The following is a 45390-nucleotide window of genomic DNA, read 5'->3' as shown; positions in this document are numbered from 1 at the left end:
GATATTTAACATAATTCTTATTATCAGACTTTTTTATTATCACCTATTTTCAATATCTTATATCCTTATTGCTGATACCATTTCTCATGCTTGAAGCTCCAATCGAGCCAAAGGTGGAATGCCATCCGCCGGGTCTCGTTGAGGGTTTGGCTCCGCCATTTCAACCGAAGGCATCAGAGCAATCGCCGAATTGCGATAACGAGGGTCATGGGTGACTTCTTCGCCGATCCACGGCGGCAATTCCAAGCGCTCGTCGACCGTCTGCAATTCCACTTCGGCGACGATCAATCCCTCGGCTGGCCCGTGGAAAACATCGATCTCCCAAATCTTGCCGGCAAATGTCACGCGATAACGCGTCTTTTGGATCAGGATGCCGGAGCAAAATCCAGCGAGCATCTCCTCCGCGTCGTTGATCGGGATCTCATACTCGAACTCATGCCGGACGAGACCAGATCGCGCACTTTTCACCGTGAGCCACGCCCGATCCTCGGCGATCCGAACGCGAACGCTCCCGTGACTGTCGTGGGCAATATATCCCTGCCGCAGCTGCCGACCCCGATCAGCTGATGCTCGCCAATCCTTGCGAATGACCAGAAATTTGCGTTCGATCTCGACTGACATAGACACCCCGGATGGGATCGCCGTCAGGCGGCGAACAGATCCAAGGTAGCGCTTATCAATGACGAACGGGAGTCAGATGATCGCGGATTTACAACGACACGAACCGATGGAGCCGCACCGTTGCTCGTCAACCATCAGGCTTCCGTTCGGCGCGGTCGCCGCCTCGGTTTGACCGGCTTGGCTGGGGTCGATGCGGCTGTGCCTGCCGGTCCACCGCGCAGCGTCGGTCCGATTTCATCCAGCGTCATTGACTTCGCCCAGTCCGGATCTTCGTAAAGCGCGATCAGCGCATCCGTGTCGATCGGGCCCAAAGCGGTGATCCGACTGTTGCCTTGCTTCCAGGCGCTTTCCCAGATCATCGCCAGGCTCCGCGCGCCTTCGGCCAGCAGCGACACGGTGGCCGCGCCGAACTGGCCCCACATCGTCTTCTTGTCACGCACATAGGTGTCAATGATGTCGTCGACCGAAATCGTGCTGAACGCCAGGCGCATGACATCGACTGTGGCGACCGCGGCGTCATGGCCCGATTGGCAGAAGCGGGTGAAGCCGTGAGTGCCGCGCAGGCCCGGGCCGATGCCAAGCTCTGTGTTGAGCCGCGCCAACATTTCCGGCGCATGAGCGCGCAGCATGTCCGATTCATAGGCAGAATGGACTTCGTGTCCGTAAATCTCGTCGCTGTTCGGGTCCTTGCGGTCGGGATCGCCATTGAATTTGTAGGAGATATGCAGCGGCTGGCAGCTGTCGCCAACATAATGGGCCATGACGCCGGCAGCTGCGACAAAACCGGCCGCGTCACCCTGCGCGGCAGCCTCGACCATCATGTCGTAAAACTGCCAGACCCGGAACGGCAGCAGGCCGCGCGAACGGTCATGGATATCGTCATAATAGGTCTGGAAGGTTTCGATCGTGACCTTGGCGGGGTCGGTCCTGCCCAGCGGGTCCGCTGTCAGCTGAAGCAAGGTGCGGCCGTTCGAGTCCGGCTTGTCCATATCGGCGAAATGGTTGGGATTCTCATGATTGCCCCGCGCGGCCGGACTTCCGGGCCGCTTCCAGACCTTGTCAGGCACATCGGCGAGCGGTGAGAAGCGCTGTTGGCTGGCGGTCTTGAACGATTTGGCAGCGAGATTGTCGTCGCCATAGGCGACACGGTCCAGATTGGCCATCATGAGCGTCGCGAGGTCGTCGTCGACAAGGAGCTGACAGGCCTTCGCGCCGATCGTGTAATGGCCGACATCTCCCCAATATTCCGGGAGTCCCGAATGAACCCCGCGCAGGATGTCCACGTCCAGTTCGCGACAGATGGTGCTGACGAAGGTCGCGAGCGCCAGACCTTGGGCCACATTGCTGTGGCCGCCGTCGACGAAGACATGGCCGCCCCATTGCATCGCCATGGGTCGCAGCGGATCCGTTTGCTCGGCACCTGGATCCGCCATGCACCAGAGCGTGCCGGAATCGCCGGGTCGGGTGGTGCTGCCATGGTCCGGCGCGATCAGCAGATCGGAGACATAGTCCGTGCCACCGATGGACTTGTACCGATAGAAAAGCGCGGCCACTCGGCCGGAGAGTGGGCCGGAGGCACCGCCAAAGGCATGGACCGGGCAGTCAATGAGATCGACGGTGATATTGTCGGCGTGCAGGTCCAGCGGCGTACCGATCGGTCCCAGCCCGGCAATCTGCGAGGTCCAAAAGGACGTATCGGCAATATCGACCAGCCCGACATCCAGGTTCCCCATAACCTGCGTACCCGGCCATCCGGGATATGCCTTGGAAAAGGGTAGTTTGCGGATCGACCGATCGGCGGTCACGCCAATCGCGACGCGGCTGCCCCGTAAGATGGTCGCCACCTCTTCACCGGGGCGTCCAGCGACATGCTGGTTGGTGAGCGCATAGGTTGAACGCCCGTCACTGACCAGGCAGCCAACCGAGCCAAAATGGTCGACGCCCTGGACGCGTGTGGTCAGCAGGAAGCCACCGCCGATCAGGCTGTTGGGAAAGGACGGCGCGTCATCGTTGGCCGCAGGCGCGTCACGCCGTTCGACCAGGATCGTGCAGGTCGGGATCACCCGGCCATCGGGCAGGAAAAGCGCACGCGGCACCATCTGATCAGGGCTGTGGGCAAATTCCGCCCGGTCGACCCATTGCTCGACGAAGACCAGCACGCACGGCCAGGACCAGGGCGTCACAACTGTATTGTAGAGCGTCTTCGGCTCGGCGACGGGCGCGAAGTTGGCAGGTCGCTTTTCGGCCGGCGAGTGCGTCGCATACCAATCATCCTTGTGGATGCGATAGCGTCCGATCGCGGTCGCAGTGACATTGGACAGATGCGACAGATGGAGGTGATAGGCGTCACGCGCCTCGATCAGGTCGCGAACCGATAAGGAGCTATAGTCACGCTGCGGTGGAAATTGTTTCATGATCCATCCCCCAGTTGCGTGCTTCGCCTCTCGGAAGCCCGCAGCCATGGAATAAATCTTGCTCGTGACAGGAATTTTACCGGCGCCAGGGGGAATGTCGAACGGTCATGCTATGGGCTCATGCCCAAGTTGATCCAGGCGCTCTTTATCAACTGTTGATAACGTGCTAAAGGATGGATCAGGAGGCACCCACATGATTAGCGCGGATCTTGGACAGCAGCTTGAAACGTTTGTCGCCAGTCTGGTCGCGACCGGCCGTTACAACTCGAAAAGTGAAGTGCTGCGTGAGGGCGTGCGCCTGATTCAGGACCGAGAAACCCGCCTGGCCGCCCTCGATGCGTCGATCGCGCGTGGACTCGCCGACGCCGATGCAGGAAGAATGGCGCCCGCGGAAGCAGTGTTTGATCGTCTTGAGGCCAAATATCGCGCCATGGATGCCGACTCTCAATGATCGTTCACCTTTCGGCCGAGGCCGAGCATGATCTTGAGACGATCGGTGATTATATTGCGCAGGACAACCCCGCCCGGGCGATAAGCTTCTTGCGCGAGCTGCGTGTGAAATGCCTAGGCCTGTCGGGTCATCCTGAACGTTTCCCGCTGGTGCCACGCCTCGAAGGACTGGGCGTTCGGCGTCGCAGGCATGGCAATTATCTGATCTTCTATCGCGTGGAAGCAGACAAAGTCGTTATCATTCATATCCTGCACGGCGCTCAAGATTACGGAGCGATGCTTTTTCCAGACTGACGGTTTGCTGCTTCGATTTCCCTCGATTTTATCCCCTGTCCCAGGACCCGGATCACATCATGACCTCACAGATAACGACCATCATCGGCGCCACCGCAGGCATGACCTGCTACTACTCATGAGCTGGTCAGCGCGCCGCGAGGGGTGGAACCCACAGAGCGAAGATGCCCGCGATGATGGGGATGTCGATTATTCCCGCGTCATCCACTCGGCTGCGTTCCGCCGACTGCAGGGCAAGACGCAGATTTTGAATCTGGGCGACAGCGACTTCTACCGGACGCGCCTGACCCATTCGCTCGAAGTCGCGCAGATTGCAGGCGGGATCGCGCGCCAGCTCGGCAAGAGCTTTCCCGATCATCCCGCCGCCTCGCTCCTACCCGACCGTGGCACCATCCATTCAATCGGCTGCACCCATGATTTTGGTCATCCCCCCTTCGGCCATGGCGGTGAGATCGCGCTGAACTATTGCATGCGTGATGCAGGGGGCTTTGAGGGGAATGGCCAGACGCTCAGAATATTGGGGCGACTGGAGCATTTCTCCTCCCATGCCGGGGCGAACCTGACGCGCCGAACCATGCTCGGCATCCTGAAATATCCCGTCGCATTCAGCCGGGTGAGCAATCCGGCGATCGTCCCTGCCCTCGTCACCGGCCCGACCACCATCAAGATTCTTGACGGCAAGACGTGCAAGCCCCCCAAATGCTATCATGATAGCGAGCAGGACATTGTCGACTGGATCCTTGCGCCGCTGGACAGTGCGGACCTCGAAACATTCCAGACGTTCGCGACCCAGCCCGGCAAGCATGGCCGGTCTATCCATAAATCGCTGGATTGCTCCATCATGGATACGGCCGATGACATCGCCTATGGCGTCCATGATCTGGAAGATGCGATCGCCCTCGACCTCGTCACGCGGGAGCGTTTTGCCGCCGCGCTGCAGGATCGCTGCCCGACCTTTCTCGACGCCCTTAAGGAAAAATATCCGGGCGAGAGCGCCAATGACGTCTTCTCGCAGATGATAGACGGTCTGTTCGGCGGCGCTGCCTCGCGCAAGCGCTTCATCGGACGGCTGGTCCACCACTTTCTCACCGCCGTGGAATATGTCGAACTGAGCGCCTTTGCCGAGCCATTGCTGCGTTACCGCGTGCGCGTGCGGGAAGGCGAGCGTCAGTTCCTCGACGTCCTGCAGGATTTCGTCGTGCGGGAAGTCATCACCAGTCCTGCGGTCCAGCATCTGGAATTCAAGGGGCAGGGAATGGTCATCGCCGTTTTCGAAGCCATGCAAGCCGATCCGGTCCGGCTGCTCCCCCGCGAAGAGCTTTTGAAGCTTGACGCAGCCGGCGGCGACCTGCGCATCATCTGCGACTATGTGGCAGCGATGACCGACACGCATCTGCTCAAGACATATGAGCGTTTGTTCTCCCCGCGCATGGGCTCGGTGTTCGACCGCCTCTAACGTGGGCGAGGCGCCTCGCTCCGTCCGCTTATTTGCACGCGCCAGGGATGTGTCATGGCGATGTCATCAGGCGCAGGCTATCTGCGCCACATGAATATCGGTTCATATTTTCGTCTGGAGGGCGTGCTAGTCGCGGGCGCGGTCAATCTTTATGTCCAAGCGCGCAATGGCGCGCTTTGGGACGTCGGCCTGCTCAAAAATGTGGCTCATCTGCTTCAGTCGAACGTGGTGGTCGAAGGCATCAGGACAGGCGCGGAAGCGATCGCGGTCAACTGGATTGAGGCGAGCGAGCCATTTCAAAGGGCCCTTTCCTCAGCCGCATGAGCGGTGGCGAGTACACCGATTACCGTTGATCAACGGCTCAGTCACGCCCAGACCAAGCGCAGGTCGGTCAGTGGCGCCGAAGGGTCTGCTTGACCTCGGCCGTGATCGTATAGACCGCCTCGCGCTGCGCACCGCGATTGGGATGGTCGATACGATAACCCTGATAGTGCCGCCGCAAGAGACCCGCCTTCACCAGATCCGAAACCGCCCGGCTGACGCTGGTACGGCCCGATCGGATGATGCGCTCCTGAATTTGCGCTTCGCATGCGCGCTCCAACTCGGCAGGATCGCTTGCCTCGACCGCCGTCGCCATCACCTCGCTCCGAACCGCTTCCATCATGGCGATGCGGCGGCAGTCTCGCTTGGCCAAGGGCGCCAAAGCCTGGCAGAGCCAGTCACGTACCGGCACCCTCCCCTCCTCGGTATCCACATAAGGGCCGAGGCTGCCGTTCGGCCCAGCCTCTCGCGCAATCTGCTCCAGGACCAGAAGCGCGTAGCGCGGCCGACGGGTCACGGCCGCAATCCGATCGACCAGTTCCGGCAACTTTGTCCTGGCTGGTGCGGCCTTTGTTGCCTGCGGCGCAGACGGGCGCTGTTGCTCAAAAAGATCGGCCTGATAGAACATATCAGGAATCTAGCAGAAGCTGTCTCGCTGTGAATCCCCTTTTCTGCCTCCACCACACATAAAACCCATGTGTCACTTTACCGGGCCAGAGCCAGTGTTTTCGGGCAAATCCCCCCTTCCGGCCGGTCCATTTCCATCCTATGCACGGCACTCCAACAGAGGAACATACCCAATGAACAACACCGACCTCGCTGAAGCTCTGGCCGCCGATCATGGCCTCACCAAGGCCGATGCCCGCAAATATGTCGACGCTGTCTTTTCGTCGGTCGCCGGCGCCGCCGCCAAGGGCGACGAAGTGTCGTTGAACGGCTTCGGCAAGTTCAAGGTCAAGGACAGCCCGGCCCGCGAAGGCCGTAATCCCTCGACCGGCGCGACCATCCAGATCGCAGCATCCAAGAAGCTGACCTTCACGCCGGCGAAGGCCGTCAAGGACCAGCTGAACGGCTAAGGTCAACCGGCGCCGCTGATATCCGTCCGCGGCGCCCTTGATCGGTAAAATATCCCACATGTCACTTTAGCGCGGAGCAACGTGGACCGGTTAAGTGACACCTGTGTCAGTCACGTTTCTCACAGATCCAGCCCCAGGCTACGCTCGGGCAATGGCGGCAGAATTTCCGCGCCATCAAGCTTATCAGGCATTCGCCCCAAATCTTTCGCCGGCGCAGCGCCCATCGCATGGCCATCCGGCAGCGGCGGGAGATCGGGTAGCAGTCCAGAAGAATCAGCTCCCTCCGGTAAAGTGACACCATCGACGGGACCCGGATTGAACGGTTCGCGAGGCGCCACCGGGGCCTTCCCTTCAATATCGAGCCGCCCCATCGTCTCGAGCGACGAGGTCTTGTTGCCGGGATTGTGATCGAGCAGACGGGCAAGCTTCACCTTGTTATCCACGATCATCGTCAGTTCGTCGCGCACGCGCGTCACGCCGACATTGAACATCCGCTGATTGGAGAGATAGCGCTCGCGGCTGGACATGACCGTGATCGCCTTGTCGGTAGTGATCCCCTGCGCCATATGCATGTTCAGACTGTAGGCGAGGTCGAACCGGGAAAGCATCGCGTCGCCGACCGGCAACGTGAGCCGCTGGCCACCGCCCAAGTCGACCGTCACCTCTCGGGCATCCACACCGGCGACGCGCGCGATGGCGGCATTCAGCATGTCGCGTGGCTTGTCGTTCGCGGTCCAACGGATCATGTCGCCTTCGCGCAGGGTGAGGATCTTCGTTTCGGAAAGCTGGAGCCGATCCCGCGTTTCAGTGGGTGATAGCCGGTGGGGATAGAAGCGGATTTTCTCCCGGCCGCGCAGCAGATCGACCCGGCCATTGGCGTGGACCTGGACGACCTTGTAGCGCCCGCCCTCGAGGCCGACATCGCGGGCGCCGCCGCGCCCGACTTCGAGAGTCTGGCCGTGCCGGTAATTTGCGGAATAGCGTAGTTCCTCTCGCGTCATGTTCACGCGCTCGTAGACGGTGAGGCGGATTCCCTCACCCTTGAGCGTGCCCTCGTCCGCCAGCCCCGCCTGGATGCGCTCATTGATGACGGCGCGAGCCTCGCGCCCCGAAGCGAATACCGCGGTCACCGCTCGTTCTTCCGGTGATAAGTCAAGCCAGCGCTCGGCCGCTTCTCCTGCCGGGTCAGCGGACACGATGACCCTGTCGCCCAGCACTTTCATCGCCTGGCTGGCCTTGCCGACATTGGCCAGGGCCGCGATGGTGCGCAGCTGATCGGTGCGTTGGCGGATATTCTGGTCCATCCGCGCCATGGTGCCGCCGCCCGCCTGGATCATGGCAAAGGCCTTGCCCGCATCGATCGACGAGAGCTGCTTCCGATCACCGATCAGCGCCAGCTTGTCGATTCCGAGCGCATCGACGATCTGGTGCAGCTTCAGCATATCGCCCGAGGACACCATCGATGTTTCGTCGACCACAAGGGTAGCGCCAGCGAGCCGCTCCCGCGCTGCCTCATAGGCGGAGCCTTCGCGCTGGGTTACAAACCGATGGTTGGAAAGGACGAAGGAGGCGATGGTCTGCGCCTCGATTCCGGCACCCGCCTTCATGTCCGCCACCATCTTATTCTGGAATGCGAGGCCCAAAACCTTGCGCCCCTCGGCTTGCGCGACACGAACCACCGGCCATAGCATGGTTGACTTGCCTGCGCCGGCAATGCCCTGCACCAAAACCGTGCGATCGCTCGATGTGACGATGAGCGTGGCTGCGGCAAGCTGGCCGGGATTGAGCGGGTGCCGGCTCGCTTCCTGGAGCCGGGCAGGCGCGGAGGCGGGATCGAGCATCGGACTCGACTTGCCGTTGCCCGCTTCCATGTGGCCAAGGATCTTTTGCTCGGTCTGGAGCGCTTCGCGAGTCGTCACCATGCCAGAGGCGCGGCCCACGCCTTTAAGCAACAGGCCCTTGTCCCTCAACTGTTCGATCCGCCGCTCGACATGGTCGATGGTGACGCCCTTGAGGCCGAGATCGATCGCGGTCTTGGCAAGCTTATGCTGCTCGAACGCCGCCTCGCGCTCGGCATGGATGCGGATCGCCGAGGCCACCGCCAGCTGCGCCCGGCCGGCGGCCGGGGTTTGCACGATCCGGGCAAGGCGCCGATCGACCAACGGGTCGTCATGGCCCAGGATCGCACCCAATTTCGCCATAGCCATTTCCACGGCATTCTTGACCGCATGATAGCCGCGCTCCAGCGGACTCTCCGCCTGGATGACGCCGGCCCGCGCAAGCGCGGCCTCGACCAGTTCCTTGCCGGTAAAACCAAGCCCCTCCGCCTTGTCCTTCCAGCCCTGCACAAGTGCAGGGCGGTCACCGACATCGAGTTTGGGATCGCGGCTGTTGAGGGTTATCTGGTCCCGCGCCTTGTGCGAGGTGACGCCCAATTCCGCCACTTTCTCCTTGATCGTGGCGCTGCGCTGGCTGAACGCCTCCAGCACTGCCTTGGGAACGCCCGAAATCTCGAAGGTGCCATGCTTGCCCTTCAGGTCAACAACATAGCCGAGCTTCTCGATCTCGACGCGTAGAAAGGCGTGATAGATGGCGCCAATCACGCTGTTGTTGCTCCAGATCTTGTCGGCATGCAGCGCCTGCCATTTGCCATCCAACATCTTCGTCAGGTTGGCGATGACGGCATGGATATGGCCCTGCGGATCAAGCGCGCGGCTGGTGTCATGTTCAAACAGCGCATAGACCAGATTGCCGGTCGCGATCGGCACCTTGCGGCCCTCAATATCCTTGCGCCCCTGGGCGAGATTCTTCTCCACCCAGGCCATCGTGGCCTGCACCGCGGACATGTTGGCGGCGAGGATGCGGCGGTCGCCCGCGACATAGGCCATGACCGAGGCGGACTTGGGCATGGAGAAGGTAAGGTCGACGCCGGCGCGATGGTTCTCATGCCTGCCGACCTTCTCGCCGCTGGGCAATTCGCCGTTGAGAATGGCTTCGAAACTCTCCTTCCCGACCTCACCCGACAGGCTCAGATCGCGAGCCCCCTCCCCGGCCCACAGGCTGAGTTCAGACGAGCCTTCGACCGTATAATAATTGTCCTGGGCGAAATAGCTGGCGGCGCCTGACGCCGAGCGGACGGAAGCAACCGAGAGCATCGATCAGATCCCCATATCGAGATTGTCATCGAGGCCGGCGGAGAAGTCCTGGCGCAACTCGACCAGCGACTGATCCTCGATCGGGGCCGCGCGCGGCGCAGCGGGTCGGGAGCCTTCCTCGCTGTCTTCGCGATGCTGGGCCAAGACCTGGTCAGGACCACTGCGAGACGGTTCAGTCCCCTCCCCGTTTCCACCGGCGGTTGCATCGCCGGGCACGGTTTCGCCGGCGCGATCCTCACGCCCCTCCCCTGCACGGTGATTGGCATAATCCCGCTCCTCCTCCACCCCGTCGGTGAGGATGCGCGCGGCCAATTCCCTGGCGAGATTATAGGCCGGATCGCGGGCCTCCTCCGCGACCTGCGACGCCCCATCCCGGCCGCCTGCCTCTTCCTCCTCATCCGCGAAATAATCCTCGGGATTTTTGGATCGCACCGGCTCGACATGGGCGCGACGCAGGAAGCCTTCAGCGACTTTGGGATGGACTTTCCACTGGAGCAGGATGCGGGCCGCCGGGAATCCTTCGGGGAATTTCACAAAGCCGTGCATGGACGGCAGGTTGGTGATGTCGTCGGGCAGGACGAGGGGTTCGACCTGCTTGCGCGCGGTCAGGGTCGAAGCATCGCGGGTCTGGTTGTAACCGTAGCTGTAGGCCTCATCCATCTGCCGCACTTCACGGCTGCCGATATAGTGCGAACATTCCTCCGCGGTCTTGATATCGCCGGTCGCGAGGATCAGCTTGGTGCGGGCGAGCGAGGAGAGGTTTCTGGCGCCTTCCTCGCCATAGACCTCGACCAGCTTCTGGAAGCTGTGCAGCCCCAGGATCATCGCGCCGCCGAAATTGCGCGCGGTTTGCAACCCCTTTTCGATGGCGGGCACGCGGTGCAGCGCGCCCACCTCATCGAACATGAACCAGGTGCGGAGCGAGCGCGTGCGCGGCAGGGTCATCAGGCTGTTGATGGCGATGTTCATCCAGAGCGTCAGCAGGGGCTTGTTCATCTCCAGATCGTCATAGTCGGAGGTGACGAACAGGATGGAGCCCGGCGCCTTGTCCGCCGTCATCCACTGCCGGATCGAAAAGGGTTCGCCCTCGTCCGGCAGGAAGCGCAGCACCTGCGCATTGGTGTTGAAAACAGCGCGAATTGATTCCGCCATCCGGGCCGCTTCAGGCGCGGTCAGCGGATCGGCGATGGTGTTCGCCAAGGTGCGGTGGACGCGCTTGAGGTCAGCGGTCATCAGGTTCTCGGCCAGCGCCAGATTGCTGGTCTGGCCGCGTTCGATCAGGCGCATGCACATTTCGATGAACAGGGTGCGGGCAGCGAGCGCCCAGAAGGGTTCGGACGACCCTCCATCGGACGGAATAAGGGCAACCGCGGCCGACGTGAAATGGCTGTACGTCGAGCAGTCGTTGAAGATCGACCAGGCCGGACAGCGGACATCCATGGGATTGAGGATCGTGTCACGATCCGGGTCGTAAAAGGCCTCGACATAGGCGCCGGTCAGATCGAAGACGACCGCCGTATCCTGGCGTTGACGCATCTGGGTAATCAGGCTGCGCAACTGCGTGGTCTTGCCCGCACCGGTGGTGCCGAGCAACATGGTGTGGGACTGCTCCAGTCTGTGCGGATAGGAAACGCCGGCCAGGACATAAGGATGGTGGATTCCCCTTGCCTTGCGTTCGACAAAGGGGAGCCTCAGCACCTGTGACGGCGTCATGCCCGGGCACATCTCCGCGACATCTTCCTCGAATGCCGCATGATTATGCTGATCCACCTCCGAGCGCAGCAGGTCGAAATCGACCAGCATCGCGCCGCGCTCATGCCGTTCCTCCAATATGGTCTTGCCCCGGCGGCGCGACATGTCGACGAACCAGATGGCGATCGGCACGGCGAGGAAGATGGAGATCAGGACCGCGCCGAACAACCCGCGCATAGCCACCGCCCAGGCCTGCTTCACCTCCGGGATGGCCGGCACGAGCGGCATGATGGTGCGCAGTATCTCGCCGCTCGGCAGGGTCACATTGACCCGCTTGATCGGACTGAGGCCAACCCAGCTCCAAAGCTCGGCATAGAGCTTCATGCAGATCATCTGGAACCCATGCTCGTCGAGCTGGATCGACATGATCAGGAACCATGCCGCGACGAAGGTCAGGAACCACAGGATGATGGGCAGTTTGACACCGGAAAACCACATCAGCATCTCATGGGTGAGAAGCTGGCTGCCGCGGGTGAAATTGCCCGAGTTGCGCTGCACTTTCCCACGCGCCGAATGGTGGGTCAGGGGAACGGCCTTCCCGTTCGAGCGGATGTCCTTACGCGCCATGATATTGCACCAGGCGCTTGTCGGTTTCCGCGATGATGCGGTCACGCAATTGCGGATATTGTTCGCGGACAATGACGTCCAGCGCGAGGTGCTGATATTCGGCAATCCGGGCGAGCCGACGCTGCGACAGGCTGCCCTGTTTGTGGTTCGCCAGATAGGCTTCAACGGCCCTGCGCAGGACCTCGGCCGGGGTCATATTGTTGGTGCCGGCAAGGGCGCGAACCGCAGCCCATTGCTCATGGTTCAGCCGGATCGTCGCCGGGTGATAATCGGTACTCAAAGCCCAAGCCTCCTTGATGGAGGCTGGTGGGAAAAGCGGAAAGCGGGATCGCTATAGCATGGGCGCGGGACAGCAACAAGGAAAGCCAGTACCCTGAAAATCGCGGTGCTGCACGCACCGCTGGAAAGGACGGAAATGCTGGGTTTTGCAAGCGCTGAAATGGCAGGTGCCGTGAGCACCGCACCGTTTCGAGAGTAAAAATACGCTATTTCAATAGTTTAATTGCACCTTTAGGTGCGTGGGGTGTGCAAATCCTGAGATTTGGTCCAGGCGCCCTGGATCGGCCTGATCGCGTCATCGATGGGGAGGAAATGCCGTTCCGGCGGGGCGTGGTTCCGCCAGTCTGGCGGAACGAAAATCGCTGCCTTTGGCAGGCGACAAGAAGGACTGTCGTGGTCATCTCGCGCGGATGCGCAGCATCCAGCGCGCGGTCGCGAACGGCAGCATCGGTGCCGCTGTATCGGCAGGGGATCGTCACCTGACCGGGCGGAGACAAGGCGTGGCCTTGGCTCCGTGAGCATGGGGGTGCGGTAGTCCTGAAAGGGCGGCGGAACCCCAAGCGAATAGAGCCCCGATCGGCGGTGAGGAACGATCCGACGAGCCGCCAGTTCGACCCGTATCGCAGCTCTGAAGACGGGCTTTCCTGTTGCCCGCCAACGGGTTATAGCTGGGGGCGTCCGGAGCCCTATCTCATGGACAAGGAATGCCTCATGGCAAAGACATTGGAACAGGAACGCGCGGCGATAGCCGCCGAGCAGAACAGGCTCGACGCACGGCTGAAGCTGCTGGAAGATCGCGAGCGGCAAAACGCGATTATTGTCGTGGAAAAAGCGGGCTTGCTGAAGCTCGAACCCAAGAAGCTGGCGCGCATCGTTGACCGGATCAAGACGCTGGGACCGGACGAAGCGCAGAAGCGCTTGGGTGCCTGAAACAGACCCGGCGCGGCGGCACGCTGCGCCTGGACATGGCGGGCTCGATGCCCGCCATGTCCACATATCCGACAGCAAAAAAAGGGAGAGCCGCAGCCCTCCCGTGTCGGTCAATAGTTGTCCAGCATTTGGCCGGTAACGGTGTAGACGATCCGGTCGATGACCGTCATCGGCAACGGATCATGGTCGCCTTCGTCCAGCACGATATAGCCTGCTTCCTCGTCAACGATGACATGCTGGTCGAAGAAGCTGTGCAGCGCGCGGTTTTCGGCATTGGCGCAGGCTGCAAGATAGGCGGCGTGATCGGCGCGAAGTTGGTTCGTGATCATGTGCATGCATTCCTCCTGTCCTGAACTGACGGGGTCAGGGCGCGCGGGCGGAGCGGGGTCGGGTCAAGGACGCGGGCCACCGGCCCGCGCCGCGAAGCGGGGAGTGGGGGAACCGATTTTCTCAGGGATGGAACGGAGCGCAGCGCAGTGGAGGCCCTGTGAAAATTGGGGGGACCGCTCATCCTTGCACGCGGCCCCGCTCCGCCTGGCACAATGGGAATATAGTGAGATTTTCCCTCTCGTCGGGAGACCTCCGGCAAGGCGTAGCAGCGTGCGGACCGAAGGGTCCGCGCGGCATGCGAGCGAGCCGTTCCAGGTGACACGGCCAATGCCGACCGTACCGAGGCCCGATCCGTTCGCGCTCTCATGGATGACGTCCGCAGTGGCAGTAATCAATATCGATGCCAGTGAGGGCGCAAGCATTTGGATCATAGTCCGCATCCCGCTCAGCCTGGCTGTGGTAGTCATATCGTTCGGCGATACGGATTGCCTCGTCGCGATTGACCGGGTCCAATCCTTCCAGCAGGCCATCTATGGCCGCGCTGACGCGGCTCGCATAGACTTCATAGGCTTCACTTGTATTGCCGCGACACTCTTCGCTGGCAATCCGCTTGACCGCGGTTTCGAAGGCGATGAGAACGTCGCTCGGCTTGGTATCGAAGTGCGTTGAAGCGTTCAGGTTTTCGGGATTGATCTCCAGTCCCAGATCGGACGTCAGCGCGAGCCGTATGCGGATGCTGCGATCCGCCTCGGCGCGGTGAACCCTGACGCGCCGTCCCTGGAATTGCGCTTCTTCAAGAACCTGGATCACATCAGCATCATGATCGAAGGCCCGCACCACGCTCGCGAGCGCGAGCGGGCAAATGCGCGCTTCGAAGTGATAACCAAGATAGTCGTCATCGGGGCGATCAGGATAGAGCAAGATCGTTCCCATTCGGCTACCTTCCTCCCGCAAATAGTGCCGAAACGCAGCAAGGTGCCGGGCGGTAATCGCAGCGACCGGACCAGCCCGGTCATCAGCGTTGGTGGCGACGCGGAATGTAATGGACATGGACTTTCCCTTCCCTCGTTGGACCGCATCACCAGCCCCCTCTCTCCCTTTGGTCGCGCAGATGTTGAAGGAGATCGGAGCGGCGCTGACATGGACGCGCGGGCTTCGCGGCGCGACGGGGCTCGATGCCCCCGAGCGCCGCATTTCCGACAGAAGGAAAGAGGAGAAACCCCGGCCGGAGCCGGGGCTTCTCCGGTGGGCTCACGCCCGCCGTTCAGTGCGCTTGGCGAGGCTGGCGCCGACATTCTTCACGACATGAAGCGGCACCCCGGCGGCGCGCAGTTTCTGGGCGAGATTGGCCTGGATACCCGTGCCCTCGCAGATCACCGCCTCGACGGGCTTCAACGCCAGCATCCGGTCGTTGCGGACGAAGGCGGCGCGATTGCCGAGGCTCCGGTCGAGACGGAACTGGATGACCTTGACGCCCCGCGACGCCGCCCATGCCTGCGCGATGGCGTCGCAACCCTTGGTCTGCGCGGTCGTGGCGAGGATCATCTCGGGGATGCGCGTCTTGATTGCGTCGAGACCGTTCCACAGCCGATCGCTGTCCTCCCAGTTTGCGCCGCCCGAAAAGACGACGACCGGCCCCTCCGGCGCGAATTGCTCACGCCGTTCGCGGGCGCGCGCGGCGAGATAGTCACGCGAATCAATCATCGACGCGGTGGTCCCGCCCGATACCTTGCTGCCGCGAACCGGCGAGAAGGGCCGACCGGTTTCCACTCGGTGCACGTCGGCCGCGTGGTCCCGCATGCATTCCATCGCCTGTCGGCATCCCTGGAGCGTCTGGCAAAGCAGCTGGGTTTCTTCCAGTTCGGTGGCGTAGATTTCGGATGGATCATATTCGCGTGCCAGTTCGCCCAGCTTCTTGGCGGCATCATCTTCCCGACCTTCGATGCGCTTGGCGACGACATGGAAGCTGTTCGTAAAGCCCCACGAAAGATCGGCGGTGTAGGCCTCCATCCGGGTGTCGCGCAGCACGTCGAACAGCGTCTGCATCACCATCTCGACGGCAGCCCGAACCTGCTCTGGATCGGGCATGTCGAGTTGCTGCGCATCCTCAACGAAGCTGAGCTTCGCCATCTCCGAATGCTCGATGAAAGCGTGTTCGTATGTCGATGAGAGATCGCGATTTTCGGTCTGCGAGGCGATGAAGCTGGCGAGATCGGCGAAGTTATTGAACTTGGACATGAAAACCTCCAAAGAATATCTCTCTCACCTGGGATCAGATGAAAGATGATCGTCATCGGTGGCGCGGGAGCGCTTTAGTCAGGGACGCAGGGCATCGCCCTGCGCCGCGAAGCGGGGAGTGGGGGAACCGATTTTGTCGTGGGTGTAACGGAGCGCAGCACAGTGGAGGCCGCGTCAAAATTGGGGGTACCGCTCATCCTTGACGAAAGTGCTTGGAGCGCCGCATAATGTGGCGATGAAGCTTGTCTGATACCGAAATGTGAGAGAGAACTCGATTTGCCCGCGTGGTACGCGCGGTTAACAGCAAATCGACCGCACGGGGGCGCAACGCATCCGACATTCCAGATGATCGACGTAGGCGCTGAGCGAGAACAGGTTCTTGGCCAGCTCTTCGTCATTACAGGATGCCTGACATCTGAATTCGATGGTCATGGCGGACCAGTCCAGACCTTCGAGCAATTGCGCGCGACGGAACGCGAAGCGCTCCAGCGCGGCGAGTTCTCGATAGGCGGTGACGAGCAGCGGGCTGATGGGGAATGGCATGATCCTGGCTCCCGTAGATAGGCATGAAAAAAGACAGGGTCCGTTTCGAGGGGGACGAAACGGACCCTGTAGGAACCGCGCATGCAGAGCAGGTCATGCGCGGTGGGGAGAGGATGGATCAGGCCGCGATGGTTTCGTCGGAGCCCGTCTGCTGCTGACGCTTGCCGCGGCCGGACCGGGGTTGTTCTTCGCCGAAGCCGCCCTGCGCGGTGCTTTCGCCCAGGCCATCACCGCCCGCAGGCGCGGCTTCTCCACCCGGCAGCGGCGGCAGACCCGAATCGGCTTGGCGAGGCGCCATTGCAGCGTCGACGTCGCGCTTGCGGTTGGGGCGCGACCAGACGATGTTGTACGAGCCGTCGTCCTGCCGGAAGGCGGAGATGTAGAGCGGCTTGTCGAAGCTTGGATCCTCGATCTTACCATTGAGGAACATCTCGCCGGTGCCATTGGCCGGCAGTTCAAAGAACGCACCAACCTGGACCCATTGCTTGGCTGCCGAGAGCGCGAAGATTTCATATTTTGGCGCCCGGGGATTGGTCGAGTGCACTTCGCGCAACGCAATCGTCAGACTGACGGTCAGAGTCGAGATCTTGCCGAGGAAGGTGCCGCTCTCATTCTGGCTGATCGAACCGATGTTCATGGGACTTCTCCTAGAGGTGCTTCTCCCGAACCCTTTGTCCGGGACACAATCCTCTCTCCCCCTCCTCTCCTCGGCCCTTCGGCCGAGCGGGCGCGCGAGCGCCCCTCCGTCAGCGCCTTCGCGCTGACGGGATGCCTTGGGGCAAGCAAGATGGACCAGGCGTGGAGATCCCGCCGGTTTCGATCAGCGTAACATTGCGGTTTTGAGCGCTGCGTTATGACGCCCGCGGCACAACCGGCGGGCCGACGATCTGATCAGACCACCTTGTCGTCGAAATTGCGCCAGCGCTCCACCAACTCGATCATTTGATGTTTCTTGCCGAAGGCATCGGGGTAGATCGCACCCTCATGTTGACCAAGAAAACCGATGATTGTGGTAATATGGGTGGCGATGGTGCAGTCGACGCCGAAAAGATCGGCAATCGGAAAATGACCGCAATCATCGCCATTCCACCAGGCAAGCAGGAAGTTGGCAACCCGGCGCGACTGTCCCGTGTCAGACTGGGCAATAGCGATCAACCGATCGAGCGCCTTGTCTGCCGCCGCGCGACTGAATGGGGTTACATCCATATTCTGCCTCCTGCCGAGGCCAGGATAGCTCAGCTAACCAGCTATGCAAGATTGCCGGGCTGCGCGCAGGATCGTTCGGCGGGAGGTTCAGGATATCGGTTGATATGAGCGGACAGTCGGGAGGCCAGATGACGGTGCGCGGAACCGAGCCGATCGAGGATGAGACGGGCCTCCTCTCGATAGCGCTCGATCCGAACCGGCTTCCAATGCTCAGGTGCGCCCCTCAGATTGCAGATCCGGTCGGCGAGCTTCACGCACCAGATGGCCTGGGGCTGACGCTCTATGCGAACCAAGCTATCTGCCATAGCGTCCGCCTTGGAAAGATTTTCGAGCTTGGAGAGCGCCTGCACACCGTCGGCGACAGCCGGTCCGAAACGCTTGCGCAATGTGCTATGCTCGACGCCCTGGTCCTCGATACAGTCATGGAGGATCGCACAGGTCACGGCCAGCGCGATATCAGGCATTGGCTCGACCTGATGGGCGGCCAGAACCTCCATCGCGACGGCGCCGAGATGCTTGAGATAGGGTAGCTCGGAACCGGGAACGAACTGGCCAAGATGGGCGGACGCCGCGAAATCCCACGCGGCAAGCATGGCGTCCGCAAGATCGGGAGTCTGTTCTTGGTCGGTCAAAATGTCGCGTGCCCTCTCCGTGCGAAATTCAGTTGGTGCTGAGCCAGGGATTGATGACGCCAAGGCCTGCGGCCTCGAATGGTGCCGTATCACGTGTTGAGACGATAAATCCGTTAGCTGCCGCGATCGCCGCAATATAGGCGTCCGGTGCGGGGAACCCCTTGCCTTTCGCGCGGGCAAGAGTGGCAAGGTCCGCGTAGTGCCGCGCTGCATCCTGATCGAACGACAGGATTCGACCTGCGTACAGCTGTTCCGTGCGCTCCAACGCTGCTTCGAGAAAACTCCGCCGCTTGCTTGCAGGTAGAACCATGATGCCGAAACGCATCTCCGCCATCGTGATAGTCGTCAGATAAAGGGCATCAAAGGGTTGGGCATCAAGCCAGCGCCGGACGGAAATCGAAGGTTGCGGTTTTGCCATTTCGGAAATGACATTGGTATCTACAACGATCATCAGTCGAAGCTCATTGGCGTCGCGGGGCGGCGATCCCTCGCGCCTTCGATTGCCGCCGCCTCTTCCTCGGTCAACCCAGCGGTGCCCCAGATTTCGGAAAGTGCCGAACCCATGAGCCTTCTTCCCTCCGGCATCGCGGCCTGCTCCAGGATGATGCGAATTTCGGCTTCGGTGCTGCGGCCATGCTGGGCTGCGCGCACGCGCAAAGCCCGATGAACTTCATCCGGGATGTTGCGAACGGTGACGGATGCCATTTGCTTCCAATCTCATAAAATGACAGGATTGCAATCAATATAACAAAATGCAATCAGACTGCAAGAGCCGGTCTCGGAGCACGCCTCAATCCAACCCGATCTTTTCAGCCGAAGCGGCCTGAAGCATCCAGCGTTGCCCCTTCAGACGGCGCAGCACATCAGGCGCCGCAGGCAATCGCCCCAGGATCGACCGGACATGCTGTTCGGCGACGACGCGGGTAGCGATTCCTCCAGAGCCATTGTCGATCGCGGGACCGAAACGGTGCTCGGCCTCGTAGATTCCGAAAGCATGGTGCCGGAAGAAGAAATGCGCTGGCCCATCGACCCAGTCGCGGGTTGCGAGAAACCATTGGTGGAGTGGAAGGTAGCTGTCCAGTTCGCCACCAAAGCGCAGCGCGCTGGTGCGCGCGAGGTTGAAGGGATCGGGAGATGGCCTCGTGAACCAGTCCGGCATATCGAAATCGGCGAGCCAGTCCGCCGCTGCCGGTAGATACCGACAATCTTCCTCGATATGCTGCCTCGCCACGGCCTCGAGCGATACCAGTGCACCATCCGCGTTCCGGATCGCCAGCCCGAACAGCATCTCGGCCTCGGCTATCCCTTCATGATGGTGCCGCAGCGCCCGATGCGAGAAATGGCAATGGGTCGCCTTGCTCGCGTCGAACCAGGCGTGCAGCGCATGATAGTCCTGCCATCTGCCGCCGTGAATGCGCGCAGACGAACGTGCGTGATCGAACGGGTTCATCCCTCTCTCCTACCCTATCGCCTACACCAAAAGCTGGCCGTTCGGATCGGTCGTGCATTTGGCGATATGACGGATCATCTGGTCGAACGCCGCTTCCAGTCCGGTACGGACTGCCCATTCGTCAAATGTCGCCGGTACCGGCCTCGGCAATAATGGCTGATAGAGGGGCCAAACCTGACGCGCATGATCGAGCGAGAGCGCGTCACGGGACCATATATGGTCGCCGCTGCGCTGCATTTCTTTCCGATACGCGCTAAGATCGGCATGCGCGATGGGATGCCGGCGGTCGCGGAGCGCTTCGAGGAAGTCACGGACGACATAATGGAGCTGCGGCGATGGCTTCCCGTTATGATGAGCCTTGAACTGGCCAACGGTGATGTTGAACCCCGATGCCGCTGCTCCAGTGATCAGCAACTCCAGGGTCGCAACCCGTCTGCCCTCCTCGCGAACCGAAAGGATCTGGGTCCCGCCACTGCGGCACAAGGCATAATAGCCGCCGACGCAATGGTTCAGCGCATTGCCTTCGACGACCAATTCGTCTGCGCTGGTGAGGGGTACAATGCTGTGGCGCCCGTCGGCGGCCATCCAGTCAGGACAAAGCGCAGGCCATCCTGGCCTTTCCGTCCGTCGCTCATGACGAACAGCCGCAAGCGTCGCCGCCCGCCGATGCCATCTCTCGACAGCCTCGTGAAACGACTTGACCTTCCTCGGTCCGATCACGGCGTTGCGAAGCGCCCGAAGAAAATCGCGACCGTATGCGTCACGAGACACTGAGAGTGGCACGGTGACAGACTGAGCGAAATTGCAGACGCTGCGGAGATCGAAAAGGTTTGCCACCTGCGCTCGGCTAACGGCGATGGGAACCAGCAGATCTTCACGCAGCGCGGCCATGGCATCCCGGTTCTCGGCCTTGTCGCCAATATAATCGGGCCGGAAGAGGCTGCCCGCCGGTGCCGACCGCCATCTATCTAAATTCCATTCTTCGCCCTCCGGCCACTCATGAAGAGGAACTTCATGCAAGATCAGGAGGTCGACCACGGATCGCAGATCGGTGCCCGCTTCAATCACCCCCGCCCCTGTTCGAGCGTTCAGCAACTTGCGCAATTGAGGCCCGCTCAGGGAAAGATGCTCCGCCAACCTGCTGCTCAGCGGAAGTCCCTCATCGATGATCGTGGTAATTTCAGGATCGAGAAGCGCCAGAGAAATCCCGCCATACAGTTCGATGGCCTGCCGGCGGCGACCGATGACGGTCGATCGGACCGGGTTACCCACCAGATCAGGCGCCAATGCCCAATATGCGACAGAATTGAGACCAGCGGAGCCGTATCGAAATTGGAAACCGAGATCCCGGAGGGTAACCGCATTGAAATGGCGGATAGCCAGTGTCCTCAGCTGCTCTTCAAGGTCATTTATGGCCACGGCGAGGCGCTGCGCCATGTCGTTGATCGATTGATGACTGGCGCCGCGCTCAATCAGGCGGGTGATGATGATCAAAAAGCCGTTACTATTGACCCAGCGGTCAAGGAACAGCGTCAACCTGGCGTTCGCGGCTTGCAGCGGTCGGCTAATGACCTCTGAATAGTGATCGATCAACTGGATTGCCATCGGAAATTCAGTGGCGGCAGGTTCACAGACAAGACGGCCTGCGACATCATTGTCGTGGCAGATGATTTCGAAGCGGCAATCGCTCAAAGCCATGATGGTTGCCCATAGATCGGTTATGGAACGATCTTCGTCAGCGATCATGGGGAAGCTGGTTTTGATATCGCGATGGGCCTTTGTCATAAGTTCGGAGAAGGGGGTCGCGGCGGCGGTCATGACAGCACCTCTCCGAAGTTGATCACTGCCCCGAGGGTCGGCAGCTTTTCTCCCTCGTCATCAGTAGTCGTGCAGACATCGATGTCGTCGGACCAGTCATTGTCATCTTCATCGCCGTAATCGCCGTCTGCACGATACGTCATGTCATCGTAGAAGCTGCCGCCATCCTCGAATGGAAGGAAGGTCACCGTCCCATAGCCGCCTTCATTATTCACCCAGTCACCATCTGGGACATTGGACGCGAATTCTTCCAGAAAGACGTTGAGCGTGATTGCCGTACATGCCCGGCCAATTGCAACGGGTATTTTCGGTAGTTGTAGATCGTTGCGCTGGTCCTGCCATATTATCGAAGCGATTGAGGCTTCGCCTGAATCTCCCCCGCCGCTCAGCGAATAGTCCAATTGCTGGACACCCATTGCACGTAATAGTGCCAAGACATCGTCGATACGAGCGGGTCCGCTCGCAACATCCATGAGTTGCAGCATATTTCCCTCCGACAGGACTGGAGCCGCCGAGAAGGCGGCGATATTACCTTGGTTCTTGGCCTCGGAACTTGCGCGGACGGCGCGTTGCTCGTTTCTTCGACAACCCTGGAACCATCCTATCATCCCCCCTCCCCTCTTCGGCCTCGGGCCGGACGGATGGACGGAACGTTCAGTCGTCGTGGACAAACATTCGGTGCACGATGCGGATCATGTGCACGGGTTCGACGAAATCGCCAGAACAACTCTTATAGCGCGATCGGTCACCGTGCGGTTCGAGTGCGTCGTATCGGCGGTCGATTGAATCAGTTTTCGTAAAGTATCTCGATGTAAAATAGTCCATTCCAGTTCTGCACCCATTGGGGTGCATTGGGATGGTCACGGAACTCGTCCGTTTCATATGTGTCCGAGATAAAATTGGGCGCCACTTCACCAATGTCCCATTCCGTCTCGCCTTCTGGAGCAACAGAGATCGCATAATCGTTCACCCACGCCTGCGGGTGAAATCTCGCCAAAGTCATGACGATCTTCCTTGCGTGGTTGCTATCTGGACTGCAGCCTGATTGGGCTAAAGCTGCGAGTCGGAGCATCGTCGATTATCGGTCGAACCCCGTTGCAGCGCCGTCACGCGGCAATCCCGCTGATCGTACGGTTCGCGGCCTCGACGCTGCGCGGATAGGCAGCCATGAGATTGCGGTGAAGGATTTCGAATGCGGGAATTGGAAAGTTGCCGTCGGGGTGCGGACGCGTGCTGATCAGCACAGCGGTCACGATGTCATCAATTCTGTCACGCTCGACAGCCGGCAGTTCGCCATCGCGATAACGAGCGGGCGACACGAAGCCGGCCTCGATCCAGCTTTCCAACCCATTCTGGACGACCTCTTCATAGGCCGCCACCGCCTTGTCCCTGCGGGCGGCCCCGGCATCGACCTTGAGGCCCAGGGTGCGATAGACGCCGAAATCATGCCGGTTGGTGAGCGACACGAGTTCACAGCCCGCAGGGGGCGGTCCGAAACGCGCGATGAGCGCGGCGCGATAGGTCGCGACTTCCAGCCGGTTCAGGCGGTCGAAATCGGGCGTGTGGCCGAGCTGGGCGCAATCTTCATTGGCTGGTGCGCCGCCCAGGTCGATGATGTCGGACATGACTTCCTCCATTGGCAGTGAACAGCGCCACGCTCCCCCTTCCCTTTCCCGGCTTCGGGAGATGGGAAGTTTGGAGCGATCAGTAATCGCTGGGCAGCATCACGGTGATGACGCGGATCGTCCGGTCGGGGTCGGCGGGATTTTCCGAGCCCCATTCAAGGCCTGGCGCATAATAGTCGCATTTGAACATGAGCCGGTGTCCATCGAGCTCGAAATAGCCAAGATCCCGCTCGGATCGATCGCCCACGGGCGGCTCCCACTGCCGCAGTGCCTGAATAATTCGTGCCTGCGCGACAAATAGGGCGACATCCGATTCAGACCCGGCAATTGTCATAAGACAGGTGCGCGTGACGACCCGCTTCGCTGTGCGGTCCAGCCCATGGCGGGCGCGGTCGTTGAGCTCTCCAATGCGTTCAACGGTATGTGTGGTCGTTGTCATGCCGCCTCCTTGAGACCAGCGTTGAAGTGGTTGAGCCAATCTTCCATCGTTGGGCGCTCCGGCAGCGGCACCAGGGCGGCCACATCCTGAAAGCGGATCAAATCGACAGGTGCGTCGCGCGCGATAGCCTCGATCTCGGCCTCGGGCAGCAGTTCCTCGGCACGGATGAAGTCCGTCATCCTGCCTGGGCGTGTTCGGGTCGATTTGCGCCAAAGCCCTTCGACCGTGCGAAGCCGCGGCGCGGCGCGCGCCTCGACCAGGATGATGAGGCGCAGACACCAGGTTGGGAGCGCCCGGACCTCATCGGGACGCATCGCCCCGCATATCCAGCAGCTGGACTTGGGCGGCACCGGGAGTCCGGCGGCGGTGATCCGCGCGATGCAGCGATCCCGGTCCCAGCCCCATTCGCGAAGCGGATAGCGGCACTGGTAGAGATCGCTCTCGATGGTCGAAGCATGGGCATGGCGGCGCGTGTCGGCCGGCGAGGCGTCGTAACCGATCAGGCGGATGACCTTCTGGCCGCGCGCCCACGCGTCTTGCGCCGGTTTCCATTCAGCCAGGAACTTGTCCTGTGGCGCCACCTTCCATTTCAAACTGCATGAATGGCGTCCGAGACTGATGCTGGGGAGCGTGGCGTTGGTGAGGACATTTTCCAGCAACGAATAATAGGCCGGAAAATGCTTGAACCGCTTGGGCCGGTAGCGGACGGTTTCATAAGGAATACCGCGCGCCGCGAGCCATTGGCGCATCATGGCCTGATAGGCATAGGTTTCCGGCTTCTCGACGCCTGTGTCCGCGGTCAGCACGAGGTCAGGCGGCTCACCGCAGGATTCCAGTTCAACCAGCATGGCGGTGCTATCGACGCCGACACCGTAAGCGAGGACCACGGGCGGCGGCGCGGCATTGAGAATGAAATCGACCGTGCGGGTGGACTCCCCGGAGGGGAGAGAGAGGTCGATCATGAATGGCTCCGGGCTTTCACAGGTTGCTTCTCACCCGATCACCACCCCCTTTCCTCTCTCGGTCGGCTTTCTCCGTTGTGGGTCCATGCACGTTGATCAGTGCAGCGAAGCGAAATGGGACCAACAGGCCGCGATGGCGTCATCGAGCGTCGCGCAGTCGCCAAGCGGCACTTTCACAGCGCCCGCCCCGGTTATGATCCGGGCCTCGGGCATCCATACCGGCGCAGAGAGATGCTCGGGCCAGTCGTGAAATCCGGTCGGATAGGCCGTGATGCCGTAAGGCCCCCAAAGGCGGAAATGGAGGCGGGTGAAGCGCGCGACATAGGGCACGCGGCCGCCGACAGAAATCGATGGTGACACAATGGAACTCCTTATGCTTGGCCCAGTCGGGCAGGCCTCGTCTGGCCGCCCTGCCTTGAACCGCGGTTCGCGGCGATCAGAAGAGGGATAGCTGTTCGCCCCGACGCGGGGGCAAAGCCGGAGGCGGCCCCTGGCAAGTCGGCTGGCTCTCGGCCGGGATGGATTGGACAGGAAAATGTGCGGCGGGTTCGGACTCGCGGCGCCGTGCCAGTTTGCGCGACCATCCGCCCAGGATGTGGGCGGGCGTGAACCAGCGGTCCCGCGTGGTGCCGGCAAGGGAGTCTCCCAGGACCACGCAGGCGGGGATATGGAGCAGCGAGAATTGGATAAAGGCCATGTGCACGGCGCGCGGGTCGATATCGATGGCGGTCACATGCAAATGCTGTTGATAGTTGATCCCGGCCTCGCGCATGGCCTGGCTCAGAGCGATGATCATGGCACCGGCGCCGCAGGCCGGTTCCACCGCCGTCACGAAGCCCTTCTTCGCGATGAGCGGTTCGAGTGACGCCCGGTCACCACCGGTCACCTGCGCCATGAGTTGGCACACGGGATAGGGCGTGAAGAACTGGCCCCGATATTTGTTGTGGATTTCAAGGCCGGAGAAGACCTCGCCCAGAATATCGCACGGTTCGGCTTCGAGCGCGAGGGTCACCTCGGCAAGCACTTTGGGGAACATCTCGATGGTCCGCCGGTCGTATCGCCCGGCGATGTCCAGATATCGGGCCTCGCGATCGTCGTAGGACCGCAGATCGACGGCATTGGCAATGCTGAGCGCCGCCATCTCCATGCAGTCGGAAAAGAGCGAATGGATATCGTGATGCTGCCGATGATCGTTGAACAGCTTCTGGATAGTCTTGATGTGACGGTCCGTGGCGGACATGGGCGCCTCCATCCGCCCGCCGGACCGGCGGCAAGCGGTGCATGAAGTTCGGTTGGGATGATCAGGGCTATTGCGCCTGCGCGGCGGCCACCGGCTCGGGGTCGAGAATCTGCGCGAGCGTCACGGCGCGCCGAGGTCGGCGGCCGAAATGATAGCCGTGGTTGCTCGCATATTTGCTGACCGACATCGCTTTTCGGTCCAGCGCGACGGCGAGATCCGCTATGGAGATGCCAGTGCGGTAGGCGATGCCGAGCGCCCGGTTCTCCTCGTCGCTGAACGGCCGGATATAGCCATGCACCAGGCCCAGGCTGTTGGCACGGGAGGTGATCGCGGCCTTGGAGCGGCCAAATTTCGCGGCAAGGCTGGTCGTCGGGATCTTGCCATATTCGTCCCGCAGCCGCTGCTCCTCGGCCTCGGTCCAGTCTGGCCCGCCACGCCAGCCGTTCCGCATGGCATGGCTGCCACGAAGCTTGAGATACTCGGCCCGATGGCGCAGCGATCCCGCGGTCCGGCCCAATTGCTGGCGGAGCGGCGTCAGGCTGGTGCCCGTCGCATAGGCTTGGGTGAGGAGCGCATCCTCCTCGGCGGTCCAGGGCCGCCCCCAACCGCGCCCATAGCCGAGCTTGCGGACGGCAAGGCCAAAACTCCGCGAACTGCGGCACGGGAACCCTTCGGAGACGAGAATCTCGACGATCCTGGCGTAGCGATGACCGGCCTCGCCGAGCTCCAGCGCCCGGCGTGTTTCGCTTGGCGACCAGCCCGGTGGCTGGTTGGCATGCACCAGACCGCGCGCGCAGGCCCGGCTGGAAACCCCGCCCATCGATCGGCCGATCAGGGTGGCGATCTGCCGCACCGGCACGCCGCGCCGATAGCCTTCGACAAGCTGCGCGTCCTCCCAGGCGGTCCACAGGGGCGGATTGCCTTCGCTAAGGCCCAGGAGCGACGCACGGGCATAGACCGCCGCGCAGGATCGCCCCAGGTCCGACGCGATCGCGGCAGTCGCGTTTTCGCCATAGCGACGCGTCAATTCCTCATCGTCCAGCTCGGTCCAGGGACGGAGCGAGTTGCGCCGCAGACCCATGTGGAAGATCCGCTCGGCAATGGCTGCCCGGCTTCGGCCGATACTGGCGGCGATATCGACAAGTGCCATATCGCTTGCGAACAGGTCGCGCAGGCGATCGGTCTCCGCAGGAGTCCAGGCGTCGGCACGATAGGCCATTTCGCGCAACGGGATGGACGCATGCGAGCTAAGGACGACCGGGCTCAATTCGACCAGATCGGCATCGAGATCGAGGGGTTTCATGCGAGCCCCACCACCGGCATATCGCTGATCTTCGCGCGCAGGCGCGCATGGAGCCGGGCGATACGATCCTCACCGCGCGGCATGGTGTCGACCGCCGCCAGGGCGGAGAGGAGGTCGAGCGCCTTGTCCACGGCCTCGCGGCTATGGCCAAGATGACCGGCCAGATCGTCCGCGGTCGTCGCGTTGGGCGCAATGCGTTTGAGCGCGGCGATGATCGAGGCGGCCTGCGCGGCGTCCGGATCGAGAAGGAAGGCGTCAAGCGCGCGGATGCCCTTCATGGTAAGTGCCGTGTCGCGCTGGCCGGCGCCGACTTCCCGCAAGGCTGTCAAGTCGAGCAGCTTTTCGGCCTCGGCGCTGTCGATCGACGCGGCCGCGACCAGGGCTGGGGTCGCGCCCAGATGCTCGGTGATGGTCGCGTCGATATGGGCCAGGACCGGCAGCGGCGCCATGGCGGGACCCATGGCATAGAATTCGCCCGGTGCGAGCTTGCGCAGCCGGTCAGCTTCCTTGGTCGAGAAGCCCAACAAGTCCGCTGCGCGCGCAATATCCCGGTCGAACACATTGAGGCCGACGAGGAAATTCTGCAGCTCGGAGACGACCGAAGAGGAAAGCTTGGCAAGCCGCTGGGTCGCGATAATCGGCGCAATACCGCGTTTGCGGCCTCGGGCGCAGAGATCGGTGAGGGTGGCAACACCCAGGCGCCGGGTTTCCGCGTCACGCGCGGAACCGGCATGATGGGGCGCGAGCAGATGGCCTTCATCGATGCAGACCAGCACCGTATTGCCCCAATGCTCACGCGGCGCGCCGATCAGCCCGGCGAACAGCGCCGCCGCCTTGATGATCCGCTGGTCGGGATCGAGATCGGTAAGGTCGACATGGAGCGACAGCCGATGCTGGCGGGCACGGGCGGCCGCCGCCGTCAGGCCATCGCCGGTCAGCTCGCAAGCGCGGAGCGACGTCGCGCCGATATGCGCGGCGAGATTGCCGAACTCCCCTTCGGGATCGACCAGGACGATGGTCGTGAAATCGAAACTCTCCTCGATGATCTTGCGCAGCGTGCGGCTCTTACCCGCGCCGCTGCTGCCCTGGATGAGCAGCCTGCCTGCAAGCAGGCGTTCGAGGTTCAGCATGAGAATGCCGCGGCTGTGATGCCCGAGGGGAACGGACCATTGATCCGTCGCCGGATCGATCGGAACGACTGTTGCCATGACGGGAACTCCTTGAAGCCTGGCCCTGATGGCCACGCCCGTCCTCTCCCCCTTCCCTTTGTTCCTCCGACCTGTTCATATGGACTGTAGCTGGTGGTCAGTCATCGGCTGTCAGGTCGGAATAACGATGGGTGAGATCGAGACAGATGCCCAGCAGCGAGGCCTCGTCCCAGCTGAGGTCCCGATGGTCGTCGCCATCCGGCCCACTTGCCATTTCGATGACGGGATAGGCTGAAACGATCTGGCCAGTCGGTAGCAGGAAGATATGCTCCGTGTCCGGGACAAGCATCGTTCCCTCGGGAACGGTGAAGCTGCCCCGGATTTCAAATTCGACGCGCATGGCATTCACTTTTTCCCCCAGGCGGGCGGGATCATGGGGCGCAAATAAGGTCGCGCCATCGGCGGCGGGTCGGGGCGCCAGCCGGATCGCGGCGCCGAAGGCACGCAGATGCGATGCCATGGCGGGGCGCAGATGGGATTTGTTCGAGATCGTGATCTCCCAGGCGAGCGCATCACCCTGTGCCGTCACATAGCCGGTGGCGGGCTTACCATCCTGCGTTTCGACGATGATCCGGTGGCCGCGGGTGGGTAGCTTGCCGGCATAGCGCACGGCGAACTCCCCCAGCCGGGCGGAAAGCCCCTGCGCAACCTTGCTCCACCGGATGTGACCGCCCGCGATCGTCGCGCCCGGTTCATGGCCTCGCGCGAGCCAGGTGCGAAACTGCGCATTTTGCAGCAGCCTGGTGTGGCGCAGCCGCTCCATGGTCCGGCACAGCGGAAGTGCGGCGGCATGCGCATCTATCACGCGCAGATAGTCTCCCTGCGCCACGATCAATATGTCATGATAGTCCTGCTGCCCGGCCAGTTTGCCCAGCACGGCGCGCTGCGACATATCCTGTGCAAGCCGATCCGCCCTCGCTGCATCCAATTGGGCTTCGAGGTCAGCGCGACCACTGAGCAGGCGAAAGCCGATCTGCGGGCACAGCAGGATGACCATGGCGTCGGCGCCTCCCGGCTCCTTCAGCAGCCGATCGGCCATGCCATCCAAGGCCTCGGGCGCACCCATGATGATGAGCCTGCGATGCCATGGCGAGGCGCGCGGTGCATCGCTGGGCTGGGGCCAATTGGACGGCAGCGGCCTCGCGACACGCACAGGCATGGCCTTGCTCGCCCTGGCCTCGCGGGCCGCAGCCAGATTGGCACGGCGGGCGGCGTCGAACAGGTCATCGTGATTGCCGCCGCCATCTCGAAAACCCTGATGATAGGCCGCCACAATCGCGGGATCGAGGCCGCCTCTGAGCGGTTTCATGGGACCGCGCGCTACTGCCCCTGAAGTGGCGGCGTACCAGCCATGGGCATATTGGACGGCCTGATCCCAGTCATAGCCGTGATCCGCGCGGCCGATGAGGATAGCCTTGTCCGTGTCCAGGCCCTAGCCGCGGGCGACCTTTCTTTCCGTGAAGACGAAATTGCGGGCGTGGCGCTCGGCCTCGGTTTTCCGGGCGATTTCCTCGGTGAGCGGACGCATGGCCTGGACCCGCTCACGGATACGGGCGAGGCGTTCGTTCTGCGGAACGCTTGCGGGCAGGTCGGGATAGGTTCGCCAGATGTCTGCCAGTATCGCGGCGTGATCGGCTGTCCGGCCTCGGCCAAGCCAGCAGGCGGGGTCGGCGGGATCGAAGCTGTCCAGCATCATGGCTCGATCCCTTTGATCGTCTCGACCCCAAGATCGTTCGCCGTGATTGTGTCGAGCTGGTCCCGGATCGTGGCGAAGGTGCCGGTGAGGTCCATAACCCGGATCACGACATGGCGGCTTTCCACATCTATCGCGGCTTCATAAAGGAGCGGCGGGGTCGTGGCCGTCATTTCGGGAAAAACATGGCCGATGATGATCGCCTCCAGGCGGTCGGCCACGCGGTGGAGGTCCCGCCCCTCCACATAACGATCGAAGCCAGGCGGTCGCTGGAGATGCGCCATCGGGGCAATGACGTCCGCCAGACGCGCGAAATGGTCCCCGGACCGGAAATGGCCAAAGTTCGTGCGATAGTGGATGAGGGCCTGTCGCTCGGGCGAAATCTGATGGAAGGGCACATAGACCCGGTAGGCATAGAGCGGCCTCGGATCGACCATGCGGGTGCGGATGGCGAGCATCTCCATGGCGGCCTCACGGGATCAGGCGTTGCGGGACGCGCGAGGACGGCAGCTTGAGTTCGCGCCGGATGCGATGGCAAAGTCTCACAGGATCGAGAAGCTCGCGAACCGACGCCCAGTTGTTGCGTTCGCCAATATGATCGTCGCGTCCCTGTACCCGCCGGAAGCAGATCTCGTGATCCGGCCCCATCAGGGAAACGGAGAGCTGAACCCAGACCTCATCGCCGCGCAGGGTGACGTCGCCGGATACGCCCGGTCCGGCCTGGTTGGACCGCACGGTGAAGGAACCAGGCGCGAGGCCCAACGCATCGGCCAGCCGCATGAGCGCGCGGCGGCCCTCGGCGTGAAACGCGCGTTTGGCGGGCGGATCATAGGCAACTCCCCGGTCGCAGAGGATATGGAGGGTGGGCCGGGAGCGGATATCGGCAATCTGCGCCATGCACGCCTTTCGCAGCTCGGCCTCGGCCGGACGGTCAGAGCAAACGCTGCTGAAATGCCGGGCAAGCAGGATCACCGCGGGGTCGGCTTCGATATCCTTGCCGGCATTGCGGCAATCGGTGATCGCGGCTTCGAGCGCGTGGACGGTCGAGGCGATCGTGATGCAGCCGCTGGGATCCAACGCCTGGTTGTGGCGGAAGGCAAGGTCGTAACTCATGAGGGAATCTCCGGTTTCAAGCGCACATGCGCTCGACCACCCCTCCCCTTCTCTCCTCTCCCCCGGTCAGTCGGCCTTGGGCAACGCGATCGGGACGCATTGACCGCTCGCCAGGTTGATGAAGGCGCCGGCATGGCCGATCGACCCCCGGCCGATCAGGTCGAACAACAGCGCGAGTGCGTGGCTCGCCAGAACCCGGTTCACGAACAGCGATTGCCGTTCGAGGGCCTCGGCGACCGAACAGGATGGGCTGTTGTCGTCGGGCAGGTGTTCGTCCGCGATTTCCGGGAAATATTCCAGGACGGTGGGAAGCCGCCGTTGGTCCCGATCGCTCTCTCCTCGCGGACAGCCGATGATGAACTGTCCGTCGGTGGCGCGATTGCCAAGGTCCATCCAATAGGTGGGCGGACTGGATGGTTTCGCCAGTTCAGCGCCCAAAGCGCGACGGGCAGAGGCGGTATCGACACAGCTGATGAGAATGTCGGCCTCATCGACCTTGACCGCGCCCGGCGCGCGGCCATGGATGGCTTTCCAGGCAAGGCCGTGGGCAAGGTTGATCCGCTCGACCAGCGTATGGGCCTTCGAGTTTCCGAGATCGCATCGATAAAATGGCTGGCGGCCGAGATTGGACTCGCTGACGATGTCGTCGTCCACGACTGTAACGTGCAGTGACCGCGAAGAAATGGCCCGCAGCGCGGTATCGAGCGAGGCCAGCCCCATCAGCATCTGCGCGCCGTTTCCTCCGCAGCCCACGAGCAGGATCTTGATCGCGCGATTGTCGAAACCGGCAGGAAGATAGTGGCGACTAAGGGTATCAGAGAGCATTTTCATATCCTGAGAAGGGACTGCGCGGCAAAGGCAGGAACATGCCGCCGGCGCACAGGCGCGATGCGATGGCAGGGCCGTCCGAATGATCGAGGCGGCCGACCACGAGCGAGATCTTGGTAGCGTGCGCGTCGTCGGCATTATCGGTGGCGCTGAAGAAGGCGGGTCCCTTCGCATGGCTGTGGATGTCGCAGATCATGTGCCGGTTCGCCGGCAGGACCGGCGGTCGGTAGATGAGGCGGGAGGGCGTTGCCTCGTCGATTTCCGGGAAATGCAGGGAGAAGGTCCGATCAGCCTCTTCCCAGATCACGAAGGCTGCGGCTTCATTGGGCAGCGCCGCGCGGAAGTGATCGAGAATTTGATCGAACAATGGCTGCGGTATGAGGCCGCAGCGAAGCTCCGCCCGGCCTCCGCCATTGCTGCCATAGGGCAGATAGGCGGGGATGGCCGCCGTGACCGGGACGTCGAGCGCAAGCCAGGGGCGCCGGACGATCAGCATGACGCCGTCCCGTCCCACCGCGAGGCAATGGCCGATGCGCGCCGCGCGCACCGCGTCGAGGGCGGGCGATCGGCCATTGGGCGGAACGGGGTAGCAGGGCATGGCCGAAAGGATCGCCTCGGCAGTCGGATCATCGGCAAGCGCGTTCATCGCGCAGCGTTTTCATGGATAAGCCGGCCGAGGGTCATCGGTTCGGCCGCCCCGATCGATTTCGAGGACTTGCCTCGCCGTCGATCGCGGACGAATGGCTTCAAGCGACTGACCGGAAATCGGCTTGCCCCGCGCGCTGCCAGATCGTCCCAGAGTTTGATGAGGCCACCCTTGCCGGTGACGGTCAGTTCCTGGCCGGGATTGGGATGCGTGGACCAGGAATCGAACAGCGCGCGTTCAAATTCGGGTATCGCTGACGTCGCCAGGGTCTTCGGCCTCGGGATATTACCCCAGCACAGCGATCCATCGGTGAAGACATTGAGGATGGGGGAGTGGAGGAGTCGCGTGGCGGCGGTGGGCCGCTCGCTTTGCGAGAGCGCATATATTTCAAGCCTGCGCCGCGTCGCGACGAACAGATGGGCAGGATAGGGAACGGGCGCGATGGTCCGACCGGACAGGGCACGCAGTCCATCGGGAGGCGATGACAGGTGGAAATAGGCCGGACGAACCTGCGCCGGCGTCCACCAGACCAGCATATCGGGATGCGCGACCAGCACCGCATCGGGCAGAATTTCCGGCGGCGCGGCACGCCCGAGCGCCTCTGCCCATTGGCGCAAATGCGCGCGCGTGAGCGGCGTTCCCGCCGCAATGGTCGGTCCGGTTTCGTCGCCATGTTCGACGCTGTGGATGCTGGCGAAGGCGGGGCCGCCCTGTCCAGACAGGCCATAAGGGTTGGACTTTCGGTTTGTATCGGTCCGATAGAGCAGGATGGCGTTGGTCAGCACCATGCCCCCAGTGGTCGCTTCGAACTGAGCGGAATGATCACTCATAGCGGCCTCACAATCTGTCTGGATCGAGGTTGATCAACTCTTGGGCGGCGAGCAGGAAGCGAACGCCGATCTCCAGCGACGCCAACCAGCCGGTGACATGATCGGCGTCTTCGAGCGGGCAGAGCCCGATCACGTCCATGAAGCCATATTCCATGCCGTGGCGTCCGACGTCATCGACCTCGCGGGCAAAATATTCGACCGGCACCAGGGTCAGTGGTGGCAATGACGAACATTCCTCCAGCCCGGGAACATAGTCGTAGAGGATATCGAAATCACAATGCCAGGCGTTGCGCTCCGGCGACGTGCGGCGGAGATCTCGAACGGTGTTGCGCAACGTCTTGAGTGCCTTGCGCAAGGCCTTCGGGAGGTCTCCGTATGCTGCCGCATTCTCCGAGAACATCCAGTCGGGTCTTCGGGCGTTCATCGTCGAGGGAAGGCTGTAGTCGTCGAGTTCGGAAGGGTCAGCACCATGACATTCAATGAGGGAGTGGCGCGCACCCTCATCGTCGGTTTCCCCTTCCCAATAATATGTCGAGATTTCTTCGAAGAGATCGTCATAGGTAAAAACCGGCAGGGCCGTGCCCAGGGCCTGCTCCAGCGCAGCATAAGCGGCAGCCCGCCAGGGGATCGGGGCGTTGCTGGTTTCGATCCAGCCCAGATCCAGCTGCCCGATGCTGTCGCAGATGAAGGCAAGCGCTGGCGGCCTTTCATCGTTGCCGTTGAGAGCGACGACCCGCAGCTCTGCCAGCGTGATGGAATTGAGGGCCTCCAGGACCGCGGCGTTGAAGACGCGCTCGATATGCTGCCGGGCGGCAGGGCGTGTGTATAAGGTCGCCGCTTGATCCCGCCCTGCGACCCAGCGCCCGATCAGCTTGTGGTGAGGGCTAAGCGGCTGGTCGAACATGACCGGGATATCGGGCGATATCCGGATCGATCGCCCGGCGAGGTCAACCAAGCGGGGGGAGGCGCAGGCCGACGGGCGGTATGAGGGGTTCGGCGGTTTCGTTCTGCCGGCTCTGCGGATCGAGGAGGAGACGCCGATGGATGGCCTGGGTCTGCTCGGTGCAGGGCGGATGGGGAGGACCGGATGTGTCGCCATCGTCTGTCTCGATCCATTCAAGCAGGGTTTTGCGAGGTGCGGCGGGAATGGCCGCGCCCTTGCGGCGCGGCACGGTTATCCCTTGGTGCCGACGGCGCGGCGATATTCGGTGACATGGACGCCGCCGGTCACGCCCGCGTCGACCAGTTCTGCGTTGAGGATCGCGGGGTAGAGCGTGGCATGATAGGTCCGCAGACCCTGCGGATCATGGGCGAGGTGCGGCGGCACCGGAAGATCGATGCCGTCATAGCGATAGGTGCGGGCGAGATGGTTGATCTGCATGGGGACTTCCTGTGTGATGATGACAAGCTGCTGCGGGCGGATTCCTCACCAGAGGCTCGCGGGTTGATCCGATTTGGCATCGGCCGGGACGGCATTGGGCGCAGGCGTTGCCAGTGCGCCGGACGAGGTGGGCACTTTGACCGGCGTCGCCGTGGCCTTCGCCTTGGCCGCTTGCGCGGAGGCCTCCCGCGCTGATTCCGCAGCTTCGCGCTGTTCGGCGATCTGCTCGGCAAGCGCCTTGCGGGTGGTCATCAGTTGGCCCAGTGCCCCATCGGTACCAAGGCCAAGCTCCGCATCGATCTCGGCGGCACTGGCCGTGATCGAGATCGGGCGGGTTTCGCCGCTTTCAAGGCTTTGGGGCCTGCCCTCCGCGTTGCGCGGAATGATGGTGAGGGTGACAATGTCGTCCGGGCCGGCGACGAGGTCGAAGCCGAGCGAGTAATGGCCAAGCAGCGGCAGCATGGTTGCGATCAGCATGGGTATCGGTCCTTGTGGAGAGGGGGCGGTCAGGCCGCGACGGCGGCGGGCGAGTTTTCGGGCTGGGCGGCGATCAGCGGCGGGTCATATTTCCCATCGAGGGTCATCGCGCTCGGCAGATGGCCGGCCCATTCGAAGCCGACGGCGCCCAGCATGCCAGCAATCAGATCGCCCTTCTTGCCGCCAAGCAGCTTGCCGAAGGCTTTTTCGCCCATATGCGCGACAAGGCCGCATTCCTGGGCAAGCCACCTCAACTCGTCCTTGGTGTATCGCTCAAGGAAGGCCTGATCGACGCGCCAGCTTTGGCGCAGGTCGATGGCAAACGCCGCGGCGAGATCCGCGACATGGCGGAAGTCCTGCACGTCCCTCGCATAGGCCGCCCCAATTGCGCAAAGCACGGTCGCCGCCTGTGCGCTCGAAAGGTCGCCGATCGCATCGATCTTTTCGCGGAAGCTGAGAACCGGAAAGGCCGCATCGATCAGCAGCCCGGCGCGCGACGTCAGCGTGTTCGACTTGATTTCGGAGAGCGTGCCGGTCAGCCCGGCAACAAGGATCGTGGTCTGTGCCCGGCCGGGATTGTCCGCCAGTTCGCGCGCAAGGGCAGTGCGCCATGTCGCTTCGCGAAGCTCGGTTGCGCGTCCTGCGATGGACTTGGCCGTGACGGCGGAGGTATTGGCTCGGGTGGCCGACCTCGTTGGTGCGCCTGACGGCGATGATCCGGGCGCGAGGTTCGCGAACCGGGAGGCCGGTGGCGGGGCAGAGCCATCTGGACGATCACCGGCACTGGCATCGGCATCGGCCGACGCCGCACCATCGTCCACACGTTCGTCCAGTTCGTCATCGTCCAGGGTGGTGCCAGCTTCCGCCGCCGCCCGCTCCTTTTCTTGCGCCTGCGCTCTTTCGACGGCCTCGGTCTTGAGCTGGAAACATGGGGCGTTGGTGCAGTGCCCGTCATCGACATGGGTCTCGAACAATGCGCGCTGCGTCGCCGAATTGAACGGACAGGTCGTGCATTCGCTCTTGTCGAAGCAGGCATCGGCGAGGCTTTGCGTGACGCGCATCAGTAATTCCCGCGTCTTTGCAATATCAAGGTCGGCCTTCAGGATCGTCTCCAGGGCCTTATCCTGCTTGTCGGCCGGAACGGCGGCGAGGAGCTCAGCATGGCCGATCTTGATCCGGCGCTCATCGAGCGCGGTTTTGACGATGTCAGCAAGGCCCGCGAGCGCGAGGCGACGATCAAATTTGGAGCGCGACCAGCCCAGGCGCGCAAGGGCCTCGGCACGATCGTTGTTGCAGGCGGCAAGGACACGGACGGCGGCGTCGGCCTGTTCGGTCTCGGAAGCATCGTCGCGTATGTCATTTTCGTCGATCGCCGCTTCCAGAGCCTCCTGATCGGTCATCTCCCGGATGATCACCGGAACACTGCCGTCGACACCGAACGCTTCGAGCGCGGCCTTGTGGCGACGCCCGCCAACGACAATCTCATAATCCTCTGAGTCCTCAACCGGCCGCACAAGCATCGGCTGGATCATCCCGCGCAGGCGAAGTGAAACGACCAGTTCATCGAGCTTCTTGCGGTTGAAATAGCGGCGCGGATTATAGCCGGGCCTGATCCGGGAGAGAGGGACCATGGCGGGCGGGTTGGGCTGCGGTAGGGTCAAGGCGGGTCTCCTTATGGGGTGGCGCGGCACATCGCTCAGGGCTGCGTGCCGACTTTCCAGCGAGCCTGATGCTCACCCCTTCCCTTCCCACTCTCCTTTTTATCGATTGTTCACAGCTGGATACGAAACTGGATGCAACTCCCCGTTCCGGGCACCCGAACTTTCGCTATTGCTCTGTCGACGATGCGAGGTCGAGGCGCTCACCCTCTCATTGGTTGGGGGCCTCGGCCAGATAGATGTCGGCCGCCCATTGCTCGATCCACGGCTCGATGATCGCATCATGGTCAAGGTCCCCGAGTTCAATCAGCGCCTGGATTTCCCGACGGGCCGCCGCAATCGCCGCCTCCCAGGGGTCGGCCGGCGGTCGATCGGATGCCTGCGGCCCGGTCATCGGCAGCATCTGCGGCTTTTGCCGCAGGCGCCTGGCCTGGGCTGTCAGCCAGGCTTCCAGATGATCGGCCACGAAGCGATCACTCTTGCTGATGTTCCGCTTCAAGGCCTCGTGGCGCGCGCTGGTGCCATAGGCCTGGCTGTCGAGCGAGCGGATGCGTTTTCCAAAGGGCAGAAGATAGGGAATGGCCGGCCCCTTCACACCGAACAGGTGCAGCTGGATCGCCGGCGGCAATATCCGGTCGAGATGCTCGACCACGGCGATCAGCCCTTCGGGTCGATGGACCTCGCGGCGGCACATGCTGCCCACGCCAAGGAGCGGGGCCCGCTCGATCATGCCCCACAGCCCATCGACGCAGCGCTCATAATCGCAAGGACGCCGTCCCTGGATGACCGGCATCATGGTGGAGCTATTACCATGATCATCGGCGTAGCGCCGGCATTCGCGGTTGGCGGCTATGGTGCGCGAGAGCCGTTCGATGACCTGGGCGCGGTCGGGCGCGATCTCGGCCTCGACGCAATAATCGGCACTCGCCCACCAACGAAACGGATAGGCGGCGGCGAGCCCAACATAGCGCGCGATGCTCCAGGGGAAGGCGCCATAGCGAGAAGTTGCCACAAAGCCCGCACTGTCGAGATGCAGCGCCGGCAACCGCCGCGCATTGGCGAGCTGCCTGGTGCGCCAGCCGGTCCATTCCCGATATCCCCTCGCGCTCGACCAGCGCGACTGGCAGTTGGCGGAAATCAGGGCGGGCTGCTTCAGGTCAACGACCCGGTCGAGGATCGGACCCTTGTTGAGATGCGGCAGGCCGACGATAATCTCGATCGTCACGGCAAGGGTTCCGCGCCGAGCGACACGAAGCTGCTTACGATCCCGCGATCGTCATAGCGCCCGGCATCGACCAGGGCGCGATGGTCGACATTTTCAAAGGTCGCAAAGCCCAGATGATCGACACTGAGGACACGCCGGCCGAGGACGCCGGTCTTGCCCTCGGGCACCCAGTCGGCATGCGAGCCATAGGCAGCGACGACGACGATCTCGCCGATCGCGGCTTGATAGGCGGCGATGGATCGCAGGATATGACTTTCGCGCGGCGGAACCTCTGTGCCGGTGAACAGGCTATAGATTTGCGGGTGGTAGGCGCGGGCCGTGTCATGGGCGAGCAGGATCACCGCACCCATGGCCGGCCGGTCGACGCGGCGCAGTTCGGCCTCGAACGCGAGATAGACCAGCGCCCAATCGACGTCCTCCTCATAACAGGGCTCGTCGCGTCGCAGCACGGGCGGCATTGCGGCCTGCCGCTCCGGCGACAGGATGATGCCGCCATGGCTGGCTGTCGTGACGTGCCAGATGCCGGCCAGGATCTGATCGGCGCTGGTGATGGCGCCCCAGATGCTGGTGGTCGGCTGCGGGGAAAGCAGAAAGCCCATGCTGTTTCTCCTCAAACAAGGTCGCCCTGCCCGCTCCCCCTCCCCTTTTCATGGCCTTGTCTCCTGCGGCGTTGACCGCGCCAATCGTTCACCATATGTTCTTTTGCGAAGGAGATCAGTCCGTGAGTCATGAAAAGGAAATCCGCCGCTTTTTCGATCTCGACATCCTGCTGCGCGACGCAGCCGTCGACCCGGACAATCGGCCAACGCGCCGGATGATCGCCAATGCCTGCATCGGCATGCCGGCCGATGATGCCTATTATTCGGTGCGCGAGCTGCGCGAGGCCGCGCATTTTGTCCATGAAGGGGAACCCGCCGGCAAAACCAAGCTGATGTCGGTGCTGTCGAACGAGACGTGCGACGATTTCCAGCGCTGCATCTATTTCTGCCTCGCGGGCCGCGGCATCGTCGAAATGCTCGATGACCTCGAATGGCTGGAGCATCTGCTGGAGCATCGCGGCCGCATTGCAGGCGAGCAGTTGCGCATGAAGATCCCGACCATGCCGATGGTCCACGCCTATGTGGCGGATGAACCCGATGGCCCGATGATCACGATGGATCGCGACTTCAAACAGGGATCATCCTGGTGGCTGGATGAGGCGCTGCGGCGCTGATTTCAGGATCGGGCCGAAAGCTGAAAGGCGACCGGTGCTCGGACCACAGGTCGCCTTTCAGCACAACAGCTCAACTTCGACATGATCATCCCGTGCCGGGGCGACCGACACCCGGAAGGGCTGAAGCGCATTGCCGGTGCGGATGATGCTGACGGGCCAGACGCCCTGGTCGAAAATTTGTGAAGCGACGCGCTCGGCATTTTCACGGCTGCACAGTGCGCGCCTTTTCAGGGACATGGATTCAGGCTGCGCCGACATGGTGGAACCTCTTGCTGGCAAAGGGGGCAAGTTCATCGCTTCATGCGAAGACGGTCTTGTGGACCCTGGTCGTTGGTACGATGATCCAGTGCCGATCCATGAAATGGCTGATGCGGCACAGGCCACCGCCATGCACATCGCGGAAACGCAAAGTGCGGCCGCGCTTTTCGACGATGAATTCATCGCGCGTGGATCCGTCCGTGAACTGCATGGGAGAGCCCAGACGCACACGGTCGCCGTTGCGGATGCTACGGGACCGCAGGCGCAGCCGGGCAAAACAGCGCCGACGCCAATCCAGAGAATATTCCCGGTCCGTTGTCGTCAACAATGAAAGGATGTCGGCTGGACATTCCGCTTCACCCGGCCCCATGGATTCAGTCATATCCTTATATCCAAACTGCTCACCACTGCGACTGTGTGGGCTCCATCTGACAAGACAGACAACAGCGAAGATCTCGCCGGGCACGCCATTGGTGATTGTTTGAGCAGCCGCATAATAGACGCGATTGCCGGGACAGGATGAAGCGATAACTCTAAGGCCTTGGGTCGAACCGTCGTCCAACTTGTGATCATAGGTCAATTGCGCGTCGAGATAGAACTTCGCGGTCTTGTGACCGCCCATGGAACTGAAGGACATGGTGAGCCAACCCATGACAGGTCTCCTTGTTTGAAAGGGTGATTGGTCAGGACCAATCATAAGTGGGAAGCTGGTCGATCGGTTCGCAGTCGCGATCGAACTGAATCCAGGTCGCGCCCACGCCATCGGCAAAGGCGAGGCAATCCTGAAGCGGCCTCGGCATCAGGTCGCGTCCACTGGATCGGACCCAGATAAACCAGCCATATTCGGCCCAGCGTTCGGCCACGATGTGACTTTGCCACTGGGCTGGATCGCCGATGCGTCCAAGGGGATGAAGAATTTCGACATGGCGGTCGAGATCCTCGGCCAGGGCCGGCGGGACATGGGCGGTCGAGAGATGGAGCATCATCGAGACTTCAAGGGACATGATGGATTCTCCAGGTCAGGCCACAGGCGCGGGCGCGTCTTGCGCGGCAGGAGCCATTGGCGGTCCTGCGTCGTTCGAGCTTTCGCTGAACTGGCGCAAATAGGTGAATGCCTGCTCGGCTTTCGAAGCGGCGTGAATGATGGCGGTCGAATCCGCTTTCAATATGCCGATCCAGTGACTAACATAGCTTGCGTGATTGTCGTGAAGTTCAGTGGGCAGTCCAAGGTCAGCGCAAATCAGACCGGAACCTATTTCGGCAACGAGTTCTTCGAAACTATAGGCCTTGTCGCCGAACCTCTTTCCGAAAACTCTGCCAAGGCGTGATGCCGAACCTGACCAGTGCAGGCTCTCATGGGCACGAATACTGGCATAATAGTCCATGGATTTGAACGAGCGCGGATGCGGTAACTGGATGAAGTCGCGCGAGGGATTATAATAGGCTTCATTCCCGCCGTGACGCACATCGGCCGGAATGGCTTTGAAGAAGCGGTCGATCTCCGCCTGCCGCGCCGACGGGTCGATGGGCGTGTCCGGGATGAGGGGCGGATAATAGAAAGCGGGGAGGCCATCGATCTGATCGCAATTATAAACGACATAGTGGCGCAGAAAGCGGAACTTGCGATCGCGCTCCTCGCCCGTTGCGGGGTCGCTTTCCCGCTTCGTCGCGGCTGAATAATAGACGCAGAGCGAGCCCCATTCGCCCAGTCGGACGTTGCCGCCCAGTGCCTCGGCCTGCCTGCTTGTCATCCAGAAGCGGGAACGATAGCCGCAGGCGTCGGCGATCGCCCATAAATAGAGGGTGTTGATGCCTGTGTAGGGAGTAGCGCAATGGCGCAGCGGCCGGCCACCTGCACCGCCGACGGTCCAGGGCCGTTTCCAGGGTGCCACCCCCTCTTCCAGCTTGCGGATAAAGAGCGCGGTGATATCCGCCGCGACCTCACGGCTTGTCTTCCTGGGCGCCATGGCTGTTCACCTTGCGTAGGGAGGGTTGACCCGCCGGAACTGTATTGCCGGTTCCGACGGGTCATGCAGTGATGGGAGGGGTCGATCAGGCGGCTTGCGCGGCCTCGTCGATTTCCTCGGATTCCTCGTCTTCACAGCCGGTATCGTCGGCTTGCGCGATCGGCTCTGCGGCCTCGGACAACTCGGCCTCGGAAGGCACAATCGGTTCGGCGCTGCCGCTGGGTTTATCGAGGAAGCGCATGGCGTCGGGCACCCAGGCGAGGGCCGCCTCCTTCACTTCCGGTTCGACAATGGACGCCCCTGCAAACAGCTTCTCGCAGCTTCCCGACAACTCCCCCTTCTTGAGCGTCGCATGGCGTGCCATGATCGCTGGGCCGCCGACGTCATTGAGGAGCGCCAGGGTCGAGCCCTTGGAGATCCGGTCGAAGTAATTCTCGGCGGTCGGGCGCCACCACAGGGCGCAATTGACGTCGAGAATGGTGGCGAGCCGGTTGTGGAGCGGGTTCTGGCCGGTCCTGGCGACCAGCGATACGGCCGTCAGATAGGCGAGCCATGCCACCTTGCTGTCATCGCTCAGCGCGCGGAATGCTTCGAACCGGTCGACGACACATGGATGCCCCGCCCACCCGGCATCGAGCCCGTCCATCGCCTCCACCAGATAGTCACGGGCACGCGAGCCGGGGACGCCGGCAGTGGCAGGGTCCTGCGGTGCCGCCGCCACGATGGTCGAACCCGCCGACTGATCGTCCTGGGTGCGACTTTGCGCCATGCAGAAGATCGCATAATCGAGCGCGAGGGCTGGATCGCCCAGGAGGGCTGCGCCAAGGACGTCGCGCCGCTGGACCGCCAGCTCGTCGGCCAGTCGGGCGCTGAGCGCCTTGCCGTCAGGGGCCACCGCTTCCGGCGCGCGGGGCCGTTCAGGGGCCGATGGCAATCCAACCGTCGGACGGCGGATCGTGGCACTGTCGCCGCCGCCCTCGCCATCCTCCTCGGCCTCGGTACGGATCGGTTGCTCACTATAATAGCAGCTGTCGAGCTTCATCTGGCCGTTGGGCTGGAGGGTCAGAAATGCACCGACCAGGGGTTTATAGCTGTCGGGCAGCACGGGCGCGCGGTTTTCGATCTCCCTAAGGTCAGCGAAGAGGCGGTCGTCTTCCGCCTTGAGCAGGCGCCACGCCTCCTCTTCCAGAGTCTCGTCTTCCATCTGTTCGTTGATCGCGGAGCGGCGTTCGAGGATGTGGTCCAGGTGTTGCTGCTGCTCTTGCGTCAGGTCCGGCTGGGGAAGGATAGCACGATAGAGGCCCTGTGCCGCGCTATGGGTATAAGCGGTCGCGATCGGACGTATCCAGGCGATGCCCAGTTCCTCGCCGACCCGCTTGGCTTCCGCCTCCATGATATCGCCGGCGAGCCGATGGGCGACCTCGGGATCGATCCAGCGGTCGCCATCTTCGCTGAACAGATCCGGGTCGACCTTGCCGCCGGCCGCGATATAGCGCTCCTGTCCCACCAGGATCGCGACGGGATCGCTTGCCTTCATGGATTCATTGGCGATCGCCCGCCTGATGGTATCAGCGGACGCATGGGTCGTGTCGTAGCTGTTCCAGACGAGCAGCTGCTTTTGCTGGTTCTCGGTCGAGGCGAACGCCTTGGCGAGGTCGAGGGTGATATCGCCATTGCTGAGCGCATCGAAGATCGGCTCGGCGAGCGCGGCAAGGCGCAGGCGCCCTTCAACGAAACGGCGAGTGACGCCGAAACGCTTGGCGACGCCGTCGATGTCGCCGTGCAGACCGATGAAATGTTGAAACGCCCGGCATTCCTCGGCAGGCGTGAGATCAAGGTGCGAGTTGTTGACGATCGTCGAGACTTCACTGAGCATCGCCTCGTCGCCTTCCAGAACCTTGGAGGGCACTTCATAGGTTGCGGCATCGATGACGCCCCGTTCCACCAGCAACATGAGCGCGCGATAGCGACGACCACCATCCAGGACTTCGAAGGTGCCGCGCGGCTTGCTCACGGCCCTGACAAGGATGTTCTTGAGCAGCCCGTGCCCTTGGATGGTGGCTGCCATTTCCGGGATCTTGAGCTGATCATCGGGCCGGGTACGTACATTGATCGGGGAAAGGCGGAGTTTGGAGAGCTTGATGGATTGATTCACGGGGATGACTCCTACTGGCATCCGGACCAGCCCGGACACCAGCACCCGCTCCCCCTTCCCTTTCATTTGGGCGCTGGACGCCCGCGGATGCTCGTGAACGCTCGACGAAAAGCGCGGAGAACGGCCCTTCTATCCGTCACACGGTTGCCCTACGGTGTGTGCCATGACAGCAAATGAGCATTGGCGCGCAGGTTTCGAAATCGAGGTCATATTGGGTGACCTGGATGAGCCGTCATTTGCGAAGGGGCTGAGCGCGTTTGGCCCGATGGACAAGGCGTCGCCCGCTTTCTGTAGGTCTCTCGCGTCAAAACTGCGGGTGGAAACCGGCCGGCTATGGTCGGCGCCGATCCGGCCGCCGAGCAAACCGGGCTTCTATGTGGTCGCGGAATATGGGCTCGATCCGCTAAATTGGCCCGACGACCGCGTTGCCGGGGTCGAACTGCTCACTCCGCCTCTTCCGTTCGAGGAAGCCGATGTCGTCCGGGGGGAAATCATCGAAGCCATCGATGTGATCGACGGGGTCTATAATTTCACCGGGGACGAAAGCACCAACGATTGCGGTTGGCACATCAATATCGATGCCGGCGACAGGCATCGGCTTGACCCCAGCCGGTTCATAACCGGTGTGGACGAACTGCTGCTGCTAGCACGCAATGATCGGCTCTTTACGCCCTATACAGGATTACAGCGCCATGCCGTGGGAACAGGGTTGCTACGACACCTGGCCCATGATCCGGATGGCAGGTTGTTGGCAGGTAGCGCCCTCGACAATCTACTCAAACAACGCGCGGGTTATGACAAGGGCTATGCCGCCAATTTCGCCAAGACGCTCAACGGCTATCTGGAATTGCGGCATTTCAGCGCCGATGCCTTTTTCAACGGCCCGTCGCTCGCCGATCAGCTTGAACGGATTCCCGCAGCGTTCGAGCTGGGGCACAATCGCAGTGCGCCCTTCCAAAAGGCATTTTTGCGCAAATTTACGATATTGTCGAGCTGGCTGGCCGGTATTCGGGACAAGCTGTCGTGGAGTGTGAGCCCCGGCCTCATCTGTGCCGCAGGCGAAGTCCGGTTTGAGGGCCAGCCCATCGGCCGACTTTCGGCTGATGGGCTGGTCGAGATCAGTCTCTACGGCCGGGGACAGCACGATGCTCTCGCGGAAATCCGCAATGTCGGGTTGGCTGACATCGCGGAAGGGGTTGCCCTGCTGGCGCTGGATCTTGCCGAATTGCGCAACCTGGGGGTCACGTCGCGCATCAGTGGAGACAAGGCGTTTCAGCGCAGCATCGTGCAATTGGCCAATCGGCTGAGGCGAGAACCGGAGCTTTCGAGTGACGCACAGCAATTGGCCCTGGCTGCGGTCCGCGACAGTCCGCCGTGGGAAATCAGCCAATAATCAGGGGCGTGCGGATGTTCCGAGCATGGTAGCCCAAACCGAGAAAAACGAACGGCCGACGGCCAACATCAGGTCACTCGTTTGTTCGATCGCATTGACGACGGGACTGTTCGCGTTCGCATGATCGGCGATTGGATCAGCCCATTCGTCGTTGATATCCTTCCGGGTAACCGCAGACACCAAATCGGTCGCCACAGCCTCCATGAAACGAAGGGAATGCTCGGACGCCTGGCGAGCGAAGGAT

The 45390-nt window shown here is 62.1% G+C and carries 53 protein-coding genes (1 of these 53 cut by a window edge); 8 read left to right on the top strand and 45 right to left on the bottom strand.

All coding sequences use genetic code 11. The features are described from left to right. Positions 1 to 84: 84 nt before the first annotated feature. Together F7P65_RS15895 and F7P65_RS15890 are read right to left on the bottom strand one after the other, a co-directional pair. Entirely contained in the window at positions 85 to 621 is a 537-nt protein-coding gene (locus F7P65_RS15895; RefSeq protein ID WP_025548961.1) for a CYTH domain-containing protein, read from the bottom strand. A gap of 134 nt (positions 622 to 755) precedes the next feature. Then, the gene (locus F7P65_RS15890) at positions 756 to 3035 is read right to left on the bottom strand and encodes a Nal1-like putative serine protease (RefSeq protein ID WP_025548962.1); all 2280 of its coding nucleotides are present in this window, start codon (positions 3033 to 3035) and stop codon (positions 756 to 758) included. A 193-nt stretch (positions 3036 to 3228) separates the two neighbouring features. Here F7P65_RS15890 and F7P65_RS15885 point away from each other — a divergent pair, with 193 nt between their 5' ends. The 4 genes from F7P65_RS15885 to F7P65_RS15870 all read left to right on the top strand — a co-directional run bounded on the left by F7P65_RS15885 (position 3229) and on the right by F7P65_RS15870 (position 5559). Then, a complete protein-coding gene (locus F7P65_RS15885) occupies positions 3229 to 3486 on the top strand; it encodes a type II toxin-antitoxin system ParD family antitoxin (RefSeq protein ID WP_128830733.1) in 258 nt (85 codons plus the stop codon). Continuing rightward, a complete protein-coding gene (locus tag F7P65_RS15880; RefSeq protein ID WP_025548965.1) occupies positions 3483 to 3779 on the top strand; it encodes a type II toxin-antitoxin system RelE/ParE family toxin in 297 nt (98 codons plus the stop codon). The genes F7P65_RS15885 and F7P65_RS15880 overlap by 4 nt, the downstream gene beginning before the upstream one ends. Positions 3780 to 3897: 118 nt before the next feature. Then, on the top strand, positions 3898 to 5235 hold the full coding sequence (locus F7P65_RS15875) for an anti-phage deoxyguanosine triphosphatase (protein WP_025548967.1): 1338 nt from the start codon (positions 3898 to 3900) through the stop codon (positions 5233 to 5235). Positions 5236 to 5289: 54 nt separating this feature from the next. After that, complete coding sequence (locus F7P65_RS15870) at positions 5290 to 5559, top strand: DUF5818 domain-containing protein (protein WP_025548968.1); 270 nt, start codon at positions 5290 to 5292, stop codon at positions 5557 to 5559. Between the two features lie 67 nt (positions 5560 to 5626). On the opposite strand, the gene F7P65_RS15865 is transcribed toward F7P65_RS15870, so the two are convergent. After that, positions 5627 to 6073, bottom strand: coding sequence for a hypothetical protein (locus F7P65_RS15865; protein WP_240334330.1), 447 nt, complete (start codon positions 6071 to 6073; stop codon positions 5627 to 5629). A 178-nt stretch (positions 6074 to 6251) separates the two neighbouring features. On the opposite strand from F7P65_RS15865, the gene F7P65_RS15860 reads away from it, so the two are divergent. After that, positions 6252 to 6632, top strand: coding sequence for an HU family DNA-binding protein (locus tag F7P65_RS15860; RefSeq protein ID WP_274599463.1), 381 nt, complete (start codon positions 6252 to 6254; stop codon positions 6630 to 6632). A 119-nt stretch (positions 6633 to 6751) separates the two neighbouring features. Here the strand turns inward: F7P65_RS15860 and mobF are convergent, their stop codons facing one another. From mobF to F7P65_RS15845, 3 genes are read right to left on the bottom strand one after another with little or no spacing between them, the layout of a single operon-like run. Further along, positions 6752 to 9787, bottom strand: a complete 3036-nt coding sequence (gene mobF, locus F7P65_RS15855) for a MobF family relaxase (protein WP_025548972.1) — start codon at positions 9785 to 9787, stop codon at positions 6752 to 6754. Positions 9788 to 9790: 3 nt separating this feature from the next. Continuing rightward, a complete protein-coding gene (locus tag F7P65_RS15850; RefSeq protein ID WP_025548974.1) occupies positions 9791 to 12106 on the bottom strand; it encodes a type IV secretion system DNA-binding domain-containing protein in 2316 nt (771 codons plus the stop codon). After that, entirely contained in the window at positions 12096 to 12386 is a 291-nt protein-coding gene (locus tag F7P65_RS15845; RefSeq protein WP_025548975.1) for a ribbon-helix-helix domain-containing protein, read from the bottom strand. The genes F7P65_RS15850 and F7P65_RS15845 overlap by 11 nt, the downstream gene beginning before the upstream one ends. 710 nt (positions 12387 to 13096) lie before the next feature. On the opposite strand from F7P65_RS15845, the gene F7P65_RS15840 reads away from it, so the two are divergent. Beyond that, on the top strand, positions 13097 to 13315 hold the full coding sequence (locus F7P65_RS15840; protein ID WP_025548976.1) for a hypothetical protein: 219 nt from the start codon (positions 13097 to 13099) through the stop codon (positions 13313 to 13315). A 110-nt stretch (positions 13316 to 13425) separates the two neighbouring features. Here F7P65_RS15840 and F7P65_RS15835 read toward each other — a convergent pair whose 3' ends face one another. The 33 genes from F7P65_RS15835 to F7P65_RS15670 form a co-directional block, all read right to left on the bottom strand. Beyond that, positions 13426 to 13650, bottom strand: coding sequence for a hypothetical protein (locus F7P65_RS15835; protein WP_025548977.1), 225 nt, complete (start codon positions 13648 to 13650; stop codon positions 13426 to 13428). A gap of 358 nt (positions 13651 to 14008) precedes the next feature. Further along, positions 14009 to 14695 carry a hypothetical protein gene (locus F7P65_RS15830; protein WP_025548979.1) on the bottom strand — a complete coding sequence of 229 codons (687 nt, stop codon included), beginning with the start codon at positions 14693 to 14695 and terminating at the stop codon, positions 14009 to 14011. A 201-nt stretch (positions 14696 to 14896) separates the two neighbouring features. Then, positions 14897 to 15883, bottom strand: coding sequence for a DUF2493 domain-containing protein (locus F7P65_RS15825; RefSeq protein WP_025548980.1), 987 nt, complete (start codon positions 15881 to 15883; stop codon positions 14897 to 14899). A gap of 297 nt (positions 15884 to 16180) precedes the next feature. Continuing rightward, positions 16181 to 16426, bottom strand: coding sequence for a hypothetical protein (locus F7P65_RS15820; protein ID WP_025548982.1), 246 nt, complete (start codon positions 16424 to 16426; stop codon positions 16181 to 16183). Between the two features lie 118 nt (positions 16427 to 16544). Next, entirely contained in the window at positions 16545 to 17063 is a 519-nt protein-coding gene (locus F7P65_RS15815) for a DUF736 domain-containing protein (protein ID WP_025548983.1), read from the bottom strand. Positions 17064 to 17317: 254 nt separating this feature from the next. After that, on the bottom strand, positions 17318 to 17632 hold the full coding sequence (locus F7P65_RS15810) for a DUF7673 family protein (RefSeq protein WP_025548984.1): 315 nt from the start codon (positions 17630 to 17632) through the stop codon (positions 17318 to 17320). A 41-nt stretch (positions 17633 to 17673) separates the two neighbouring features. Continuing rightward, positions 17674 to 18264 (bottom strand): HD domain-containing protein, encoded by a 591-nt coding sequence (locus F7P65_RS15805; protein ID WP_025548986.1) that lies wholly within the window; start codon positions 18262 to 18264, stop codon positions 17674 to 17676. A gap of 28 nt (positions 18265 to 18292) precedes the next feature. Then, positions 18293 to 18715 (bottom strand): type II toxin-antitoxin system VapC family toxin, encoded by a 423-nt coding sequence (locus F7P65_RS15800; RefSeq protein WP_025548987.1) that lies wholly within the window; start codon positions 18713 to 18715, stop codon positions 18293 to 18295. Next, positions 18715 to 18969 (bottom strand): FitA-like ribbon-helix-helix domain-containing protein, encoded by a 255-nt coding sequence (locus F7P65_RS15795; protein WP_025548988.1) that lies wholly within the window; start codon positions 18967 to 18969, stop codon positions 18715 to 18717. The genes F7P65_RS15800 and F7P65_RS15795 overlap by 1 nt, the downstream gene beginning before the upstream one ends. An 85-nt stretch (positions 18970 to 19054) precedes the next feature. Next, on the bottom strand, positions 19055 to 19714 hold the full coding sequence (locus F7P65_RS15790; protein ID WP_025548989.1) for a DUF6915 family protein: 660 nt from the start codon (positions 19712 to 19714) through the stop codon (positions 19055 to 19057). Positions 19715 to 19735: 21 nt separating this feature from the next. Beyond that, complete coding sequence (locus tag F7P65_RS15785) at positions 19736 to 21532, bottom strand: PcfJ domain-containing protein (RefSeq protein ID WP_150293340.1); 1797 nt, start codon at positions 21530 to 21532, stop codon at positions 19736 to 19738. Next, positions 21529 to 22140 carry a hypothetical protein gene (locus tag F7P65_RS15780; protein ID WP_150293338.1) on the bottom strand — a complete coding sequence of 204 codons (612 nt, stop codon included), beginning with the start codon at positions 22138 to 22140 and terminating at the stop codon, positions 21529 to 21531. The genes F7P65_RS15785 and F7P65_RS15780 overlap by 4 nt, the downstream gene beginning before the upstream one ends. Before the next feature lie 179 nt (positions 22141 to 22319). Continuing rightward, on the bottom strand, positions 22320 to 22535 hold the full coding sequence (locus tag F7P65_RS15775; protein ID WP_025548995.1) for a hypothetical protein: 216 nt from the start codon (positions 22533 to 22535) through the stop codon (positions 22320 to 22322). A 103-nt stretch (positions 22536 to 22638) separates the two neighbouring features. Continuing rightward, positions 22639 to 23157, bottom strand: coding sequence for a hypothetical protein (locus F7P65_RS15770; RefSeq protein ID WP_025548996.1), 519 nt, complete (start codon positions 23155 to 23157; stop codon positions 22639 to 22641). A 79-nt stretch (positions 23158 to 23236) separates the two neighbouring features. Next, positions 23237 to 23596 (bottom strand): DUF3768 domain-containing protein, encoded by a 360-nt coding sequence (locus F7P65_RS15765; protein ID WP_025548998.1) that lies wholly within the window; start codon positions 23594 to 23596, stop codon positions 23237 to 23239. Further along, positions 23593 to 24558 carry an adenine nucleotide alpha hydrolase family protein gene (locus F7P65_RS15760; protein WP_025548999.1) on the bottom strand — a complete coding sequence of 322 codons (966 nt, stop codon included), beginning with the start codon at positions 24556 to 24558 and terminating at the stop codon, positions 23593 to 23595. The genes F7P65_RS15765 and F7P65_RS15760 overlap by 4 nt, the downstream gene beginning before the upstream one ends. 96 nt (positions 24559 to 24654) lie before the next feature. Beyond that, the gene (locus F7P65_RS15755) at positions 24655 to 24918 is read right to left on the bottom strand and encodes a hypothetical protein (RefSeq protein ID WP_025549001.1); all 264 of its coding nucleotides are present in this window, start codon (positions 24916 to 24918) and stop codon (positions 24655 to 24657) included. Positions 24919 to 24994: 76 nt separating this feature from the next. After that, positions 24995 to 25798, bottom strand: a complete 804-nt coding sequence (locus tag F7P65_RS15750; RefSeq protein WP_025549002.1) for an N-6 DNA methylase — start codon at positions 25796 to 25798, stop codon at positions 24995 to 24997. A gap of 67 nt (positions 25799 to 25865) precedes the next feature. Further along, positions 25866 to 27101 (bottom strand): hypothetical protein, encoded by a 1236-nt coding sequence (locus F7P65_RS15745; protein WP_025549003.1) that lies wholly within the window; start codon positions 27099 to 27101, stop codon positions 25866 to 25868. Then, the gene (locus F7P65_RS15740; protein WP_025549004.1) at positions 27098 to 28309 is read right to left on the bottom strand and encodes a helicase HerA domain-containing protein; all 1212 of its coding nucleotides are present in this window, start codon (positions 28307 to 28309) and stop codon (positions 27098 to 27100) included. The genes F7P65_RS15745 and F7P65_RS15740 overlap by 4 nt, the downstream gene beginning before the upstream one ends. A gap of 97 nt (positions 28310 to 28406) precedes the next feature. After that, on the bottom strand, positions 28407 to 29618 hold the full coding sequence (locus F7P65_RS22400) for a hypothetical protein (RefSeq protein ID WP_240334329.1): 1212 nt from the start codon (positions 29616 to 29618) through the stop codon (positions 28407 to 28409). A gap of 123 nt (positions 29619 to 29741) precedes the next feature. Further along, complete coding sequence (locus F7P65_RS22205) at positions 29742 to 30005, bottom strand: hypothetical protein (protein ID WP_052816685.1); 264 nt, start codon at positions 30003 to 30005, stop codon at positions 29742 to 29744. Then, positions 30002 to 30466, bottom strand: coding sequence for a hypothetical protein (locus F7P65_RS15725; protein ID WP_025549006.1), 465 nt, complete (start codon positions 30464 to 30466; stop codon positions 30002 to 30004). Before F7P65_RS15725 ends, F7P65_RS22205 begins: the two co-directional genes overlap by 4 nt. 7 nt (positions 30467 to 30473) lie before the next feature. After that, on the bottom strand, positions 30474 to 31115 hold the full coding sequence (locus F7P65_RS15720; protein WP_025549007.1) for a hypothetical protein: 642 nt from the start codon (positions 31113 to 31115) through the stop codon (positions 30474 to 30476). 66 nt (positions 31116 to 31181) lie between these two features. Beyond that, a complete protein-coding gene (locus F7P65_RS15715; protein ID WP_025549009.1) occupies positions 31182 to 31940 on the bottom strand; it encodes a PRTRC system ThiF family protein in 759 nt (252 codons plus the stop codon). Continuing rightward, positions 31930 to 32589 (bottom strand): PRTRC system protein A, encoded by a 660-nt coding sequence (locus F7P65_RS15710; protein ID WP_025549010.1) that lies wholly within the window; start codon positions 32587 to 32589, stop codon positions 31930 to 31932. The genes F7P65_RS15715 and F7P65_RS15710 overlap by 11 nt, the downstream gene beginning before the upstream one ends. Further along, positions 32586 to 33419: a PRTRC system protein B gene (locus tag F7P65_RS15705; RefSeq protein ID WP_150293336.1), complete on the bottom strand. Its 834-nt coding sequence runs from the start codon at positions 33417 to 33419 to the stop codon at positions 32586 to 32588. Before F7P65_RS15705 ends, F7P65_RS15710 begins: the two co-directional genes overlap by 4 nt. Positions 33420 to 33426: 7 nt before the next feature. Further along, the gene (locus F7P65_RS15700) at positions 33427 to 34374 is read right to left on the bottom strand and encodes a hypothetical protein (RefSeq protein WP_240334328.1); all 948 of its coding nucleotides are present in this window, start codon (positions 34372 to 34374) and stop codon (positions 33427 to 33429) included. A 219-nt stretch (positions 34375 to 34593) separates the two neighbouring features. Continuing rightward, positions 34594 to 34800, bottom strand: coding sequence for a PRTRC system protein C (locus tag F7P65_RS15690; protein WP_025549015.1), 207 nt, complete (start codon positions 34798 to 34800; stop codon positions 34594 to 34596). A 45-nt stretch (positions 34801 to 34845) separates the two neighbouring features. Next, entirely contained in the window at positions 34846 to 35277 is a 432-nt protein-coding gene (locus F7P65_RS15685) for a PRTRC system protein E (protein WP_025549016.1), read from the bottom strand. Between the two features lie 29 nt (positions 35278 to 35306). Further along, positions 35307 to 36938 carry a PRTRC system ParB family protein gene (locus tag F7P65_RS15680; protein WP_025549017.1) on the bottom strand — a complete coding sequence of 544 codons (1632 nt, stop codon included), beginning with the start codon at positions 36936 to 36938 and terminating at the stop codon, positions 35307 to 35309. A gap of 208 nt (positions 36939 to 37146) precedes the next feature. Then, positions 37147 to 38160, bottom strand: a complete 1014-nt coding sequence (locus tag F7P65_RS15675; protein WP_025549019.1) for a deazapurine DNA modification protein DpdA family protein — start codon at positions 38158 to 38160, stop codon at positions 37147 to 37149. Then, positions 38157 to 38759 carry a DUF7007 domain-containing protein gene (locus F7P65_RS15670; protein WP_025549020.1) on the bottom strand — a complete coding sequence of 201 codons (603 nt, stop codon included), beginning with the start codon at positions 38757 to 38759 and terminating at the stop codon, positions 38157 to 38159. The genes F7P65_RS15675 and F7P65_RS15670 overlap by 4 nt, the downstream gene beginning before the upstream one ends. A gap of 122 nt (positions 38760 to 38881) precedes the next feature. Here F7P65_RS15670 and F7P65_RS15665 point away from each other — a divergent pair, with 122 nt between their 5' ends. Continuing rightward, a complete protein-coding gene (locus tag F7P65_RS15665) occupies positions 38882 to 39373 on the top strand; it encodes a hypothetical protein (RefSeq protein WP_037482398.1) in 492 nt (163 codons plus the stop codon). A gap of 57 nt (positions 39374 to 39430) precedes the next feature. Here the strand turns inward: F7P65_RS15665 and F7P65_RS15660 are convergent, their stop codons facing one another. From F7P65_RS15660 to F7P65_RS15640, 5 genes are all read right to left on the bottom strand, one after another. Next, on the bottom strand, positions 39431 to 39631 hold the full coding sequence (locus F7P65_RS15660) for a hypothetical protein (RefSeq protein WP_025549023.1): 201 nt from the start codon (positions 39629 to 39631) through the stop codon (positions 39431 to 39433). 40 nt (positions 39632 to 39671) lie between these two features. Further along, complete coding sequence (locus F7P65_RS15655; protein ID WP_025549024.1) at positions 39672 to 40283, bottom strand: DUF6927 domain-containing protein; 612 nt, start codon at positions 40281 to 40283, stop codon at positions 39672 to 39674. Between the two features lie 31 nt (positions 40284 to 40314). Next, positions 40315 to 40635 carry a DUF5983 family protein gene (locus F7P65_RS15650; protein WP_025549026.1) on the bottom strand — a complete coding sequence of 107 codons (321 nt, stop codon included), beginning with the start codon at positions 40633 to 40635 and terminating at the stop codon, positions 40315 to 40317. A 15-nt stretch (positions 40636 to 40650) separates the two neighbouring features. Then, complete coding sequence (locus F7P65_RS15645) at positions 40651 to 41598, bottom strand: ArdC family protein (RefSeq protein WP_150293335.1); 948 nt, start codon at positions 41596 to 41598, stop codon at positions 40651 to 40653. A gap of 85 nt (positions 41599 to 41683) precedes the next feature. Next, positions 41684 to 43753 carry a ParB/RepB/Spo0J family partition protein gene (locus F7P65_RS15640; protein WP_150293333.1) on the bottom strand — a complete coding sequence of 690 codons (2070 nt, stop codon included), beginning with the start codon at positions 43751 to 43753 and terminating at the stop codon, positions 41684 to 41686. A gap of 211 nt (positions 43754 to 43964) precedes the next feature. On the opposite strand from F7P65_RS15640, the gene F7P65_RS15635 reads away from it, so the two are divergent. Continuing rightward, the gene (locus tag F7P65_RS15635) at positions 43965 to 45146 is read left to right on the top strand and encodes a hypothetical protein (RefSeq protein ID WP_150293331.1); all 1182 of its coding nucleotides are present in this window, start codon (positions 43965 to 43967) and stop codon (positions 45144 to 45146) included. Here F7P65_RS15635 and F7P65_RS15630 read toward each other — a convergent pair whose 3' ends face one another. Continuing rightward, a protein-coding gene (locus F7P65_RS15630) for a hypothetical protein (RefSeq protein ID WP_025551028.1) crosses the window boundary here: on the bottom strand, positions 45147 to 45390 show its 3' portion. It continues 233 nt past the right edge of the window; the window shows 244 of its 477 coding nt (coding positions 234-477); its start codon lies beyond the right edge, outside the window; the stop codon is at positions 45147 to 45149.

Source organism: Sphingobium estronivorans (genome assembly GCF_008692605.1).
In the GTDB taxonomy this organism is placed as follows: domain Bacteria; phylum Pseudomonadota; class Alphaproteobacteria; order Sphingomonadales; family Sphingomonadaceae; genus Sphingobium; species Sphingobium estronivorans.
This window is presented reverse-complemented; position numbering and strand designations above follow the sequence as displayed.

Excerpts from the sequence above, each read along its gene's own strand:
- F7P65_RS15810 (WP_025548984.1), bottom strand. The coding sequence starts at position 17,632 with ATGGATGTAACCCCATTCAGTCGCGCGGCGGCAGACAAGGCGCTCGAT.
- F7P65_RS15840 (WP_025548976.1), top strand. The coding sequence starts at position 13,097 with ATGGCAAAGACATTGGAACAGGAACGCGCGGCGATAGCCGCCGAGCAG.
- F7P65_RS15750 (WP_025549002.1), bottom strand. The coding sequence starts at position 25,798 with ATGTCCGCCACGGACCGTCACATCAAGACTATCCAGAAGCTGTTCAAC.
- F7P65_RS15705 (WP_150293336.1), bottom strand. The coding sequence starts at position 33,419 with ATGAGTGATCATTCCGCTCAGTTCGAAGCGACCACTGGGGGCATGGTG.
- F7P65_RS15645 (WP_150293335.1), bottom strand. The coding sequence starts at position 41,598 with ATGGCGCCCAGGAAGACAAGCCGTGAGGTCGCGGCGGATATCACCGCG.
- F7P65_RS15770 (WP_025548996.1), bottom strand. The coding sequence starts at position 23,157 with ATGTCCGACATCATCGACCTGGGCGGCGCACCAGCCAATGAAGATTGC.
- F7P65_RS15790 (WP_025548989.1), bottom strand. The coding sequence starts at position 19,714 with ATGAACCCGTTCGATCACGCACGTTCGTCTGCGCGCATTCACGGCGGC.
- F7P65_RS15670 (WP_025549020.1), bottom strand. The coding sequence starts at position 38,759 with ATGGGCTTTCTGCTTTCCCCGCAGCCGACCACCAGCATCTGGGGCGCC.
- mobF (WP_025548972.1), bottom strand. The coding sequence starts at position 9,787 with ATGCTCTCGGTTGCTTCCGTCCGCTCGGCGTCAGGCGCCGCCAGCTAT.
- F7P65_RS15825 (WP_025548980.1), bottom strand. The coding sequence starts at position 15,883 with ATGTCCAAGTTCAATAACTTCGCCGATCTCGCCAGCTTCATCGCCTCG.
- F7P65_RS15775 (WP_025548995.1), bottom strand. The coding sequence starts at position 22,535 with ATGACTTTGGCGAGATTTCACCCGCAGGCGTGGGTGAACGATTATGCG.
- F7P65_RS15760 (WP_025548999.1), bottom strand. The coding sequence starts at position 24,558 with ATGATCGACCTCTCTCTCCCCTCCGGGGAGTCCACCCGCACGGTCGAT.
- F7P65_RS15890 (WP_025548962.1), bottom strand. The coding sequence starts at position 3,035 with ATGAAACAATTTCCACCGCAGCGTGACTATAGCTCCTTATCGGTTCGC.
- F7P65_RS15660 (WP_025549023.1), bottom strand. The coding sequence starts at position 39,631 with ATGTCGGCGCAGCCTGAATCCATGTCCCTGAAAAGGCGCGCACTGTGC.
- F7P65_RS15870 (WP_025548968.1), top strand. The coding sequence starts at position 5,290 with ATGGCGATGTCATCAGGCGCAGGCTATCTGCGCCACATGAATATCGGT.
- F7P65_RS15690 (WP_025549015.1), bottom strand. The coding sequence starts at position 34,800 with ATGCAGATCAACCATCTCGCCCGCACCTATCGCTATGACGGCATCGAT.
- F7P65_RS15745 (WP_025549003.1), bottom strand. The coding sequence starts at position 27,101 with ATGAAACCCCTCGATCTCGATGCCGATCTGGTCGAATTGAGCCCGGTC.
- F7P65_RS15655 (WP_025549024.1), bottom strand. The coding sequence starts at position 40,283 with ATGGGTTGGCTCACCATGTCCTTCAGTTCCATGGGCGGTCACAAGACC.
- F7P65_RS15715 (WP_025549009.1), bottom strand. The coding sequence starts at position 31,940 with ATGCTCTCTGATACCCTTAGTCGCCACTATCTTCCTGCCGGTTTCGAC.
- F7P65_RS15875 (WP_025548967.1), top strand. The coding sequence starts at position 3,898 with ATGAGCTGGTCAGCGCGCCGCGAGGGGTGGAACCCACAGAGCGAAGAT.
- F7P65_RS15880 (WP_025548965.1), top strand. The coding sequence starts at position 3,483 with ATGATCGTTCACCTTTCGGCCGAGGCCGAGCATGATCTTGAGACGATC.
- F7P65_RS15795 (WP_025548988.1), bottom strand. The coding sequence starts at position 18,969 with ATGGCATCCGTCACCGTTCGCAACATCCCGGATGAAGTTCATCGGGCT.
- F7P65_RS15720 (WP_025549007.1), bottom strand. The coding sequence starts at position 31,115 with ATGAGTTACGACCTTGCCTTCCGCCACAACCAGGCGTTGGATCCCAGC.
- F7P65_RS15835 (WP_025548977.1), bottom strand. The coding sequence starts at position 13,650 with ATGCACATGATCACGAACCAACTTCGCGCCGATCACGCCGCCTATCTT.
- F7P65_RS15740 (WP_025549004.1), bottom strand. The coding sequence starts at position 28,309 with ATGGCAACAGTCGTTCCGATCGATCCGGCGACGGATCAATGGTCCGTT.
- F7P65_RS15710 (WP_025549010.1), bottom strand. The coding sequence starts at position 32,589 with ATGAACGCGCTTGCCGATGATCCGACTGCCGAGGCGATCCTTTCGGCC.
- F7P65_RS15830 (WP_025548979.1), bottom strand. The coding sequence starts at position 14,695 with ATGTCCATTACATTCCGCGTCGCCACCAACGCTGATGACCGGGCTGGT.
- F7P65_RS15895 (WP_025548961.1), bottom strand. The coding sequence starts at position 621 with ATGTCAGTCGAGATCGAACGCAAATTTCTGGTCATTCGCAAGGATTGG.
- F7P65_RS15820 (WP_025548982.1), bottom strand. The coding sequence starts at position 16,426 with ATGCCATTCCCCATCAGCCCGCTGCTCGTCACCGCCTATCGAGAACTC.
- F7P65_RS15780 (WP_150293338.1), bottom strand. The coding sequence starts at position 22,140 with ATGATAGGATGGTTCCAGGGTTGTCGAAGAAACGAGCAACGCGCCGTC.
- F7P65_RS15650 (WP_025549026.1), bottom strand. The coding sequence starts at position 40,635 with ATGTCCCTTGAAGTCTCGATGATGCTCCATCTCTCGACCGCCCATGTC.
- F7P65_RS22400 (WP_240334329.1), bottom strand. The coding sequence starts at position 29,618 with ATGAAACCGCTCAGAGGCGGCCTCGATCCCGCGATTGTGGCGGCCTAT.
- F7P65_RS15785 (WP_150293340.1), bottom strand. The coding sequence starts at position 21,532 with ATGACCGCCGCCGCGACCCCCTTCTCCGAACTTATGACAAAGGCCCAT.
- F7P65_RS15860 (WP_274599463.1), top strand. The coding sequence starts at position 6,252 with ATGTGTCACTTTACCGGGCCAGAGCCAGTGTTTTCGGGCAAATCCCCC.
- F7P65_RS15725 (WP_025549006.1), bottom strand. The coding sequence starts at position 30,466 with ATGGAGATGCTCGCCATCCGCACCCGCATGGTCGATCCGAGGCCGCTC.
- F7P65_RS15850 (WP_025548974.1), bottom strand. The coding sequence starts at position 12,106 with ATGGCGCGTAAGGACATCCGCTCGAACGGGAAGGCCGTTCCCCTGACC.
- F7P65_RS15800 (WP_025548987.1), bottom strand. The coding sequence starts at position 18,715 with ATGATCGTTGTAGATACCAATGTCATTTCCGAAATGGCAAAACCGCAA.
- F7P65_RS22205 (WP_052816685.1), bottom strand. The coding sequence starts at position 30,005 with ATGATGCTGGACAGCTTCGATCCCGCCGACCCCGCCTGCTGGCTTGGC.
- F7P65_RS15815 (WP_025548983.1), bottom strand. The coding sequence starts at position 17,063 with ATGAACATCGGTTCGATCAGCCAGAATGAGAGCGGCACCTTCCTCGGC.
- F7P65_RS15685 (WP_025549016.1), bottom strand. The coding sequence starts at position 35,277 with ATGCTGATCGCAACCATGCTGCCGCTGCTTGGCCATTACTCGCTCGGC.
- F7P65_RS15885 (WP_128830733.1), top strand. The coding sequence starts at position 3,229 with ATGATTAGCGCGGATCTTGGACAGCAGCTTGAAACGTTTGTCGCCAGT.
- F7P65_RS15765 (WP_025548998.1), bottom strand. The coding sequence starts at position 23,596 with ATGACAACGACCACACATACCGTTGAACGCATTGGAGAGCTCAACGAC.